Genomic DNA, 53149 nt, shown 5'->3' on the forward strand with positions numbered 1-53149 from the left:
CCCGCTTTCTTTGCCTACTTTCTTTTCGGGGAAAAGAAAGTAGGTCGCTCCGGGGGAGCGAAAGCCTTTGACTTTGATTTTGACGTTCAGCCGTTGACGTTCAGCAGTTGACTTTGACGTTCAGCCGTTGACGTTCAACCCTTGAATTCGATATTAAGTAATTGATTTAAAATAAAAAAATTTCCTCATCGAAGTTAAGCAGACCCGCAGCTAAACCTCCCTCTCCATCAACACCGCATCGTCCCCATAGGCCGCCAGTTTGGCGGACAACGCCGCGCCCGCCGGTGCAATCTGCTGATAGCCCAGCCGGCCCCACCAGCCGGCCGCCGACTGCACCGCGACCAGCCGCGACGAGCGCAATCCGGCGTCGAGCGCCGCCGCCCGCGCTGCCTGCCAGAGCCGCAAGGCCAGGCCTTGCCCCTGCCCGGCGGGCGCCACCGCCATGTCGTGCACGAACCAGGTGAGTTCGCCGCCGTCCCAGTGCCTGGCCAGCAGGCCGTCGAACGGCGGCAGGCTGTCCTGCGGCCACATGTGGGTGAACAGGTAGGCGGCCAGCGCCTCGGGCCGGCCCGCCAGCGCGGCGACCCAGCAGGTGGCGGGCGAGAGCGCCAGCCGGCTGGCCAGCGCCGCGCCGGATTCGTGCAGCGTGCCGCGGTAGCACTGCGCCTGGATGCCGAGCACGGCGGGCAGGTCGGCGGGCGTCATCGGACGGAGGATGGATTCGCGCATGGATTGGCTCATGGCCGGCGATTATAGACGGCGCCCCGGCGCGGGTTTGCGGGGTGCCGCGCATCGGCCCGGCGGCCCGCACAGGGTTGTCCCGGCTATGGTTAACGTGGTCTGTGCGGCTCTGGCCATTGTTCGTAGAATGAACCGCACAATCAGAACAAAGACTGCCTCGCTCATCCCCTTTTCAGCCGACCCATATGTCACCGGCAACGCCCGTGGCTCGGAGGAGTTGATGTCCGAAGTGCGCATGTTTTCGCGGCTTTGGCGAGGTAAGGCGAAGTTGCTTCACCCCGCGGCAGAGCCGTCCCGTTGGTTGCCACCGCCGCGCGCCGGTCGTCGGCCCGGCTCGTTGCCTGCCCCGCGCCGTCTTGCGGCGCGCGCCCTGGCGCTTTGCCTCGGCGGCGTGCTGTCCGCCGCGGGCGGGGCCTGCCTGGCCCGGCCCGCGGCGCCATCGTCTGCCTCGGCCACGACCTCGGCCGCCACTCCGGCCAGCTACGCCCGTCCGATCTCGTTTCCCGCGCGCCCGGTGCGCCTGATCGTGCCGTTCCCGGCCGGCGGCGTGCCGGACGCGGTGGCGCGCATGCTGGCCGAGCGGCTGGCGGCGCGCCTGGGGGTATCGGTGGACGTGGACAACCGTCCCGGCGCGGGCGGCACCACGGCCGGCGACGTGGTGGCCAAGGCCAGCTCGGACGGCCATACGCTGCTGTTCCACCAGGCCACCATGCTGATCCAGCCCGGCCTGGAGCCGGTGCCCTACGACGTGGTGCGGGACTTCACGCCGGTGGCGCGGGTCGCCACCATGCCGCTGTTCCTGGTGATCGACGCGCGCCTGCCGATGCGCACGCCGCAGCAGTGGCTGACCGCGGTCAAGGCCAGCCCGGCTTCGTACAGCTATGGCTCCGGGCAGGCCGGCAGCCCTTCGCACCTGTATGCGGAATACGCGGTGCACGGCGTGCCCAACGGCGTGCCGCTGGTGACGGCCAAGGGGGAGGGCGCGGTGGTGCAGGAGATGCTCGCGGGCCGCATCAGTGCCTGTTTCTGCTCTTATGCTGCGGTGCAGGGCCACGTCCGCAACGGCAACCTGCGGCTGCTGGGCGTAACCGGCACGGCGCGCTCGCCGCTTGCGCCGGCGGTGCCCACGCTGCAGGAGTCGGGGCTGGACGGCTACGGCGCGGGCGCCTGGTTCGGCGTGATCGCGCCGGCCAAGACGCCGCACGCGATCGTCGCGCGGCTGGCCGGCGAGCTCGATGCCGTCATGGGCGAGCGCGAGGTGCGCGACCGCCTGCTGGCGGCGGGGCTGACGCCGCTGCGCGACTCGCCGGAAGCGTTCGCCACCGCGATCCGCTCCGAGTCGATCCAGTGGCAGGTGATCCTGCGGCAGGCGGGCGGGCCGACGGAGCCATAGCCGGATCTGAAATATGTGTTTCGAACGGCACGTCAGCCGCAAAAAGTGATGAAACAATTATTTGCAGCCGATGGATGTGGATTGCGCCACACTGCTCCGGGCATGGCTAGGTACTAGCCCTTATAATGGCGGACTGCCAAAACGGTGCAAACGTGACGGAATCCGCCTCAAACCTCGTCGAGCTCAACGCTGTCGACTTCGCCTACACGGCGGGCGGCAAGCCTATCCTGTCGGGCCTCAGCATGCGCTTCCCGCGCGGCAAGGTGGTCGCCGTCATGGGCGGCTCGGGCTGCGGCAAGACTACCGTGATGCGCCTGATCGGCGGCCAGGTCCGGCCGCAACAGGGCGAAATCCTGTTCAACGGCGCCAACATCCCCGCGCTGGACCGCGACGGCCTGTACGCCGTGCGGCGCCAGATGGGCATGCTGTTCCAGTTCGGCGCGCTGTTCACCGATCTCTCGGTGTTCGACAACGTTGCCTTCCCCTTGCGTGAACATACCGACCTGCCCGAGTCGATGATCCGCGACCTGGTGCTGATGAAGCTCAACGCGGTCGGCCTGCGCGGCGCGCGCGACCTGATGCCCTCGGAGATCTCCGGCGGCATGGCGCGCCGGGTGGCGCTGGCGCGCGCGATCGCGCTGGACCCGGCGCTGCTGATGTACGACGAGCCGTTCGCCGGGCTGGACCCGATCTCGCTGGGCCTGACCGCGCGCCTGATCCGCAGCCTCAACGAGGCGCTCGGCGCCACCACCATCATCGTCTCGCACGACGTCAACGAGACCTTCCAGATCGCCGACTACGTCTATTTCATCGCTGACGGCCGCATCGTCGCCGAGGGCGAGCCCGAGGCGCTGCGCGCCTCGGCCGACCCCTTTGTGCACCAGTTCGTCCATGCCGAGGCCGACGGCCCGGTGCCGTTCCACTATCCTGGGCCGTCGCTGGCCGACGACTTCACCGGCGAGGCCGCCCGATGATGGGATTCTTCACCAATATCGGTGCCGCGGTGCGGCGCTCCGTGAACGGCCTGGGCCACGCCACGCGCATGTTCTTCACGGTGCTGGCGATGTCGCCGGCGCTGCTGCGGCGCTTCCGGCTGGTGAGCGACCAGATCTTCTTCGTCGGCAACCTGTCGCTGGTGATCATCGCCGTATCGGGGCTGTTCGTCGGCTTCGTGCTCGGTTTGCAGGGCTATTACACGCTCAACCGCTACGGCTCGGAGCAGGCGCTCGGCCTGCTGGTGGCGCTGTCGCTGGTGCGCGAGCTGGGGCCGGTCGTGACCGCGCTGCTGTTCGCCGGGCGCGCCGGCACCTCGCTGACCGCCGAAATCGGCTTGATGAAGGCCGGCGAACAACTCACCGCAATGGAGATGATGGCGGTGAACCCGCTGCAGCGCGTGATCGCGCCGCGCTTCTGGGCGGGCGTGGTGGCCATGCCGGTGCTGGCCGCGATCTTCAGCGCGGTCGGCGTCCTCGGCGGCTACGTGGTCGGCGTGCAGATGATCGGCGTGGACGCGGGCGCGTTCTGGTCGCAGATGCAGGGCGGCGTGGACGTGCGCGCCGACGTGCTCAACGGTGTCATCAAGAGCTTTATCTTCGGCGTCGCGGTGACGTTCATCGCCCTGTACCAGGGTTATGAGGCCAAGCCCACGCCCGAAGGCGTATCGCGCGCCACCACGCGGACCGTGGTGATCGCCTCGCTGGCGGTGCTGGCGCTGGATTTCCTGCTGACGGCGCTGATGTTCAGCTGAGCCGGCAGGGCCGTTGTCCCCATCCGGCCCGTTGCCGCGGTGCAGTATTTGAAAAAGAGACGAGAGATGAAAAGAAATACCCTCGATTTCTGGGTTGGCCTGTTCGTGGTGGCGGGCTTCGTCGCGCTGCTGTTCCTGGCCCTGAAGGCCGGCAACATGAGTTCGCTGTCGTTCCAGCAGACCTATGCCGTGCAGGCGCGCTTCGACAACATCGGCGGCCTCAAGCCGCGCGCGCCGGTCAAGAGCGCCGGGGTGGTGGTGGGCCGCGTGGCGGACATCCGCTTCGACGACAAGACCTACCAGGCCACCGTGTCGCTGAACCTGGAGACGCGCTACCAGTTTCCCAAGGACACCTCGGCCAAGATCCTCACCTCGGGCCTGCTCGGCGAGCAGTACATCGGCCTCGAGGCGGGCGGCGACACCGCCATGCTGGCCGACGGCGGGCGCATCACCATGACGCAGTCGGCCGTGGTGCTGGAAAACCTGATCGGGCAGTTCCTCTATAACAAAGCCGCGGACGCGGGTGCCGGCGGCAACAACGCGGGCGGGAGCGCGGCCAGCGCCCCCGCAGGGGGAGTGAAATGATGCGCAAACGGGTCGCCGCGTCATGGCGCGGGGGGCAGAAGTGGCTGGCGGCGGCCGCGGCCGCCTTGTTGATGGCGGGTTGCGCGACGGGGCCCACGGCGAATCCGCAGGACCCGATCGAGCCGTTCAACCGGCAGGTCCAGCGCGTCAACGACGGCGTCGACAAGGTCGTGCTCAAGCCGGTCGCGCAGCTCTATACCGACTACGTGCCCTCGCCGATCCGCACCGCGATCGACAACGCGTTCTCCAACGTCAGCGATGTCTACTCGGCCATCAACAACCTGCTGCAGGGCAAGCCCACGCGCGCGGCGGAAGACACCATGCGCGTGGCGATCAACAGCGTGCTGGGCATCGGCGGCCTGATCGACATCGCCACCCCGGCCGGGCTGCCCAAGTACAAGGAAGACTTCGGCCAGACCCTCGGCGTGTGGGGCGTGCCGGCCGGCCCGTACCTGGTGCTGCCGCTGTTCGGGCCGAGCACGGTGCGCGATACCGCCGGCATGCTGGTGGACCGCCAGATGGACCCGCTGGCGTACGTGGACCCGATCTGGGTCCGCAATACGCTGACCGGGGTGCGCGTCGTCAGCACGCGCGCCTCGCTGCTGAGCGCGTCCAACCTGATCGAGGAAGCCGCGCTGGACAAATACAGCTTCCTGCGCGATGCCTACCTGCAGCGCCGCCAGTACCAGATCTATGATGGCAATCCGCCGCAGAGCGAGGACAACGGCGAGCCGTCCGCGCCGCCGGCCGATGCCCAGCAGGAAAACCAGGCGCTGCCCACGCCGCCGGTGCAGATGCCGCCCGGCATCCGTTTTCCGCGCTGAGCGCGCCCGCCGCGCCGCGCCATGCGTGACGCGGTTGTGAGCGTTGCAACAAAACGTATGGATGTGGCGCCGGAAGCCTCGGCGCCGCGAACTCCCCGGGTGCGCCCGACTCCAACCGGGCGTGACCACCAACCGGCCGGAGGCCGGGATACGCGAGGACGCCGCACCGCGGCATACCCTGCGTCAGATTGACAAGGAAGAAGATGATGATGAAGCGACTGTTGCTGCCTTTTCTTGCCGTGGCTGCCTTTGCCGGCGCCGCCCATGCCCAGGCGCAGGATGCCAGCACGCCCGATGGCCTGGTCAAGGCCGTGGTCGGCGACGTGATGGCCACCGTGCGGGCCGACAAGGACATGCAGGCCGGCAATATCGGCAAGATCTCGGCGCTGGTCGAGCAGAAGATCCTGCCCAACGCGGACTTCCAGCGCACCACCCAGATCGCGATGGGCCGCAACTGGTCCAAGGCCTCGCCGGAACAGCAGAAGCAGATCACCGACGAATTCAAGACCCTGCTGATCCGCACCTATTCGGGCGCGATCGCGCAGATCCGCGACCAGCAGGTGCAGTTCCGCCCGTACCGCGGCGCGCCGGACGACACCGACGCCACCATCCGCACCCAGGTCATCAACAAGGGCGACCCGATCCAGCTGGACTACCGCCTCGAGAAGACCCCGCAGGGCTGGAAGGTCTATGACATCAACGTGCTGGGCGCCTGGCTGACCGAGGCTTACAAGGGCAGCTTCAACACCATCGTCGGCCAGCAGGGCGTGGAAGGCGTGGTCAAGACGCTGCAGGACCGCAACCGCCAGCTCGCCAACGCCAAGAACTGAGGCATGCCGCGCCGGTTGCGGCGCAGCATGCGCGGCCGAAGTGTTCTACAATGGGCGCACCCGGCCCGACTGGCGGGTGCGCCGTTCAGTTCCTGAAGTCCCTTATCCGCAAAGCCCTGGCTCCCTTCGATGCTCTCGCTCGACACTTCGCTGACCAACCGCAACGCCGCCGCCGTGCTGCGTGACGGGCTGGCTCGCCTGGCCCAGGGCGAAGACCGGGTGGACTGCAGCGCGCTGGCCCAGGTGGATTCCGCCGCGGTCGCCGTGCTGCTGGCCTGGCAGCGCGATGCCGCCGGCCGCGGGCAGGTCCTGTCCTTCGTCGGTGTGCCGGCGCAACTGGCCCAGCTGGCCACGCTGTACGGCGTCGACTCCCTGCTCCAACTGGTACCTGCCCTGGCGCCCGCCGCGGACGCCGGCGCGCCGTCCGACGCTTCTCACCGGGCCTCCCACCGACATTGAACCGGCATCCGTGGCAGGCCGCCGTGCTGGCGCCTGCTACCGCGATGCCCGGGCGATGGCACGCGCCACGCCTCGCGCACACAGCGGGACTGCTCCCGCATCCCCTATAATTCCGGGTTGTTCGACCGTTCCGGCACAAAAAGGCACGGACCAGACGCAAGACCCGGTTGAAGCACCCAAGGCGGTCCCCGCCATTTCAAGGAGGCCGGCGCGCGAGCCCGCAGCCCGCAGCGCCTGCCAAACAGTATCCGGCCATGAAAGCCATCGAACTCACCGATGTTCGCAAGCGCTACCGCAACCTGCAGGCGCTCAAGGGCGTCAGCTTCACCGTCGAGCGCGGCGAATTCTTCGGCCTGCTCGGCCCCAACGGTGCCGGCAAGACCACGCTGATCTCCATTCTCGCGGGCCTGAACCGCGCCGATTCCGGCAGCGTGCGCGTGCTCGGCCACGATGTCGTGTCCGATTACCGGCTGGCGCGCCGCATGCTGGGCGTGGTGCCGCAGGAGCTGGTCTTCGATCCGTTCTTCACCGTGCGCGAGACGCTGCGCCTGCAGTCGGGCTACTTCGGCCTGACCCGCAACGACGACTGGATCGACGAGATCATGGCCAACCTCGATCTCACCAACAAGGCCGACAGCAACATGCGCCAGCTCTCCGGCGGCATGAAGCGCCGCGTGCTGGTGGCGCAGGCGCTGGTGCACCGCCCGCCCGTGATCGTGCTCGACGAGCCGACCGCCGGCGTGGACGTGGAGCTGCGCCAGACGCTGTGGAAGTTCATCTCGCGCCTGAACCGCGAAGGCCACACCATCATCCTCACCACGCACTACCTGGAAGAGGCCGAGGCGCTGTGCGACCGCATCGCCATGCTCAAGTTCGGCGAGGTGGTGGCGCTGGACCGCACCAGCAACCTGCTGAGCCAGTTCGCCGGCCTGCAGCTTGCGCTGACATTTTCGCGTGGTACCTTGCCGCCCGCGCTGGAGCCGCTGCGCATGCCCGCCAACCCGGGCGAGCGCGCGGTGCGCCTGCGCCTGTCCGGCTACCCGGCGGTCGAGCCGATCCTGGCCGCCTGCCGCGAAGCCGGCTGCGAGATCGAGGACATGGAAATCAACAAGGCGGACCTGGAGGACGTGTTCGTGCAGATCATGCGCCGCGAAGGCCATATGCCCGGCGCGCTGCCGGATACGGCGGTGGAGGCCGCAGCATGAAGATGCCGACCGAATTCGACCGCGCGACGGACGTCCCGGACGCTCTCAACGCGCACCTGGCGCCGATGGCGGTGGGCGGCCTGGTGGGCTTCCGCACGCTGCTCTACAAGGAAGTGCTGCGTTTCTGGAAGGTCAGCTTCCAGACCGTGGCCGCGCCCGTGCTCACGGCGATCCTCTACCTGCTGATCTTCGGCCACGTGCTCGAAGACCGCGTGAAGGTGTACGACCAGATCAGCTACACCGCCTTCCTGGTGCCCGGCCTGGTGATGATGAGCGTGCTGCAGAATGCGTTCGCCAACAGCTCGTCGTCGCTGATCCAGTCCAAGATCACCGGCAACCTGGTGTTCATCATGCTGCCGCCGTTGTCGCACTGGGAGATGTTCGGCGCCTACGTGGTGGCCTCCGTGGTGCGCGGGCTGGCCGTGGGCCTGGGCGTGCTGCTGGTGACCGCGTGGTTCGCGCACCTGCATTTCGCCTACATCGGCTGGATCCTGGCGTTCGCGCTGCTGGGCGCGACCATCCTCGGCACGCTGGGGCTGATCGCCGGCATCTGGGCGGAGAAGTTCGACCAGCTCGCCGCGTTCCAGAATTTCCTGATCATGCCGGCCACGTTCCTGTCCGGCGTGTTCTACTCGATCCACTCGCTGCCCCCGTTCTGGCAGGCGGTGTCGCACGCCAACCCGTTCTTCTACATGATCGACGGCTTCCGCTACGGCTTCTTCGGCGTCTCCGACGTGGCGCCGGCCTACAGCCTGGCGGTGGTGGGCACGGCCTTCGTGGTGCTCGCGGCCGTCGCGCTGCGCATGCTCAAGAGCGGCTACAAGCTGCGCCACTGAACGCCGCCCGCCGACGCCAACCCGACGCCAATCCGCCGCCAATCCGCCGCCACCGGCCCGCACGCGAACCAACGCCAATACTCATCATGCTGCCTACACCGCAACAAGTCAGGGACTACATCGCCCAGGGCCTGCCCTGCGAACACCTCGAAGTGGAGGGCGACGGCCAGCACTTCTTCGCCACCATCGTGAGCGCCCAGTTCGACGGCAAGCGCCTGATCCAGCGCCACCAGCAGGTCTACGCCGCGCTGGGCGAGCGCATGCGCGCCGAGATCCACGCGCTGTCGATGAAGACGCTGACGCCGGCCGAATGGCAGGCGCAGGCCAAGTAAGCCACAGCAAGCCACGCCGCTCGGAACATCAAGCTGGCCGCCCGACAGGCCGGACGTGACAAACAGGGCCGCCCGGCGCGGCCCGCGGGTACCAGACACCGCGGACGGGCGCGCCGATGCGCCGGCCGCGGAATGTGACGAACGATGCCGGGCGCGCACCATGCGCACCGGCCGGAAAAGACAGAAGATGGACAAACTCGAGATCCAGGGCAATGGCCCGCTGCGCGGCGAGATCCGCGTCTCGGGCGCCAAGAATGCCGCGCTGCCGATCCTGTGCGCGGGGCTGCTGGCGGCCGATACCGTATCGCTCGACAACGTGCCCAACCTGCAGGACGTCAGCACCACGCTCAAGCTGCTGCGCCAGATGGGCATGCAGGCCGTGCAGGACGGCGCGCGCGTCACGCTCGACGGCACCGGCGTCAACCTGCCCGAGGCGCCCTACGAACTGGTGAAGACCATGCGCGCCTCGATCCTGGTGCTCGGCCCGCTGGTGGCGCGCTTCGGCGAGGCGCGCGTGTCGCTGCCCGGCGGCTGCGCCATCGGCGCGCGCCCGGTCGACCAGCACATCAAGGGCCTGCAGGCGATGGGCGCCGAGATCGCCATCGAGCACGGCTTCATCCACGCCCGCGCCAGGCGCCTGAAGGGCACGCGCGTGGTGACGGACATGATCACCGTGACCGGCACCGAGAACCTGCTGATGGCCGCCACGCTGGCCGAGGGCGAGACCGTGCTGGAGAACGCCGCGCGCGAGCCGGAAGTGACCGACCTGGCCAACCTGCTGGTCAAGATGGGCGCGCGCATCGACGGCATCGGCACCGACCGCCTGGTGGTGCAGGGCGTGGCGCGCCTGCACGGCGCCAGCCACACCGTGATCGGCGACCGCATCGAGGCCGGCACCTTCCTGTGCGCGGCCGCGGCCACGCTGGGCGACGTGGTGCTGCGCGGCATCCCGCCGGGCATCCTGGACGCGGTGCTCGACAAGCTGCGCGAGACCGGCGCGGCGATCGAGACCGGCGAGGACTGGATCCGCCTGAGCATGGCCCGCCGCCCGCAGCCGGTCGGCTTCCGTACCTCGGAATACCCCGCTTTCCCCACCGACATGCAGGCGCAGTTCATGGCGCTCGACAGCATCGCCGGCGGCGTGGCGCGCATCACCGAGACCATTTTCGAGAACCGCTTCATGCACGTGCAGGAGCTCAACCGGCTCGGCGCGGACATCGCGGTCGAAGGCAACACCGCGGTCGTGACCGGCGTGCCCCGGCTGTCGGGCGCCAGGGTGATGGCCACCGACCTGCGCGCCTCGGCCAGCCTGGTGATCGCCGGCCTGGTGGCCGAGGGCGAGACTGTGATCGACCGCATCTATCACCTCGACCGCGGCTACGACCGCATGGAAGACAAGCTGTCGGCCGTCGGCGCGAAGATCCGCCGCATCGCCTGAGCGAGACGACAGCAGACAGAACAAGGACGCAGATGAGCCCCTCCCCGAACCAGTTGACGCTGGCCCTTTCCAAGGGCCGGATCTTCACCGAAACCATGCCGCTGCTCGAGGCGGCCGGCATCCACGTGACCGAGGATCCCGAAACCTCGCGCAAGCTGATCCTGCCCACCTCCGACCCGGACGTGCGCGTCATCATCGTGCGCGCCTCGGACGTGCCGACCTACGTACAGTACGGCGCGGCCGACTTCGGCGTGGCGGGCAAGGACGTGCTGATGGAGCACGGCATGGCCGGGCTCTACGCGCCGATCGACCTGAACATCGCCCGCTGCCGCATGTCGGTGGCGACCTCGGCCGGCTTCGACTACGCCAGCGCCGTGCGCCAGGGCGCGCGCCTGGCGGTGGCCACCAAGTATGTGCAGACCGCGCGCGAGCACTTCGCCAAGAAGGGCGTGCACGTGGACCTGATCAAGCTGTATGGCTCGATGGAACTCGGGCCGCTGGTGGGGCTGGCCGACGCCATCGTCGACCTGGTCAGCACCGGCGGGACCTTGCGCGCCAACAACCTGGTCGAAGTGGAGGAGATCGCGCAGATCTCGTCGCGCCTGGTGGTCAACCAGGCTGCCCTCAAGCTCAAGCGAGAGCGGCTGGCCCCGATTCTCGAGGCGTTCGAACGCGCTTCGGCCGCGCTGGCCTGAAGCCGTGCGCGATGAAGAGGGTGCGATGGAGACGGACAAGGGCATGGACCCGGAGACTGGAGTCATGAACGAATACGCTATGGAAAATCTCGCAATCCGCCGGCTGGATTCGACCGAACCGGATTTCGCGGCCGCGCTGCGCCACGTGCTGGCCTTCGAGGCCGGCGAGGATGAGGCCATCGACCGCGCCGCGGCGCAGATCCTGGCCGACGTGAAGGCCCGCGGCGACGCCGCGGTGCTGGAATACACCGAGCGCTTCGACCGCGTGAAGGCCGGCTCGATGGCCGCGCTGGAACTGTCGCAGGCCGAGCTCGAAGCCGCGCTCGAGGAGCTCGAGCCCAAGCGCCGCGCGGCGCTGGAGGCGGCCGCGGCGCGCGTGCGCGCCTACCACGAGAAGCAGAAGATCGAGTGCGGCAGCCACAGTTGGGAGTACACCGAGTCCGACGGCACCGTGCTGGGCCAGAAGGTGACGCCGCTGGACCGCGTCGGCATCTACGTGCCGGGCGGCAAGGCCGCCTATCCGTCCTCGGTGCTGATGAACGCGATTCCGGCGCGCGTGGCCGGCGTCAAGGAAGTCATCATGGTCGTGCCCACGCCGGGCGGCGTGCGCAACGAGCTGGTGCTGGCCGCGGCGCAGATCGCCGGCGTGGACCGGGTGTTTACCATCGGCGGCGCGCAGGCGGTGGGGGCGCTGGCCTACGGCACCGCCACGCTGCCGCAGGTCGACAAGATCGTCGGCCCCGGCAACGCCTACGTGGCCGCGGCCAAGCGCCGCGTGTTCGGCACGGTGGGCATCGACATGATCGCCGGGCCGTCCGAGATTCTCGTCATCTGCGACGGCACCACCGACCCCGACTGGGTGGCGATGGACCTGTTCTCGCAGGCCGAGCATGACGAGCTGGCGCAGTCGATCCTGCTGTGCCCGGACTCCAACTACCTCGCGGAAGTGGAGCAGAGCATACATCGCCAAATCAAGGCCATGCCGCGCCGCGACGTGATCCGCGCCTCGCTGTCCGGCCGCGGCGCGCTGGTGCGCGTGCGCGACATGGACGAGGCCTGCGAGATCGCCAACGCGATCGCGCCCGAGCACCTGGAGATTTCCGCCGAGAACCCGCGCCACTGGGCCGAGAAGATCCGCCACGCCGGCGCGATCTTCCTGGGCCGCTACACCAGCGAGTCGCTGGGCGACTACTGCGCCGGCCCCAACCACGTGCTGCCCACCTCGCGCACCGCGCGCTTCTCGTCGCCGCTGGGCGTGTACGACTTCCAGAAGCGCTCGAGCCTGATCGAGGTGAGCGAGCAGGGCGCGCAGATGCTCGGCCAGATCGCCGCCGAGCTGGCCTACGGCGAGGGCCTGCAGGCCCACGCGCGCAGCGCGGAGTACCGCCTGCGGCGCAATTGAGGCAACCACCGGTTTCACCACCACCCAGACCATCCAAGAGGTAACGTCAATGTCAGCAGTCCAGCCTTCCCTGATCGAACGCATCATCCGTGACGACGTGCGCGCCATGGGCGCCTATCATGTGGCGGAGTCGCACGGTCTGGTGAAGCTGGACGCGATGGAGAACCCCTACCGCCTGCCCGACGCGCTGCGCGACCAGCTCGCCGCGCGCCTGGCCGAGGTGGCGCTCAACCGCTACCCGGTGCCCAGCAGCGAAGCGCTGCGCGCGCGCCTGAAGACGGTGATGCAGGTGCCGGCGGGCATGGACGTGCTGCTCGGCAACGGCTCCGACGAGCTCATCAGCATCCTGGCGCTGGCCGTGGCCAGGCCCGGCGCCAAGGTGCTGGCCCCGGTGCCGGGCTTCGTCATGTACGCCATCTCGGCGCAGTTCGCCGGCGTGGGGTTCGTCGGCGTGCCGCTCAAGGCGGATTTCACGCTCGACCGCGCCGCCATGCTCGCGGCGATGGCCGAGCACCAGCCCGCCGTGGTCTATCTGGCCTACCCGAACAATCCGACCGGCAACGCGTTCGACGCGGCCGACATGGAAGCCATCGTGCGCGCGGCGCAGGGCGAGGTCAGCCACAGCCTGGTGGTGGTGGACGAGGCCTACCAGCCGTTCGCGCACGACACCTGGATGCCGCGCCTGGCCGAGTTCGGCAACCTGCTGGTGATGCGCACGGTGTCCAAGCTGGGGCTGGCCGGCATCCGCCTGGGCTACCTCGCCGGCGCGCCCGAGTGGCTGTCGCAGCTCGACAAGGTGCGCCCGCCGTACAACGTCAACGTGCTGACCGAGGCCACCGCGCTGTTCGTGCTCGAACACGTCGACGTGCTCGACCAGCAGGCCGCGCTGCTGCGCGCCGAGCGCACCGCCGTGGCGGCGGCGCTGGTGGCCATGCCGGGGGTGACGGTATTCCCCAGCGACGCCAATTTCCTGCTGGCGCGCGTGCCCGACGCCGCGCGCGTGTTCGACGGCGTGCTCGCGCGCAAGGTCTTGATCAAGAACGTGAGTAAAATGCACCCGTTGCTGGCCAATTGTCTGCGCGTTACGGTCAGCACTCCCGAAGAGAACGCGCAATTTCTCGCCGCCTTCGCCGCGGCGTTGCAGGATTAACACCATGCGTGTTGCAGAGGTCACCCGCAATACATCGGAGACGCAGATCCGCGTTTCCCTGAATCTCGACGGCACCGGCCGCCAGAAGCTGGCGTCGGGCGTGCCGTTCCTCGACCATATGCTGGACCAGATCGCCCGCCACGGCATGTTCGACCTCGAGGTCGAAGCCACCGGCGACACGCACATCGACGACCACCACACGGTGGAGGACATCGGCATCGCCTTCGGCCAGGCCGTTGCCAAGGCCATCGGCGACAAGAAGGGCATCACCCGCTACGGCCACAGCTACGTGCCGCTGGACGAATGCCTGTCGCGCGTCGTCATCGATTTCTCCGGCCGGCCCGGCCTGGAATTCCACGTGCCGTTCACGCGCGCGCGCGTCGGCAGCTTCGACGTGGACCTCACCATCGAGTTCTTCCGCGGCTTCGTCAACCATGCCGCGGTCACGCTGCATGTCGACAACCTGCGCGGCATCAATGCCCACCACCAGTGCGAGACCGTGTTCAAGGCCTTCGGCCGCGCGCTGCGCATGGCGGTGGAGATGGACCCGCGCGCGGGCAACACGATTCCCTCGACCAAGGGCACCCTGGTAGGCTGAGTCGCGCCGGCGCGCGGCGACCCGCGCGGCCGGCCAGGCGCCTGCGGCAACCTCCGATCAACGCGGTACCGATGCAGACCCGACGCGGGACCCGCGCGCAGCCGTGCCACGGCGCGCGCGGGCGCCGCGCCAGACCAACCGACCAGGCCCGACCCGATGGATACGCTCAAGTCGTTCATCTCGCTGCTGGCGCTGATCAATCCGATCGGGGCGATCCCGTTCTTCATCAGCCTGACCACCCAGCAGACCGAGGAGGAAAAGCTGCGCACCATCCGGATCGCGTCGGTCTCGGTGGCGATCGTGGTCGGCATCTCGGCCTTGCTCGGCCAGCAGATCATCGAGTTCTTCAATATCTCGGTGGCCTCGCTGCAGGTGGGCGGGGGCCTCATCATGATCATGATGGCCATGAACATGCTGAACGCCCAGACCAGCCGCACCCGGGCCACGCCGGAGGAGGAGGACGAGGCCGAAGCCAAGGCCAGCGTCGCGGTGGTGCCGCTGGCGCTGCCGCTGCTGACCGGGCCCGGCTCGATCAGCACGGTGATCGTCTATGCCGGCAAGACGCAGCACTGGTACCAGTTGCTGATCCTGGTCGGGATCGGGGTGGTGCTTGGCGCAGTGGTATATATGACGTTCCGCGCCGCTGACCCGATCGCCCGCGTGATCGGGCGCACCGGCATCAATATCGGCACGCGGCTGATGGGGCTGATCCTGTCGGCGCTGGCCGTAGAATTCATTGTGGACGGGCTGAAGACATTGTTGCCTGTTTTGAAATCATGACTACCATAGCAATTGTGGATTACGGCATGGGCAACCTGCGCTCCGTGGCGCAGGCACTGCGTGCCGCGGCGCCGGAGGCGGATGTTCAGGTGGTGGACCGCCCCGAGGCGATCCGCGCGGCGGACCGCGTGGTGCTGCCGGGCCAGGGCGCGATGCCGGACTGCATGGCGGCGCTCGGCGCGTCGGGCCTGCAGGAGGCCGTGATCGAGGCCGCCGCCAGCAAGCCGCTGCTCGGCGTGTGCGTTGGCGAACAGATGCTGTTCGACCTGAGCAAGGAAAGCAGGATCGCGGGCGGCAGCACGCCGTGCCTGGGCCTGCTGCCGGGCGAGGTCATCCGCTTCGAGCTCGACGGGCTGACCCAGCCGGACGGCTCGCGCTACAAGGTGCCGCAGATGGGCTGGAACCGCGTGAGGCAGGTCCGCAGCCATCCGCTGTGGGCAGGCATTCCCGACAATAGCTGGTTCTATTTCGTGCACAGCTACTTCGTGCATGCGCAGGATCCGGCGCATATTGCCGGCGAGACCGACTATGGCGTCGTATTTACGAGCGCGGTGGCGCGCGATAATATTTTTGCCACGCAGTTCCACCCGGAGAAGAGCGCCGCCATGGGCTTGCAGATCTACCGGAACTTCGTGCACTGGCATCCCTGACCCTGAGGTAACGGCTTTACCGGGACCGGGCCGGACGGCCATGCTGGCCTAGGCTCATCTTTCTTCTCTTTCAATCAAACACGCTCTTCACGCTTATGTTGCTCATTCCGGCCATCGACCTGAAGGACGGTCAATGTGTACGCCTCAAACAAGGCGACATGGACCAGGCCACCGTCTTTTCCGAAGATCCCGCCGCCATGGCACGTCACTGGGTGGAACAGGGCGCGCGGCGCCTGCACCTGGTCGACCTCAATGGGGCGTTCGTGGGCAAGCCCCGCAATGAGGCCGCCATCAAGGCCATCATCGCCGAGGTCGGCGACGAGATCCCCGTGCAGCTCGGCGGCGGCATCCGCGACCTCAACACCATCGAGCGCTGGCTCGACGGCGGCCTGTCCTACGTGATCATCGGCACGGCCGCGGTCAAGAACCCGGGTTTCCTCAAGGACGCGTGCTCGGCGTTCGGCGGCCACATCATCGTCGGCCTCGACGCCCGCGAGGGCAAGGTCGCCACCGACGGCTGGAGCAAGCTGACCGGCCACGAGGTCGCCGACCTCGCGCGCAAGTACGAAGACTACGGCGTCGAAGCCATCATCTACACCGACATCGGCCGCGACGGCATGCTGCAAGGCATCAACATCGATGCCACCGTCAAGCTGGCGCAGTCCGCGGCCATTCCCGTGATCGCCAGCGGCGGGCTGTCGAACCTGGCCGACATCGAACGCCTGTGCGGCGTGCAGAAGGATGGCGTCGAAGGCGTCATCTGCGGCCGCGCCATCTACTCCGGCGACCTGAACTTCGCCGAAGCCCAGACGCTGGCCGACAAGCTCGGCGCCGAGCAGTAAGACCCCGCGCGTTGCCGCGCGACAGTTGCAGCCGCCGGCGCCCGCGAGAGCCAGGCGCCGGCGGCGGGCAAGGAACCTCATGCTAGCCAAACGTATCATCCCCTGCCTCGACGTGACCAACGGGCGGGTGGTCAAGGGTGTCAACTTCGTCGAATTGCGCGACGCGGGGGACCCGGTCGAGATCGCCCGCCGCTACGACGAGCAGGGCGCCGATGAAATCACTTTCCTGGACATCACCGCGACCAGCGATGGCCGCGACCTGATCCTGCACATCATCGAGGCGGTTGCCTCGCAGGTCTTCATCCCGCTCACGGTGGGCGGCGGCGTGCGCGCCGTGGAAGACGTGCGGCGCCTGCTCAATGCCGGCGCGGACAAGATCAGCGTCAACTCCTCGGCCATCGCCAACCCGCAGCTGGTGTCCGATGCCACCGCGCGCTACGGTTCGCAGTGCATCGTGGTGGCGATCGACGCCAAGCGCAGCTCCGCGCCGGGCGAGCCGGCGCGCTGGGAAGTCTTCACCCACGGCGGGCGCAAGGCGACCGGGCTCGACGCGGTCGAATGGGCGCGCGAGATGACCGCGCGCGGCGCCGGCGAACTGCTTCTCACCAGCATGGACCGCGACGGCACCCGCAGCGGCTTCGACCTCGAGCTCACGCGCGCGGTCAGCGACGCGGTATCGGTGCCGGTGATCGCCTCGGGCGGCGTGGGCGGGCTGCAGGACCTGGCCGACGGCATCAAGCTCGGCCGCGCCGACGCGGTGCTGGCCGCCAGCATCTTCCACTACGGCGAGCACACCGTGGGCGAGGCGAAGGCATTCATGGCCCGCGAGGGCATCCCGGTGCGGATCTGAACTCTGGAACACGGCGAACCGACATGGCAAAGAAGTGGCTCAACAAGGTGAAGTGGGACGACAACGGCCTGGTGCCGGTGATCGTCCAGGAAGTCGGCTCGAACGACGTACTCATGTTTGCGTTCATGAACCGCGAAGCGCTCCAGCGCACCGCGGAGATCGGCGAGGCCGTGTTCTGGTCGCGCTCGCGCAAGCGCCTGTGGCACAAGGGCGAGGAATCCGGCCACGTGCAGAAGGTGCATGAGATGCGCCTGGACTGCGACGAGGACGTGGTGCTGCTCAAGGTCACGCAGGACGGCGGCATCGCCTGCCACACCGGGCGGCACTCCTGCTTCTTCCAGAAATTCGAGGGCGACGCCGAGAACGGCGACTGGCAGACCGTGGAGCCGGTGCTCAAGGACCCGTCCACCATCTACGCGGCCAAGCCATGAGCCAGGGCGACATGCAAGACGAAACCCGGACAAGCAGCGCCGACGTGCTGGCCCGCCTGGCCGCGGTGCTGGAATCGCGCAAGCCCGAGAACGGCGGCGATCCCGACAAATCCTACGTGGCGCGCCTGTTCCACAAGGGCGACGACGCCATCCTGAAGAAGATCGGCGAGGAAGCCACCGAGACCGTGATGGCCGCCAAGGATGCGCGCGCCGCCGGGCTCGGCGCGGAAGCCGTCGGCAAGGTGGTCTACGAGGTGGCCGATCTCTGGTTCCACAGCATGGTGCTGCTGGCCCGCTTCGGCCTGGAACCGGCCGACGTGGTCAACGAGCTGGCCCGCCGCGAGGGCCTGTCCGGCCTCGAGGAAAAGGCGCGGCGCGGGCCCGGCGCCTGACGGTTTGCCGCGGGCGCCGGTGATCCGGCATCCGCGGCGGGCCACAACCAGGAGGAGCATGACGAGATGGGAGAGGTGATCACCGCCGACGGCGACCGGCTCGCCGGCCTGCGCAAGCTCACGCATATCCTGTATGCGCTGTACGCCATTTTCTGGCTGACCGGTGGCGTTACCGCACTGATCGCCATCATCGTCGGCTACGTCAAGCGCGACGACACGCAAGGCACGCTCTACGCCTCGCATTTCGCCTGGCAGATCCGCTCCTTCTGGTGGTCGGTGGGCTGGGCGGTCCTCGGCGGCGTGCTGTTCGCCACCGTGATCCTGATTCCGCTGGCCTTTGCCCTGTGGAGCGTCTTGTCCTTGTGGATGCTGTATCGTATCGTCAAGGGCTGGCTCTACCTGAACGACGGCAAGCCGATGTATCCGGGCCAGGCGTTCTGAAAAGCCGCTCCGGTGCCGGCCGGGAGGGGCGGCCGGGAAGGGCGCCTCGCGGCGGCGGTCCGGCTCAATTTGCGGCGCAATGAAATTTTCATGAATCCACAGCAAAATTGCATCTTCTGCCGGATCGTGGCGGGCGAGCTTGCGTCGAACAAGGTCTACGAAGACGACGACATGCTGGCTTTCCATGATATTCACCCGAAAGCCCCGGTACACTTCCTGCTCATTCCCAAGGCGCACGTCGATTCGCTGGCCGATTGCGGACCCGGCGACGGCGCCGTGCTTGCTAAAATGATGTTGAAGGTGCCTGAGCTGGCGCGTGCGGCAGGCTGTGGGAACGGTTTCCGGACGGTGATCAATACCGGCCCGGATGGCGGACAGGAGGTTTACCACCTCCATCTGCATGTGCTCGGCGGTCCGCGCAACCAGTGGAAGGTGGCGCTGCCCTGAACGCGGTGCCCGGCGCTGGCCGGCCGGCCCCGGCCAGGCCGGCAGCCAACCCATGCAGGACCGCGGGCCGGCTGGCCCACGGTCAGACGCCGTGCCGGCAACCGTCGCCCGGCATGGCATTCAATGACGGAACAACGAGCCGGGGTGGCAAGGTGCCGCCCCCGGCTTCATCAGGAGCAGAAAATGGGTTCGTTTAGCATTTGGCACTGGCTCATCGTGCTGGTGATCGTCATGCTGGTCTTTGGCACCAAGAAGCTGCGCAACATCGGCCAGGACCTGGGCGGCGCGGTCAAGGGCTTCAAGGACGGCATGAAGGACGCCAACGGCGAGGACGCCGCGGCGACCGCGCCGGCCAAGGAGCTGCGCGACAGCACCACGATCGACGTCGAAGCCAAGGAAAAGTCGCGCCAGCAGTAAGCGCGACACGATCCTTGCCGGCTTTCCCGATGTTCCTTCTCCCGCCAGCCATGCCCTGCGTGCCGGCCCCGCCGCGGCAGGCTTGCCCGCGTGGGGCCCCGCGTGCCGCGGTGGCTGGCGGCGGCCCCTTCTTCCCGACGCTCGCATGATCGATCTCGGCATTTCCAAGCTTGCACTGATCGGCGCCGTGGCGCTGGTGGTGATCGGTCCCGAGCGGCTGCCGAAGGTGGCGCGCACGGTCGGCGCGCTGGTTGGCCGCGCGCAACGCTATATCAATGACGTCAAGGCGGAAGTCAGCCGCGAGGTCGAGCTCGACGAACTGCGCAAGATGCGCACGGAGTTCGAGGATGCCGCGCGCGACGTGGAGCGCACCGTCCACAAGGAGGTGCACGAGCACGCGCAGTCCTTCAGCGACGCGCTGTCCGGCAACGATGCCGGCGCCGCGGCGCCGGGGCCGGCCGCCGACAGCGGCCACGTGCCCTCGTGGGACACGGCGCACAAGCTCCACAACGGCCGCAAGAGCTGGCGCGTCAAGCAGGGCGCGCAGCCGCTGTGGTACAAGCGCCAGCACAATGTCCGCGTGTGGGCGCAGTCGGGCGCCGCGCGCGTCAAGCGCCACCGTCCCGCCACCGGTCCCGCACGCTCTTTCTTCGATTGAGCATGACGGGGTTTGCCATCACGCCGGTACCCGGCCGGCTGTCGCTGTCGTGCGCTCCGACCAGCGCACCGTGCCGCCGTCCCGTGTCCGGTTCCGCCACCGATTTCTCCATGCCAGCCCGCCCGGCTGAGCGGTCCACGCCATGAGCGACTCCCGTTCCCAAGATCCCCACGACCCGCAGGACGAAGGCCAGCAGGAAACCTTCATCTCTCACCTGGTGGAGCTGCGCTCGCGTATCGTCAAGGCTGCCTCGGGCGTGATCCTGGTGTTCGTCAGCCTGATCTACTGGGCGCCCAACATCTTCAACCTGTTCGCCCGGCCGCTGATGGAGAACCTGCCCAAGGGCGGCAAGATGATCGTCACCGACGTGACCGGCTCGTTCTTCGTGCCGATGAAGGTCACGCTGCTGGTGGCCTTCCTGATCGCGCTGCCCTGGGTGCTGTACCAGGTCTGGCAGTTCGTCGCGCCCGGTCTCTACCAGCATGAGAAACGGCTGATTGTGCCGCTGGTCAGCAGCAGCTACGTGCTGTTCATCTGCGGCGTGGCCTTCGCCTACTTCCTGGTGTTCCCCACGGTGTTCCATTTCATGGCGCACTACAACGCGCCGCTCGGGGCCGAGATGTCGACCGACATCGACAAATACCTGAGCTTCGCCATGACCATGTTCCTGGCGTTCGGCATCACGTTCGAAGTCCCCGTGGTGGTGATCGTGCTGGTGCGCTTCGGCGTGGTCGAGCTGGACAAGCTCAAGCAGATCCGGCCCTACGTGATCGTCGGCGCCTTCGTGATCGCGGCCGTGGTGACGCCGCCGGACGTGCTGTCGCAACTGCTGCTGGCGGTGCCGCTGGTGGCGCTGTACGAGCTCGGCCTGATCATGGCGCGCTTCACCGCCAAGCCCGTCGCGGCGAACCCCGCGGGCAGCGAAGCGCAGCCGGACTGACCGTTGCGCCGCCGCAGCGCAGCAAAGCTGCGGCGGGATACTTTTGCACCAAGTTGGGGAATATGCCTCTGCGTGCTGTTGCGACATCACAACAAAATCCCCCGCCATCCACGGTTTACGACGAAAAAGCCTTCTGGCGGCTGGGGGGGCTGACCCATAATACGCAGCAGACGTGAGGTAAATGCGTCGCCCAAGCACTTGGGCAAGCCAAGATTTCCCAATCAGTTGACAAGGAAAGTGTCGATATGAAGATGAAACTGTTTGCAGCCGCTGTCGCTGCCCTGGCCGCCGGCGGTGCGTATGCCCAGTCGAGCGTGACCCTGTACGGCGTGGCCGACGCTGGTATTGAATACACCAACCACGCTACCGTGGGTAAGACCGGCAACAACAACGCCTTCCGCCTGACCTCGGGCAACCAGTCCGGTTCGCGTTGGGGCCTGCGTGGCATCGAAGATCTGGGTGGCGGTCTGAAGGGCATCTTCGTCCTGGAAAGCGGCTTCAGCATCGATACCGGCACGTCGGGCCAAGGCAGCCGCCTGTTCGGCCGTCAAGCCTTCGTCGGTCTGCAAAGCCAGTACGGTCAGCTGACCTTGGGTCGTCATCAGACCCCGTTCTACGACTTCGGCCTGATCTATGATCCGATGGCCATTTCGACCCGTTACAGCATCGGTGCACAAGACAACTACATCGGCGCTTCGCGTGCCGACAACAGCGTCAAGTACATCGGCACGTTCTCGGGCCTGACGGTGCAAGCTCTGTACTCGTTCCAACGTGACGGCCAGGAAGTTCCGGGCGTGTTCACGGCTGGCCGCGAGTACGCGTTCATGGCTAGCTACGCTGCTGGTCCGTTCTCGGTTGGTGCTGCATACGACGAATCGAACGGCACCAACGGTACGACCACTCCGACGACCAACGCCCAGATGATCCGTCGTGCTACCGTTGCCGGTACGTACGCGATCGGACCGGCAAAGGTCTACGCCGGCTACCGTTACGCTCACTCGTTCAACGGCGCAACGCTGCCGGGCGCAATCGTTGCCAACACGGCTACGGCTCTGAGCAACAGCGTTTCGAACCTGTACTGGCTCGGCGTTGGTTACCAGCTGACCCCGGCGTTCTCGCTGACGGGCGCGGCTTACTACCAAGACTTCAAGAGCACCAGCGCAGATCCGTGGAACTTCGTTGCTACGGCTGACTACGCTCTGTCGAAGCGCACCGACCTGTACACCTCGCTGTCGTACGTCAAGAACAAGAGCAACTCGGCTCTGGGCGTGAACGGCTTCAACGGTGTTGGCACCGACAGCGCTGTTGTGACCCCGGGTCAGAACCAGTTCGGCGCTACCGTTGGTATCCGCCACAAGTTCTAATTTAACGCGGGCGTAAGCTCGCTTTAGATTGGCTTGATGCAAAACGCCGGCATCCGCAAGGATGCCGGCGTTTTGTCGTTCTGGCAGTCCATGTGCTGCATTTGCCCACATTCGCCGTGGCGTGTACCCACGCCCGCTGTGGCATGCTGGTGGCTTGTGTCGGCTGTCCGGTGTGATGCCAGTCTCCGGCAGACCGGCTGACAATGTCGGCCGCCTGCCATCTGCATTGCACGGTGCGGCTAGCGCCTATCTATCGTGCATCCGGCCCGCTTGCCCACCGCGCCACGAATGGACGCCGTCAGTTGCGGGCGTGGCAGGTCGTCGCGTGACCACATCGGCATGGGCATGCCGGACCATGCGCATGGCGATTCCGCGAGCGCAGCACTGGGTACGCGCCGGCGGCCCTGACGAACCTCGTTCGCGGTGCCGCGACGCACTGCGCGCGGCATCAGGAAGCCGCCATCGGAAACAAAAAACCCCGCCACAAGGGCGGGGTTCATCGGGCAAGGCCCGCATCCGGCGGGGCGGCGCCGGCGCACAAGGTCGTAAGCGTTGGTGTCGCGCGCGGACCTGTTATTCCTCTTCGTCCAGCGGCAGCGCACGGCGTGGCGGCGGCGGGCGCTTGCCGATCATCACCGTCAGCTCCGCCGGCTTGCCACGGCGCACCACCTTCATCTTCGCTTCCGCGCCGGGTTTGAGCTGCGCAATCGCGTTGAGCAGCGCCGTGGTGTCGGAAATGGCCTGCCCGTCGACCGAGACCAGCACGTCGCCCGGCTTCACGCCGGCCTTGTCCGCAGGGCCGCCCTGGACCACGGCGGCGATCAGCGCGCCTTCCTTGGCCTCCAGGCCGAACGACTCGGCGATCTCCGGCGTCATGTCCTGCGGCTCCACGCCGATCCAGCCGCGCGTCACGCTGCCGGTGGAGATGATCGACTCCATCACCTGCTTGGCGGTCGACACCGGAATGGCGAAGCCGATGCCCAGCGAGCCGCCCGAGCGCGAATAGATGGCCGTGTTGATGCCCAGCAGGTTGCCCTGCGCATCGACCAGCGCGCCGCCCGAATTGCCCGGGTTGATGGCCGCGTCGGTCTGGATGAAGTTCTCGAAGGTGTTGATGCCCAGGTGGCTGCGGCCGAGCGCCGACACGATGCCCATCGTCACGGTCTGGCCGACGCCGAACGGGTTGCCGATCGCCAGCACCACGTCGCCCACCTTGACGTTCTCGATGCGGCCCAGCGTGATCGCGGGCAGGTCCTTCAGCGTGATCTTGAGGACGGCGAGGTCGGTCTCCGGGTCCGAGCCCACCACCTTGGCGTTCGCCTTGCGCCCGTCGGTCAGCGCGACCTCGATCTCGTCGGCGCCGTCCACCACGTGGTGGTTGGTTAGAATGTAACCTTCCGCGCTGACAATCACGCCCGAGCCCAGGCTGGACACCGGTTCCTGGCGCTCCGGCAGGCGGTCGCCGAAGAAGAAGCGGAACCACGGATCTTCCGCCTGCGGGTTGTTGGGCGTGCGCTTGGGGCCGTTCTTGCTGGTGAAGATGTTCACCACTGCCGGCATCGCCTGCTGGGCCGCGTCACTGTAGGAGCCCTGCGCCGAAGAGCCCGCCACGCTGGGGACGACTTCCTTCAGCGCGACGATGGGCGATCCGGACTGCACGGCCACCCGGCCGCGCTGCAGCCATTCCGGTTTGAGCGTGGCCACGACGAACCACACTGCCAGCACGACGGTGACAGCCTGGGCAAAGAACAGCCAGAAACGGCGCAACATATTTGAGTTTGGGCAAAAAATGAAAACAAAAGATCTTGAATTGTACTTGAACGACCTGCTCCAGGTGCCTCGATACAAAGACTATTGCCCGAACGGATGGCAAGTGCAAGGCCGTCCGGAGGTCGAAAATATCGTCACCGGGGTGACGGCGAGCCTCGCCCTGGTCGATGCCGCCATCGAGGCGGGCGCCGATGCCATTTTGGTTCACCACGGATATTTCTGGAAAAACGAAGACGCGCGGGTAATCGGACAAAAACACGCCCGCCTGAAACGCCTGCTTGGCGCGGATGTGAACCTGCTGGCTTATCACCTGCCGCTCGATAATCACCCGGAATTCGGCAATAACGCCCAGCTGGGGCAGCAATTGGGATTTACACCCACCGGCCGATTTGGCGACGACCAGCTCGGCTGGACCGGCACCCTGCCGCAGCCCATGCCGCTCGCGGCGCTGGCCGCGCACGTCGGCGGCGTGCTCGCGCGCGAGCCGCTGGCCATCGGCGACCCGGCACAGATGATCCGCACCGTGGGCTGGTGCACCGGCGGTGCCCAGGGCTACTTCGACGGCGCCGTGGCCGCCGGCGTGGACTGCTACCTGAGCGGCGAGATTTCCGAGCAGACCACGCACCTCGCGCGCGAGAGCGGCGTCGCCTACCTCGCCGCCGGACACCACGCCACCGAGCGCTATGGCATCCGCTCGCTCGGCGAGCATCTCGCGCAGCAGTTCGGCCTGCGCCACACCTTCATCGACATTCCGAATCCGGTCTGACCGCGCCGGGAGCCGCCCTGGGAGCCGCCACGGGCGCGGCTTATTGTCGCAGCGGGCCCTCGCGGCAGGCCTTGCGCGCGTGGTTAATCAGGCCTGGCGCGCCTTCAGGCTGTCGCGGATTTCGCGCAGCAGCACCACGTCTTCGGGTGTCGGCGCAGGCACTTCCGCGGCCGCCGGCTCCTCGGCGCGCAGCTTGTTGATGGCCCGCACCATCATGAAAATGATGAAGGCGAGGATCAGGAAGTTGACCAGGATGGTCAGGAAATTGCCGTAGGCAAACACCGGCACGCCGGCCTTCTTCAAGGCATCCAGCGTGCGCGGCACGCCTTCGGGCGGCTCCGCCAGCAGCACGAACATGTTGGAGAAATCGAGCTTGCCGATGATGCGGCCCACCACCGGCATGATCAGGTCGTTGACCACCGAATCGACAATCTTGCCGAACGCCGCGCCGATAATGACACCCACGGCGAGGTCGACCACATTGCCTCGCATTGCAAAGGTCTTGAACTCTGACATCATCCCCATGCTATTTCTCCCACTGTTGCTTGTGTTGAACGGTTGTTAGGATAAAAGCCTGCCGCATCACTGCCTGTAACGCAAGCCTGCAGGCCACATCGGTGTTTTCTGTCCGATTATCGCGCGAACGTGAGCAAATCTGCGCCTTTCAATGCCACATGTGCGTAAGGTACAATTTTAGGTTGACGCAAAATCTAATTTGACATCCCCTGGGGTTTGGAATGAGTGACCAGCAAAACGTGAAGAACGTGGATAAGGGTCGCCGCAATTGGTTGATTGCGACGTCAGTCGCTGGCGGCATCGGAGGCGTGGCGGTCGCAGTGCCGTTCGTCAGCACGTTCGCGCCGTCAGAGAAAGCCAAGGCAGCCGGAGCACCAGTCGAGGCCGACATCAGCGCCCTGAAACCGGGCGAGATGATGACGGTCGAGTGGCGTGGCAAGCCCGTCTGGATCCTGAAGCGCACCGAGGAAATGCTCGCGTCGCTCAAGAAGACCGATTCCGAAGTCGCCGACCCCAACTCGGACGTGCCCTTCACCATGAAGACGCCCGAGTACTGCAAGAACGAAACGCGCTCGCGCGCCGATCACAAGGATCTCCTGGTCGTGGTCGGCATCTGCTCCCACCTGGGCTGCTCGCCCTCCGGCCCGTTCGGCGCCGGCGCCAATCCCCAGCTCGGTTCCGACCCCGGATTCCTCTGCCCCTGCCACGGTTCGACCTTCGACCTGGCAGGCCGCGTATTCAAGAACAAGCCCGCCCCGCAAAACCTCGACGTACCCCCCTACCAGTTCCTGTCCGACACGAGGATCGTGATCGGCAAGGATGAAAAAGGAGACGCTTGATCATGGCGGCAGAAAAACAAGTCAAGACGACCGGCCTGCTCGGCTGGATCGACGCCCGTTTCCCCGCGACCCAGCTCTGGGAAGACCACCTCTCCAAGTACTACGCGCCGAAGAACTTCAACTTCTGGTACTTCTTCGGTTCGCTGGCGCTGCTGGTGCTGGTCATCCAGATCGTCACCGGCATCTTCCTGGTGATGAACTACAAGCCCGACGGCACGCTCAACCCCGCCGGCGTGCCCGTGGCCTACGCCAGCGTCGAGTACATCATGCGCGAAGTGCCCTGGGGCTGGCTGGTGCGCTACATGCATTCCACCGGCGCCTCGGCCTTCTTCGTGGTGGTGTACCTGCACATGTTCCGCGGCCTGCTGTACGGCTCGTACCGCAAGCCGCGCGAGCTGGTCTGGATCTTCGGCTGCCTGATCTTCCTGTGCCTGATGGCCGAAGCCTTCATGGGCTACCTGCTGCCGTGGGGCCAGATGTCGTACTGGGGCGCCCAGGTGATCGTGAACCTGTTCTCGGCGATTCCCGTGATTGGCCAGGACCTGTCGCTGTTCATCCGCGGTGACTACGTCGTCAGCGACGCCACCCTGAACCGCTTCTTCTCGTTCCACGTCATCGCCGTGCCGCTGGTGCTGCTGGGCCTGGTCGTCGCGCACATCATCGCGCTGCACGAAGTGGGCTCCAACAACCCGGACGGCGTCGAGATCAAGGCCAAGAAGGACGAGAACGGCATCCCGCTGGACGGCATCCCGTTCCACCCGTACTACTCGGTGCACGACCTGCTGGGCGTGGGCGGCTTCCTGATGATCTTCTCCGCGGTGATCTTCTTCTTCCCGGAGATGGGCGGCTACTTCCTGGAGTCCAACAACTTCATCCCGGCCGATCCGCTCAAGACCCCGCCGCACATCGCGCCGGTGTGGTACTTCACGCCGTTCTACTCGATGCTGCGCGCCACCACCTCGAACTTCCTGCCGATCCTGTGGGTGTTCTTCGCAGTGCTGCTCGGCCTGGTGTTCCTGCGCAGCAAGGACGCCCGCATCAAGATCGGCGCGCTCGCCATCGCTCTGATCCTGGCGGTGGGCTTCTACTTCATCGACGCCAAGTTCTGGGGCGTGCTGGTGATGGGCGGCTCGGTGGTGATCCTGTTCTTCATGCCGTGGCTGGACCAGTCGCCGGTGAAGTCCATCCGCTACCGCCCGGCCTTCCACAAGAGCATCCTGGTGGTCTTCGTGGTCGTGTTCGTCGTGCTCGGCTACCTGGGCGTGCAGCCCCCGTCGCCGGTGGGTGAAAAGGTGTCGCAGCTTGGCACCCTGCTGTACTTCGCCTTCTTCCTGACCATGCCGCTGTGGAGCCGTGTCGGCCAGTTCAAGCCGGTGCCGGAACGCGTGACGTTCCACCCGCACTGAGCCCGGACGAACCCCGACAAGAGCACAAGGACACACGATGAAAAAGCTGCTTTCGATTCTCGCGCTGGCCGGCGCCTTCTTTGCCGCCGCGCCCGCCACGGCCAGCGAAGGGGGCTACCCCCTCGAGCCGGCTCCCGTGCAGACCAGCGACCTCTCCTCGCTGCAGCGCGGCGCCAAGCTGTTCGTGAACTACTGCCTGAACTGCCACGGCGCGTCGATGATGCGCTACAACCGGCTCAAGGACATCGGCCTGACCGACGACCAGATCCGCCAGAACCTGCTGTTCAGCGGCGACAAGGTCGGCGACATGATGACCATCGCCATGCAGCCCAAGGACGCCAAGGCCTTCTTCGGCGTCACCCCGCCGGACCTGTCGGTGATCGCGCGCGCGCGCGGCGACGACTGGCTCTACACCTACCTGCGCACCTTCTACCGCGACGACGAGCGCGCCACGGGCTGGAACAACCTCGTGTTCCCCAGCGTCGGCATGCCGCACGTGCTGTGGGAACTGCAAGGCCAGCGCGCCGCCAAGTTCGTCGAGTCCGAGGAGCATGGCGAGAAGGTCCACAAGTTCGCCGGCTTCGAGCAGCTCACCCCCGGCAAGTTGAGCCCGCTCGAATACGACCAGGCCGTCAGCGACCTCGTCGGCTACCTCGACTGGATGGCCGAACCCGCCCAGAACCAGCGCAAGCGCCTCGGCGTCTGGGTGCTGCTGTTCCTCGGCATGTTCACCATCTTCGCGTGGCGCCTGAACGCCGCGTTCTGGAAGGACATCAAGTAACGCGCGGCAAGGCTTGCGAGGCGAAAGCCTCGCGGGGCAGGGGGCCGGAGCGGACGTTGCGAAAGCGGCGCCGCCCCGGCCCTTTTCGTTTGGCGGCCTCGCCAGCCCGCCGGTAGCTCAAGTGCCTGGCACACCGCTCCATACTGCCAAGATCAGGCATAAATGTGCTTTAAGCGCATCTAATTTGCTTTCTGCATCGCGCTTCTGCCAAAATACCGATCCAGTCAATCGACCCCGCATCAAAGGAATCCAACCATGATGGTGTTGTATTCGGGCACCACCTGCCCGTTCTCCCAGCGTTGCCGCCTCGTCCTGTTCGAAAAGGGCATGGATTTCGAGATCCGAGACGTCGACCTGTTCAACAAGCCGGAAGACATTTCGGTGATGAACCCCTACGGCCAGGTGCCCATCCTGGTCGAGCGCGACCTGATCCTGTACGAGTCGAACATCATCAACGAGTACATCGACGAGCGCTTCCCGCACCCGCAACTGATGCCGGCCGACCCGGTGCAGCGCGCCCGCGCCCGCCTGTTCCTGTTCAACTTCGAAAAGGAACTCTTCACGCACGTCTACGCCCTCGAAAACGAAAAGGGCAAGGCCGCCGAGAAGAGCCACGAGCGCGCCCGCGCCGCCATCCGCGACCGCCTGACCCAGCTCGCGCCGATCTTCGTCAAGAACAAGTACATGCTCGGCGAAGAGTTCTCCATGCTCGACGTCGCCATCGCCCCGCTGCTCTGGCGCCTGGACCACTACGGCATCGAACTCTCCAAGAACGCCGCGCCGCTGCTCAAGTACGCCGAACGCATCTTCAGCCGCCCGGCCTACATCGAAGCGCTCACCCCGTCGGAAAAGGTGATGCGCCGCTAAACCGGCCCCCCGGCCCGAAGCCCCCCGCTTCGGGCCACCCGGAACGCGCCCCGCGCCACTGGAAGCACAATGCCTGAAACCTCCACCAAGCCCTACCTGATCCGCGCCATCTACGAATGGTGCACGGACAACGGCTTCACGCCATACATCGCCGTCTTCGTCGACGCCAACACCAGCGTGCCGCGCGAGTTCGTCAAGAACAACGAAATCGTGCTCAACGTCAGCTTCGACGCCACCAGCGGGCTGGACATGGGCAACGAGTGGATCGGCTTCAGCGCCCGCTTCGGCGGCGTCTCGCGCAAGATCGACGTGCCCGTGGAAAACGTGCTCGCCATCTACGCCCGCGAAAACGGCCAGGGCATGGCCTTCCCGGTGGAGCGCAGCGTGCCCGAAACCCAGGCCGCCACCGAACGCGAGAACAACCCCCCGCCCAAGCTCTCCTCCGTGGAAAGCGAAGCCCCCCAGGCCACGGCCGACGCCACCACCGACAACGGCGACGACGAACCCACGCCACCGCCGCCGGTCTCGCGCATCGGCGCCAAGAAGCCCTCCCTGAAGGTGGTGAAGTAAGTACCGCCCACGCCGCGCCCGGCCATCGTCATTTCACGCCGCATGCAGTAGAATCGCGGTCTGCACCAAACATGCCGGCTTAGCTCATCAGGTAGAGCAGTTGATTTGTAATCATCAGGTGGCGGGTTCGAGTCCTGCAGCCGGCACCAGAATTTGAGAACGGCCCCCAGAAGAAAATGGGGGCCGTTTTCGTTTTGAGGTCCGCGCTTACTGTGGGTGCATGCGGTCGTCGGGCATGGTGTGCATATTGACGAATTGCCTCAGAACATTTCCTGGACGCTGTTCACCGCACGATCCAACTTGTCCTTGAGCGCGGCAAGCAGGCAGTGCAATCCATCGTCCTCGACGGAGGCGTCGCCGCGCTGTTGAAGCACGGCCAGCATCGTGCCAAGGCCAGCGCTCACCCCAAGCAGCTCCGCACATCCGTCTACGGTTGTTTCACGAATGCGCTCGCCAACACCGTGAAGTTCGCCTGCCAGGCGCCTTACATGCTTGCGGTTCATCCTCGTTCCATCGGCCGCCAAGTGAGCTAACTCCGCAACCAGATCCTGATGTTTGCGTGCCGCGAGGAGACGCCCATGAGTCGTGGCCTTATCCATGCGCCACCTCCAGATGGGAAAGCCCTGGCGCTACGACCCCAATGCGATGTAGTTGATGCGCGACCTGACCAGCATCGCGTCGAAGACCAATGGCAATAGCAAAAGCCATGACAACCTCCTTGGGTAGGTTGAAGGCTCGCCGCTCATTCTCACGTGAGGGGTGGCGGGCCCGACAGCGGGGGTGAGAACCGGTACCCAAGGATCCCGGCCAGCCCGGAGGCTGCCCCGCCCGGCCCGCCGTTGAACTAGTGGCGTGCGCGTGCGCGCGAACAAAAGCCGCGTGGCGCGGCTGTTCGCCCTTGGGATCTCTCGGGTTCTCACGCCCGATCACCGTTGTTTCGGTGATGGCCCATTCTTGGTGACCGTCCGCTCCATGTCAACCCAACCGACGACCACGGATACCATATTTAACACCTTGTGTAATATCTATCAAATCCAGCCGTAAAGTCCTATCCGGCCAGCAACACAAACGAAAGAAAGGCGGGTGAAAAATGGGCCGTCGCAAGAGGCAGCCGAAGCTTTCCGACATCCTGCTGGAGTCGCCATGGTGGGTTTCCGTCGCCCTGGGCTTTTGCGCCTACATTGCATTCCACGCGATCGTTCCTGCATTGCTGGGAGCCAATCGCTATCTCGCCGGCCTCACCATGGCCAGCCGCGAGTTCGCCTGGGTGCCAGCCATCGCGTTCTGCTTTCTGGGTCTGCTGTCTTTCATCAAGGCTCGCTTTGGTGGGCAACCGGTAGCCGAAACTGCGCGTGCGCCACGCCACCGCCCGGTTGCTTCCGCTAAGGCCGGGCCAGCAGCGTCACCCACTATCAAGGAGGCGCCCGATGGTGCTGCGCCCTGGGGGGCCGCATCCGCTCCCCAGCCGCGCCCACAAAGCTGGTCCCTCGAAGCCCTCGCCCTGCTCGAATGGAAACGCTTCGAGCTGCTCTGTGTTGCCTACTACGAGCAACTTGGCTTTACGGTTGAGACCGTGCCGCATGGCGCGGATGGCGGGATCGATGCCACGCTGTACAGGCAGGGCATGGCGCAGCCGATGGCGCTCGTGCAATGCAAGGCGTGGCGGTCGCCGGTGAAGGTGGAGCCGGTGCGCGCGCTCGGTGGCGTCATGCATCAGCACAAGATCCGGCGTGGGGTGTTCTGGTCGTTGAGCGGATATTCGGGCGAGGCGAAGAAGTACGCTGCGGCAGCGGATATCCAATTGCTCGACGGCGCGGGCATCGTCGAGCGCATCCGGAAACTGGAGCCGTCGCAGCAAACCGCGTTACTGGCCAAGGCGTTCGAAGGTGACTACAGAACGCCCACTTGCGCGGCATGCGGGGTGAAGCTCGTCAAGCGTACTGGCCGACGCGGCTCGTTCTGGGGATGCAGTAACTATCCTGCGGGGTGCACAGTGACAATGGAGCTTTCCGCGTAAGACCTCGGTCTTTGCTCTGGAATTCTTCCCCTCTTTTCAGTGGCATAGGGCAAACGACACTGCATGCCAGAGGCATCGCCGGGCAGCGTCTGTCGGTCGGGCGCTATCGCATCGAAGTGACGCTGCCGCCCCGCCGACGCAAGCCCATTCCGCAATCCCGCGAATCTTCATGCTGCAGTGCAGCCAAAACGCGCAACCTGACGGTAAGCTCTTGTCTTTAGTCGGGAGAAATTCCACGGGGAGGGCAAATGCGGCGCGTCGTATTCAACCAGAAGGGTGGTGTCGGGAAGTCGACCATTGTGTGCAACCTGGCGGCGATCAGCGCCAGCGAGGGCTTGCGTACCCTGGTCATCGACCTGGATGTGCAGGGAAATTCCACGCAGTATCTGCTGGGTGAGCGGGCCGGCGAGGCTACCCCGACGGTGGCGGATTTCTTCGAGACCGCGCTGACCTACAGCTTCAAGCCGGTCGAGTTCTCCTCGTTCGTGCACGCGACGCCGTTCGAGAATCTGGACGTGATGCCGGCACACCCCGATCTCGATGCGCTGCACGGCAAGCTCGAGTCGCGCTACAAGATCTACAAGTTGCGCGACGCGTTGAACGAGCTGGATACCTACGATGCCATCTATATCGATACGCCGCCGGCGCTGAACTTCTATACGCGCTCGGCCTTGATCGCCGTCGAGCGCTGCCTGATTCCATTCGACTGCGACGACTTTTCCCGTCGCGCCCTGTATGCGCTGCTGGACAATGTGAAGGAGATCCAGCAGGACCACAATGCGGAGCTGGAGGTCGAGGGCATCGTGATCAATCAGTTTCAGCCTCGCGCCAGCCTGCCTCAGCAACTGGTCGATGAACTGGTGAGCGAAGGGTTGCCGGTGCTTGGCTCGCGGCTGTCCTCGTCCGTGAAGATCCGCGAATCCCATCAGCACGCCAGGCCGATGATCTATCTGGACCCGCGGCACAAGCTTGCCCAGGAATACGTGGCATTGCACCGCGAACTGGTCGGGTCTGTTGAGGATTGATGGCCGTCAGATGGCAGGGATCGAGTCCTGCAATTGCGCTGCAATGTGACAACGGCCCCAAGCGATTGGGGCCGTTTTTTGCATTTGCGGGGGGCGGTCTTGTACCGAACGCCTCTCAGACATCTTCTGCAAACTATCCGCGATGCCGCGTGAAAATGACACTCGCCGCGTAACGCTTCAGTCTTGTCTCTGGACGCTGCACGAGAGCGTTCTGGACTGCGCGGCGCTGTCGGCGGTTTTCCTGCCATCATAGTCGGCGCGAGACGCATAGCCCCTGGCGAGCCAGTAGTCCGGATAGGCGGGATCAAACGCGAGTTGAACAATCTCGTACCGGCACGACCGGCTCTTGTGCTGGAGCACGAAAGCGATGCTGGGCGCGGATGCGTCCATGTCTTTGTCGATCACGGTGTAGGGCGTCTTCGCGCAGACGCTGTAGGGCGTGTTCCATTCAAGGGTTTTGGTTTTGACATATAGCTTGCCCCAGCATCCGCGGCCCTGACCGTGGAATACGCCGGTAAAGGGCGCCGCCGGCGTTGCTGTTGCGGCAATTGCCATTCCCTGCGCGAGGGCTATTGCCAGGAGATGGCTGGCCAGCATCGGTTTACATGTCGGGTGCATCTCGCGGTGGGAAGGCGGGTGAGACAGGGAGTATTTCAGGCCCTTTGCCTGCGGTAAATGGGACGCGTCTTGATTCGGCCGACGTCCTGCGCTCAAATCGCGCTGTCTTATCCCCGTCACCTACCCCACCTAACTTATTGCTCGCCAATTCATTCAAGCTCTGCACGAAAACAGCCGACAATCTTCCAGAGCTCAGGCATAAACCATCCCTCCCACCGCCATCCCAAAAAGGAACCCCTCCGTGACGAAAAAACTCGCAAGCCTGGCATGGTTGCTCCCGCTCGCTTTCCTCGCGGCCTGTGGCGGGGATGGCGGCACGGGGGATTCGGGTGCCGCGGTCCAGTCCGTGTCGTCGGCCAACGCGATTGCCGATACCGCTTCGCTGTCGACGCAGGCGCTGGCTACCACCCACTGGATGCCGGCCGCCGCCGATACCTGGCAGTTGCAGTTGACCGGCACGATCAATACGAGCTACCCGGCACAGGTCTACGACATCGACCTCTTCGACACGCCGCAGGCCACCATCAACGCATTGAAGGCGCAGGGCAAGCGCGTGGTCTGCTATTTCTCGGCGGGCAGCTCAGAGAACTGGCGGCCGGACTTCAAGCAGTTCGTGGCGGCGGACATGGGCAAGGCGTTGTCGGGCTGGGCCGGCGAGAAGTGGCTCGATACGCGGTCGGCCAATGTGCGCAGGATCATGCAGGCGCGCATGGACCTGGCGCGCTCGAAGGGTTGCGATGGCGTGGACCCGGACAACGTGGATGGATATACCAACAAGCCGGGCTTTCCGCTGACGGCGGCGACGCAGCTGGACTACAACCGTTTCCTGGCCACGGAGGCGCACGCGCGCGGGCTGGCCGTGGGCCTGAAGAACGATGTGGATCAGGTGGCGTCGCTGGCCACCGATTTCGATTTCGCCGTGAACGAGCAGTGCTTCCAGTACAAGGAGTGCGCGAGCTATACGCCGTTGACCGCGCAGGGCAAGGCGGTGTTCAACGTGGAGTACGCGACGAAGTACAGGGATGCGGCGACGCGCGCCACGCTGTGCGCCTCGGCCAAGGCGGCGCATCTGCGCACGCTGGTGCTGCCGCTGGACCTGAACGACGCGTTCCGCTACGCCTGCGATTGAGCGGCTGCCGGGCGGCAGCGCCGCCAATCCTCAGGCCGGCGTGAGATAGCCGCCCGCCGCGGCGGCGCCGATGACTTCGCCCAGCGCTGCGATGAACGCCGTGGCGGCGGCGCTGTCGGGCCGGCCGCGGCGCCGGTGCAGCGCGGCCGTGCGGGTGAAGCCGGGGTGCGCCACCGGCGCGTGCGCGAGCCCGGCCAGCCCGGCGTTGCGGCGCGTGCCGGCGATATGCAGCGCCAGCGGGCTGGCGATGGTGAACAGGCGCCCGCCCGGCACGGCGCGCAGCAGCGCTTCCACGCTCGGGCCTTCCAGCCGTGGCCGCAGGCTGTAGCCGCCGGCCTGCGCGGCCGCGTCGATCTGGCGGCGCATGGCGAAGCGCTCGGGCAGCAGCGCCAGCGGCAGCGTGGCGAGCTGCGCCAGCGTGATGCCGCCGGGCGCCTCGGGCAGCTTGCCGGCCGCGGCGATCAGGGCCAGCGTCTCGGAGAACAGCTGCACCAGCGCGATGCGCTTGGGCGCCTCGCGCGCGAAGGCCAGGCCCAGGTCGATCTGGCCGTCGAGCAGGGCGCGGTCGACCTCGCTGGCGGCGAACTCGAAGACCTGCACGTCGAGCGCGGGATGCGCGTCGAGCAGCGCCTGCGCGGCCGGCATCACCAGCGCCGAGAGATAGGTGTGGATGGCACCCACGCGCAGCGTGCCCTCGACCGCGCCGCGCGGCGAGGCGGCCGCGGCAATCACCTGTTCCAGCTGGTCCAGCACTGGCTCCAGCGACAGCACCAGTTGCCGGCCCGCGTCGGTGAGTTCGAGCCGGCGGCCCACGCGCCCGAACAGCGGCACGCCCAGGCTGTGCGCGAACGCGCGCAGATGCTGCGACAGCGCCGGCTGCGTCAGCCCCAGCGAGTCGGCCGCCGCGGTAACGCTGCCGTGGCGGGCCACCGCCATGAAGCTGCGTACCAGGCGCAGGTCCAGCGCGGTGGGCGTGGCGGTCGGTCGCATAAGTTGTCGTGATGAATGGAAAATCGATTCATCATTTTACAGAGCATGCCGCGGCTGGTGGAATGACGGCAAACATGGAAAACAGAGAGGAGACCGCCATGCTTGCCCGCTTTCCCGTTCGCTTCCGCCTGCCCGCGCTGGCCGCCATCGCGCTGGCCGCGCTGTCGTTCACGTCCGCCGCGCGCGCCGACTGGCCCGAGCGCCCGATCAAGCTGGTGGTGCCCTACGCGCCCGGCGCCACCACGGATTCGCTGGCCCGCCTGGTCGGCAAGGAGCTGCAACTGCGCCTGAAGCAATCGGTGGTGGTGGAGAACCGCCCGGGCGCCGGCGGCACCATCGGCAGTGACTACGTGAGCAAGGCGCCGGCTGACGGCTACACGCTGCTGCTCGGCGCGGTCGGGCCGATCTCGGTGGGCAAGGCGCTGTATCCGACGCTGCCCTATGACCCGGCCAGGGACCTCGCCGGCGTGGGCCTGATCGGCACGGTGCCGTTCATCCTTGTGGCCGGCACGCGCGCGCAGCGCTTCGACTCGGTGCCGGCGCTGGTGCGCGCGGCCAATGCCGCGCCCGACACCATCGCCTACGGCTCGGCCGGCAACGGCACGCCGCAGCACATCATCGGCGCGATGTTCTCGCAGGCCACCGGCGCGAAGCTGCTGCACTCGCCGTACAAGGGTTCGGGCCCGGCCATCAACGACCTGCTCGGCGGCCAGATCGCGCTGATGTTCGACAGCCCGGTTCTGCTGCTGCCGCACATCAAGGCCGGCACCGTGGTGCCGCTGGCGCAGACCGGCGCGCAGCGCTCGGCGCTGCTGCCCGGCGTGCCGACCATGCGCGAGCAGGGCGTGCGCGGTTTCGACGCGGCGCCGTGGTACGGCATCATGGCGCCGGCCAGGGTGCCCGCCGACATCCTCGCGCGGCTGAACCGCGAGCTGAACGCCGTGCTGGCCGACAAGCCGGTGCAGGAGCACCTGCTCGCGCTCGGCGTGGAGGCCCGCCCGCTCGACGCGGCCGGTTTCCGCCAGTTCCTGGCGCAGGCCCAGGCGAGCTGGACGCGCACCGTCACCGCCGCCGCGGTCAAGGCGGACTGACCATGCCGCACCTGATCGTGGAGACCACGCGGCAACTGGCCGGCCGCATCGATTTCCCCGGCGTCTTTGCCGGCCTGCACCGCGAGATGGCGGCGCTGGGCTACGCGCGCCTGGAGGACTTCAAGAGTCGCGTGCTGGTGGCGGAGGCCGCGCTGGTCGGCGGCGATGCCGCCACCGGCTTCCTGGTGGCGCATCTCGTGATGACCAACGCGCGCCCCGAGGCGATGCAGGCCGCGATGGCCGACCTGATACTGGCGCGTCTGGCGGCTTGCGTGGAGAAGGCCGCGCCCGCGGGCGAGGTGCAGGTGTGCGTGCTGCACCGGCAGGCGGCGCCGGGCAGCTACCGCAAGACCGTGGTCGCGGGCAGCCGCTAGCCCCGCGCGGCGTCGAGCTCGCGCCACGCCAGGTACAGCCGCGTGTCGAACTCGAGCTGGTGGTAGGCCGGCTCCATGTGTTCGCAGAGCCGGTAGAACGCCTTGTTGTGATCGCTTTCCTTCAGGTGCGCGAGCTCGTGCACGACGATCATGCGCAGGAACTCCGGCGGCGCTTCCTTGAACACCGAGGCCACGCGGATTTCCTTCTTGGCCTTGAGCTTGCCGCCCTGCACGCGCGAGATCGCGGTGTGCAGGCCGAGCGCGCGGTGCACGGTGTCGATCTTGGCGTCGAAGGCCACCTTGTGCAGCGGCGGCGCGCTGCGCAGGAATGCCTGTTTCAGTTCGCCGGCGTATTCATACAGGGCACGATCGGTCTGCACGGCGTGCCGCGCGGGGTACTTCCTGGCCAGATGCTCGCCGAGCCGGTTGGCGGCGACCAGTTGGCGCACCTGCTCGAGCACGTCGGGCGGATAGCCGCCGAGAAAGCGCAGCGGGTCCTTGGCGCCGGGGCGCCAGGTGTTGCCGGCGAAAGTGCCGGCGAAAGCGGGGCTGCTGGCCTGGCTCACCGCGGCTCAGTGATGGTGATGATGATGATGGTGAGCGATCTCGCCGGTGCTGACGAAGGTCTGCACGGCATCCTGCTCGCCGGTGGCGTGGCGCATCAATTCGCCGCACTTGCACCAGCCCTGGTAAGGCTGGATGTGCGCGCACGCCGAAGCCTTCTGCAGAAACAGCGTGACGGGCTTGGTGCACTTGTGGCACTTGAAAGTGAGGGTGCGGGCGGGTTTGCTCATGCTGCGGCTGGATTCCTGGCTTGTGGCGGATGGCGGCGCGGGGGCAAAAACGGCCCGCGCCGGCAAAGGCAAGATGATACATGGCGTGCCGGCCGCCGTTTGCAAGGGCGCGGCCGCCAGCCGCATGCAGGCATGCATCCTAGGGGCGCGGGCGGGCAGGGCGTTTTGCTACACTGCCGCCATTCCCATACACACTTCCCGGACTCGCATGGCACAGTACGTTTTCACGATGAACCGCGTGGGCAAGATCGTTCCGCCCAAGCGCCACATCCTCAAGGACATCTCGCTGTCCTTCTTCCCGGGCGCCAAGATCGGCGTGCTGGGCCTGAACGGCTCCGGCAAGTCGACGCTGCTCAAGATCATGGCCGGCATCGACAAAGAAATCGAGGGCGAAGCCACGCCCATGCCGAACCTGAACATCGGCTACCTGCCGCAGGAGCCGCAGCTCGATCCCGAGCAGACCGTGCGCGAATCGGTGGAGGCGGCGCTGGGCGGCGTGTTCGAGGCGCGCAAGAAGCTCGACGAGATCTACGCCGCGTATGCCGAGCCCGATGCCGACTTCGACGCGCTGGCCGCCGAGCAGGCCAAGTACGAAGCGATCCTCGCCGCCAGCGACGGCAACAACGCCGAGCTGCAACTGGAGATCGCCGCCGACGCGCTGCGCCTGCCGGCGTGGGACGCCAAGGTCGGCAACCTGTCCGGCGGCGAGAAGCGCCGCGTGGCGCTGTGCCGCCTGCTGCTGTCGCGCCCCGACATGCTGCTGCTCGACGAACCGACCAACCACCTCGACGCCGAATCGGTGGACTGGCTCGAACAGTTCCTCACGCGTTTCCCGGGCACCGTGGTGGCCGTGACCCACGACCGCTACTTCCTCGACAACGCCGCCGAATGGATCCTGGAGCTGGACCGCGGCCACGGCATTCCGTGGAAGGGCAACTACAGCTCCTGGCTGGACCAGAAGGAAGCGCGCCTGAAGCAGGAAGAGTCGACCGAGTCGGCGCGCCAGAAGGCGCTGAACAAGGAACTGGAGTGGGTGCGCCAGAACCCCAAGGGCCGCCAGGCCAAGTCCAAGGCGCGCCTGGCCCGCTTCGACGAGCTGAACAGCCAGGAATACCAGAAGCGCAACGAAACCCAGGAAATCTTCATCCCGGTGGGTGAGCGCCTGGGCAACGAGGTCATCGAGTTTGACGGCGTGAGCAAGGGCTACGGCGACCGCCTGCTGATCGACAACCTCAGCTTCAAGGTGCCGCCCGGCGCCATCGTCGGCATCATCGGTCCGAACGGCGCCGGCAAGTCGACCTTCTTCCGCATGCTGACCGGCAAGGAAACGCCGGACAGCGGCGAGATCAAGGTCGGCCCGACCGTCAAGCTGGCCTACGTGGACCAGAGCCGCGACGCGCTCGACGCCGGCAAGACCGTGTTCGAGGAAATCTCCGGCGGCGCCGACATGCTGACCGTGGGCCGCTACGAAACGCCGTCGCGCGCCTACATCGGCCGCTTCAACTTCAAGGGCTCGGACCAGCAGAAGCACGTGGGCACGCTCTCGGGCGGCGAACGCGGCCGCCTGCACCTGGCCAAGACGCTGATCGCCGGCGGCAACGTGCTGCTGCTGGATGAGCCGTCCAACGACCTCGACGTGGAAACGCTGCGCGCGCTCGAAGACGCGCTGCTGGAATTCGCCGGCTGCGTGATGGTGATCTCCCACGACCGCTGGTTCCTGGACCGCATCGCCACCCACATCCTGGCCTTCGAAGGCGAGTCGCACGTGGAGTTCTTCCCGGGCAACTACCAGGAATACGAGGCGGACAAGAAGCGCCGCCTGGGCGAGGAAGGCGCCAAGCCCAAGCGCATCCGCTACAAGCCGATCGCGCGCTGAAGCCGGCGTTGCCGGCAGCAAAAGGCCTCGCATTGCGCGAGGCCTTTATTTTGTCCGGGCCGCCTACTTCCTCACCAGCCGCAGCCGCGTGATCTCCGACGGCGCGCCGAAGCGCTTCGGCGGTCCCCAGTAGCCGGTGCCGCGGCTCACGTAGACCCACATCGCCTCATGGCGCTTGAGCCCGGCGACATACGGCTGCTGCATCGGCACGAACAGGGTCCACGGCCAGAACTGGCCGCCGTGCGTGTGCCCGGACAGTTGCAGGTCGAAGCCGGCGGCGGAGGCAGCCGGCGCGGTGCGCGGCTGGTGCGCCAGCAGCACGCGCGCCGCGGCCACCGGCGGGGCGCCTTCGAGCGCGCGCGCGGGGTCGCTGCGGTGGCTTTCGTCGAAGCGGTGCGCGGTGTAGTCGGTCACGCCGGCCAGCACCAGCGCGTCCTCGTCCTGCCCGATCACCACGTGCTCGTTCATCAGCACGCGCAGGCCCAGCCTGCGCAGCTCGGCGATCCACGGATCGGCGCCGGCGTAATACTCGTGGTTGCCGGTGACGAAGTAGGTGCCGTGGCGCGCCCGCAGGCTGCCCAGCGGCGCGGTGTGGTGCGCCAGCTCGCGCACGGTGCCGTCCACCAGGTCGCCGGTGATGGCGATGGCGTCCGGCTTGAGCCCGTTGACGCGCGCCACGATGCGCTCCAGGTAGGGGCGCTTGATGGTGGGGCCGACGTGGATGTCGCTGATCTGCACGATGGTGAAGTCGTGCAGCGCGTCGGGCAGGCCGGCGATGGGCACTTCCACCTCCACCACGCGCGCCAGCCCCCGCGCGTTGAAGAAGCCCAGCGCCGTGACCACCAGCGCCAGCAGCGGCACCGCGGCGGCCGTGCGCGGCAGCAGCCAGCCTGGGTGCCAGCCCGCGATGGCGCTGCCGAGCAGCGCCACGTCGCGCGCCAGCGTCAGCACCAGCAGCGACGAGAAGAAGCCCATCGCCAGCATGCCGACCCAGGTGAGCGCGTCGGACCAGGGCTGGTCCAGGCGCCGCGCCAGCAGGCCGGCCGGGATCAGCGGCCACGACAGCGCCAGCCACGCCACGGCGAGCGCCTTGACGGCGAAGGCGACCGGCAGGTCGGGCAGCAGGCGCACGCCGATATAGATGTGGAGCAGGCCGACCACGAGGGCGGCCACGAAAACGGTGGTGCGAGGGGGCATGCCACCTCCAGGGAGTTTGAGGCGGATCCGGCGCATGCCGGGTCCGGCGGGCGCGCGGCGGCGCCGTCTTGCCGCGCCGCGCGCGAATCCCGTAGCTGAGGCTGGCTGCGCGCGGATTCAAGAGCGCGCAGCGAATTGTTCACATGGTCTTTGTGTGGCCTTCGCTTGGCGCGGCGCGCGGCGTCACGCGGCGGGCCCGCCGCCCTGGCCGGCGAACACGTCCAGCGCCGGGATGCGTTCGCGCAGGAAATCGATCAGCGCGCGCGTGGCCATCGACGGATGCAGGTTGGGCGTGGTGATGATGTACAGCCGGTCGCCCAGGCCTTCGGCGTGCCATTCGGGCAGCACGCGCACCATGCGGCCGGCGCGCACGTCGTCCCAGCCGGCATAGGCCGGCAGCAGGCCCACGCCGTGGCCTTCGCGCACCGCGCGCATCAGGAACGGGAAATGCTCGGACTGCAGGTAGGGCGCCAGCGCCACCTGCTCGCGCTGCTCGCCGCGGTCCAGCGTGAGCACGAAGCGCCGCGCCGGGTAGGGCGGGCACAGGAACTGGCAGCGCGCCAGGTCGGCCGGCGCGTGCAGCGGCCCGGTGCGCGCCAGGTAGGCGGGCGAGGCGAACAGTTGCCACTCGATCGCGCAGATGTCGCGCGCGACGTAATCCTGCTGCGCCCGCGACGTGACCCTGAGCGCCACGTCGATCTCGGCGGCGATCAGGTCCACCACGCGGTTGGCGAAGAACACGCGCAGCGTGATGCCGGGATGCTCGCCGGCGAACTCCAGCAGCAGCGGCGCGATGAAGGTGTCGCCGAGCCCGGAAGGCACGCTCAGGCGCACGTGCCCGCGTAGCGTCTTGCCCAGGCTGTCGATCTCGGCCTGGGCCAGCGCCACCTCCTGCAGGATGCGCAGGCCGTGCTGGTAGAGCGAGCGGCCCGGCTCGGTCAGCTCCAGCCGGCGCGTGGTCCGGCGCAGCAGCTGGGCGCCGGCCTGCTGCTCCAGCTCGCGCAGCTGGCGGCTGACCTGCGAGCGCGTGACGTCGCGCCGGCGGCCCGCCTCGGACAAGTTGCCGGCCTCGACGATGTCGACGAAGGCCTGGATCAGGTTGAGGTCCATCCGGGATTCCCTGGGGGATTGTCACTTGTGGCGCAACATTGTGAGTCAGCCGTCGGGAATTGTCGATGCCGCGTGCCAGGACTACAGTGAGTGCTCCCCCGCCGGACTGGCATGCGCGGGGCCAGACAGGAGACAACGATGTTCAAGGACGATCTTTTCGCCGGCCGGCGCGTGCTGGTCACGGGCGGCGGCACCGGGCTGGGCCTGGCGATGGCCGACCGCCTGGCCGGGCTGGGCGCCGATCTGCACCTGTGCGGGCGCCGCCTGCCGGTGCTCGACGAGGCCGCGGCAATGCTGCGCGGCCGCCACGGCGCCAAGGTGGCGACGCACGCGGTGGACATCCGCGACGCCGCTGCCGTGGACGCCATGATCGAGACCATCTGGCGCGCCCACGGCCCGCTCGACTGCCTCGTCAACAACGCCGCCGGCAACTTCATCAGCCGCACCGAGGACCTCTCGCCCAACGGCTTCCACGCGATCTCCGACATCGTCTTCCGCGGCACCTTCTACACCACCCAGGCGGTCGGCAAGCGCTGGATCCGCGACGGCCACCCGGGCGCGGTGCTGTCGATCGTGGTGACGTGGGTCTGGACCGGCTCGCCGTTCGTGGTGCCGTCGGCCATGTCCAAGGCCGGCGTGGACGCCATGACCAAGTCGCTGGCGGTGGAGTGGGGCCGCCACGGCATCCGCTGCAACGCCATCGCGCCGGGCGTGATCCCGACCGAAGGCGCCGGCTCGCGGCTGCGCCCGCGGGATTCGCAGCAGGACCAGCTTGCCGCGCAGAATCCCACCGGCCGCCTCGGCCAGCCGCAGGACATCGGCAACCTGGCCGCCTTCCTGCTGGCGCCGGACAACACCTGGATCAACGGGCAGACCATCGCGCTGGACGGCGGCGACCATTTCGCCAACGGCGCGTATTTCACGCAGTACCTGGACTGGGGCGACGCCGAGTGGCAGGCCGCGCGCGAACGCATCGCCGCGAAGAACGCCGCCGACCGCGCCGCCCGCACGGTCGGCGCGCCCGCCGCCGCCGGAGCCGACTGATGGCCGCCGATCTCTGGTTCGAGGACCTCCACCGCGGTGGCGACGCGCTGCTCGCGCGCGGCGCGCGCCTGGCCGGCGGCCTGCGCGCGCTGGGCGTGGGCGAGGGCGACGTGGTTGGCGTGCTGCTGCGCAACGACCCCGCCTTTGCCGACATCGTGCACGCCTGCCGCATCGCCGGCGCCTACTACTGCCCGATCAACTGGCACTTCACCGCCGAGGAAGTCCGCTTCCTGCTGGCCGACAGCGGCGCGCGCGCGCTGATCGTCCATGCCGGCCTGCTCGACGGCGTGCGCGCCGTGGTGCCCGCCGGCGTGCCGGTGCTGGCGCTGGCCGAGGCCGGCGCGCCGGTGCCGGCGGATGCCATCGACTACGACCACTGGCTTGCCGCGCAGCCGCCCTACGACGGCCCGCGCGTGGCGCCGCGCGGCCACATGGCCTACACCTCCGGCACCACCGGCCGGCCCAAGGGCGTGCTGCGCGCGCCGATCCCGCTGGAACGACTCGACGCGCAGCTCGAGCGCATGCGTTCGGTGGTGGCGCAGACGATGGGCATCGTGCCGGGCTGCCGCGCGCTGATGGCCGCGCCGCTGTACCACAGCGCGCCCGGCGTGTTCATCCAGAACGCGCTGCAGATGGGCGAGCGCCTGGTGCTGTGCGCGCGCTTCGATCCGGAGCAGGTGCTGGCGCTGGTGGAGCGGCACCGCATCGACGTGCTGTACCTGGTGCCCATCATGTACGTGCGCATGCTCAAGGTGCCGCCCGAGGTGCGTGCGCGCTACGACCTGTCCTCGCTGCGCTTCGTCGCCTCCACCGGCGCGCCGTGCGCGCCCGAGGTCAAGCGCGCCATGCTCGACTGGTTCGGCCCGGTCATCCACGAAACCTACGCCTCCAGCGAAGCCGGCATGATCACCGTGGCCACGCCCGCCGACGCCGCCGCGAAGCCCGGCACCGCCGGCCGCGCGGTCGACGACGGCGAGGTGCGCATCCTCGACGAGCGCGGCTCGCCCTGCGCGCCCGGCGAGATCGGCCTGGTCTACGTGCGCCAGCCGGCCTACCCCGACTTCACCTACCGCAACAACGAAGCGGCGCGCCAGGCCATCGACCGCGGCGGCCTGGTCAGCCTCGGCGACATGGGCTACCTGGACGCGGACGGCTACCTGTTCATCTGCGACCGCGCCTCCGACATGGTGATCTCCGGCGGCGTGAACATCTACCCGGCGGAGATCGAGCACGAACTGGTGCGCTATCCCGGCGTGGCCGACTGCGTGGTGTTCGGCGTGCCCGACGACGAATACGGCGAGCGCCTGCTGGCGATGGTGCAGCCGGTGCCCGGCGCCGGGCTGGAAGAGGGCGCCATCATCGAATGGCTGCGCCAGCGCCTGTCCGGCTTCAAGGTGCCGCGCACCATCGTGGTGGAGGCGCAACTGCCGCGCGACGACACCGGCAAGCTGGCCAAGCGCCGCCTGCGCGACAAATATTGGGAGGGCCGCGCGCGCCGCGTGTGAGCGGCGGCGGCACGCCTGCCGGCGGCGCAAGCCGGCAAACCGCAAGGCAGATCATAAAAAAGAAGGAGACAACCAAATGCAACGCTGGATTTCCACATGGCGCGCCGTGCTCGGCGCGGGCGCGCTGGCCTGCGCGCAACTCGCCGCGGCGGGCGCCTTTCCCGACCGGCCGGTCAAGCTGGTGGTGCCGTACACGCCCGGCGGCTCGGCCGACCAGCTGGCGCGCGCGCTGGCCGACGGCATGGGCCGCGAGCTCAGGCAGCCGGTGGTGGTGGAGAACCGCCCCGGCGCCAACACCATGATCGCCGCCACCAGCGTGGCGCGCGCGCCCGCCGACGGCTACACCGTGCTGCTGGCCAGCAACGCCAGCATGGTGCTCAACCCGATGCTCTACAAGAAGGTCGGCTACGACGCCCGGCGCGACTTCAAGGTGATCTCGGTCGCCGCCGAGATCCCGCTGGTGGTGGTGACCAACACTCAGGTGCCGGCCGCCAACGTGCGCGAGTTCGCCGGCTACGCCAAGGCCAACGCGGGCAAGCTGAACTACGCCTCGGTCGGCCTCGGCAACCCGCTGCAACTGGCCACCGAGATGCTCAAGACCGAGCTCGGCATCGACCTCACCCACGTGCCCTACAACGGCAGCGCGCCCGCGCTGGCGGCGCTGCTGGCCAACGACGTGCAACTGATGATCGACGTGGTCAGCACCTCGCTGCCGCACATCAAGGCCGGCAAGCTCAAGGCGCTGGCGGTCACAAGCAAGGAGCGCCTGGAAGTGCTGCCCGACGTGCCTACCGTGGCCGAGAGCGGCCATCCCAGTTTCCAGGCCGCCACGTGGTTCGGCCTGGCGGTGCCGGCGCAGACCCCGCCCGAGGCCGTCGCGCGCCTGCAGGCCGCCGCCGCCAGGGCCACCGGCGACGCGCCGTTCCGCCAGACCTTCGCCGCGCTCGGGCTGGTGATCCAGCGCCCGCGCGACAGCGCCGAGGTGCAGCGCTACGTGGACGCGGACCGCGCGCGCTGGGGTTCGGTGATCCAGGCCAACCACATCGCGCTGGACTGAGCGCGCCGGCGGCAGGGGCGCCGGCGGCGGACCCGGCGCGGCGATCGGCGTATAGTGCCGTGACGCCGTGGCGTGTCCGGCCCACCGGGCCGCCCGCCGCATTTCTCCGCCCCTGCCGCTCCATGAAAGACGCCGAGACCGACTCCCGTCCCGAACCAGAACCGCCATCGCCCTCGGGTCCCGAGCCGGAGGCCGGCGCCGGCCCGGACGCGCCGCGGGACATCGGGCGCGAGGCCGGCGCCGAAGCCCGCGCGCAGGCGCGCGCCGCCGCCGAGCATGCCCACCTGCGCGCGCTGCGCCGCCGCGCGCGCCTGGCCGCCGGGCGCAAGTCGCGCCAGATGTGGCGCATCTCCCGCACCACGCTGCGCTACGCCGTGTTCATGTGCGGCGCCGGCGGCGTGGCGCTGTTTTCGCTGCTGTTCGCGTGGATCGCCGAACTGGCGCTGAACTGGAACCAGCGGGCCACCGCCGCCACGCCGTGGCTGGCCTTCGTGCTGTTGCCGCCGGGCCTGGCCGCGCTGCGCTGGCTGACGCTGCGGCTGGCGCCGCAGGCGCGCGGCAGCGGCATTCCGCAGGTGATCGCCTCGTTCGGGCTGCCGCCGGCCGGCCCGGCGCAAACATTGCTGGTGTCGTTCCGCCAATCGATGTGGAAGGTGCTGCTGACCACGGGCGGCCTGCTCGCGGGCGCGTCCATCGGCCGCGAAGGGCCGTCGGTGCAGGTCGGCGCGGCGGCCATGCTCAGTTGGGGGCGCTGGTGCCAGGAGCGGCTGCATTTCCGCATCGGCTTCCATCCCAACGCGCTGATCGCCGCGGGTGCCGCCGGCGGCCTCGCGGCGGCGTTCAATACGCCGCTGGCCGGCGTGGTCTTCGCCATCGAAGAGCTGGGCCGCGGCACCACCGTGCGCTGGGACCGGCTGGTGCTGTCGGGCGTGCTGACGGCGGGTTTCCTGTCGCTGGCGATTTTCGGCAACAACCCGTATTTCGCCGTCAAGACGCCGATCCTCGCGCTGCACGATGCGTGGGGCCCGGTGCTGCTGGCCGCGCTGTTCAACGGCGTGCTCGGCGGCCTGTTCGCCAAGGCGCTGATCGGCGGCCTGCCGGCGCTGCTGCCGGCCCGCCTGCGGGCGTGGCCGCTCGACCACCCGGTGCTGGCCGCCCTGCTGTGCGGGCTGGTGGCGGCGGCGATCGGCTGGGCCAGCGGCGGCGCCACCTTCGGCACCGGCTACGACCAGGCCAGCCGCCTCATCAACGGCGAGTCGGCGCCGACGCTGTGGTTCGGCGTGGCCAAGCTGGCGGCGACGGTGGTGTCGTATTTCGCCGGCATTCCCGGCGGCATCTTCACGCCCTGCCTGGCCATCGGCGCGGGCATCGGCGCGGCGCTCGAGCACGTGGTGGCCTACCTGTCCATTCCGCTTACCGAGCCGCGCGTGCTGGCGCTGGTGTCGATGGCCGCCTTCCTGGCCGGCGCCACCCAGGCGCCGATCACCGCCAGCGTGATCGTGATGGAGATGACGCGCTCGCAGGACCTGACCGTGTTCCTGCTGGCCGCGGCGCTGCTGTCTTCCTTCGTGGCGCGCCAGTTCTGCCCGAGCCCGTTCTACCACCACGTCGCCCATGCCTTCCGCCGCGAAGCGCTGGCCGCCACGCGGAAAGTGGCGCCGGCCACATAAGCGGCGTTCAGGACGTGGTGCCCGCCGCTGCTTTGCCTTACCATTGGCGGCGCCCGGGCCACCGCACCGGCGCTGTGTACCGGCGGCACATGACGATCCGCGCCGGCATCATGAACCGGGGAGCACAGATGGCCACGCAACGACCGTCCGGCAACGGCGGCGCCCAGCGCGCATCGGGTACGTCACGCGCATCGCGCACGCAGCAGCCCAGGCCGCCGGCCAAGGAGAGCACCGCCGTGCGCGATCTCGGGCCGGACACGGTCTGGCACACGCGCGGCCTGCACGGCCACACCCGGCTGCGCGCGCCGCTGCCGCGCGGCGCGCGCTCCCCGCAGCGGCAACTGCCGCCCAGCCGCGTGCCGCGCCTGCTGCTGTGGGGCCTGCTGCTGGTGCTGCTGGCGGTGCTGGCCAACGCGGTGTCGCGTATGACGCAATAGCCCCCGGCGGAACCACGCGCGCGGGGGGCGCTCCAATCCGCAGCTTTTCTCAGGAGTCTGGATGAAATACCCCCTCGCCGGGCTGGCCGCCGCCAGCCTGCTGCTGCTCTCGCCGCTGGCCGGCGCCGCGGCCAAGGACGGCGCCGACAAGTTCGCGCCGATGCTGGACAGCCTGGAAATCGGCGGCCCGCTGCCGGACCTGCCCGATTGCGCCGACAAGCGCACCCCCGATGGCCGCGACGTGACCGCCCTGTGCGTGGAACTGCGCGGCGACGGCGTGATGCGCCAGGTCGGCGTGCCGCGCGACAAGCGCCCCGCGTTCATGGACGGCCCGCACGTGGTGGCCTTCGTCGACCGCAGCGCGCTGGTCGGGCTGATCGTGCCCACCGACGGCATCCGCTCCGAGCAGGCCGCCGTCGACAGCCTCACCGCGCGCTACGGCAAGCCGTTCCGCGCCGAGCAGGTGGACATGAAGGACAAGGCCGGCAAGCCGGTCAAGAGCGTGCACGCCGGCTGGAACAAGCGGCCGCTGACGGTGGAGCTGTACGCCATCCCCGAAGACCCGAACACCGGCACGGTGGAACTGCTGCTGCCGCAGGCGCGCCTGCTGATGGCGAACCAGGACGCGGCGATGGCGCAGCAGCTCAAGCCGCAGGAAGCCGCCTCCGCGGCGAAGGCCGCGCCGGCCGGGAAGGCGGGGGACAAGAAGGGCTGGTAGGCCGTCGGGCGGCCCTGCGGCCCCGGGGTTTGTGCCTCAAAGCCTCAAAGCCCCTCCATCACCTTGTCCAGCCCGCGCACCACGCCCCGCAGCCCGCTGACCTTGCGGATCGCCAGCAGCGCGCCCGAGACGTAGGGCTTGGAGCCGTCGCCGGCTTCGTGCCTGAGGTGCAGGCGCTGGCCGTCCGAGCCGAAGATCACTTCCACGCCGAGCTGGTAGCCGGGCAGGCGCACTGCGTGCACCTGGCTGCCGGACAGCGTGGCGCCGCGCGCTTCCTTCGGGCCTTTCACCTGATCGACCGGCACCACCTGCCTGGCCTCGCGGATCTGGCCGAGGCGGTAGGCCAGTTCGCGCACGGTGCCGGAGGGCACGTCGATCTTGCCGGCCTTGGCGTAGTCGATGATCTCCCAGTGCTCGAGGTGGCGCGCGGCCATCTCGGCGAACTTCTGCAGCAGCACCACGGTGATGGCGAAGTTGCCGCAGGCCAGCACGCCGCGGCCGGCCTGGCGCGCGGCGGCGTCGATCTCTTCGTAGTCCTGGTCGGACAGCCCCGAGGTGCCCACCACCACGTGCGCGCCGCGGGCCAGCGCCTGCAGGATGTTGCGCTTGGCCACGTCGGGCTTGGTATATTCGACGTAGACGTCGAAGCTGCCCGCGGCCAGTTCGTCGATGCTGGCCACCGCCACGCCGGGCGTGCCCTTGTGCGCGGTCAGTTCGGCCAGGGTCTGGCCGGCCGCGCCGCGCGACAGGCCGGCCACCAGCGTCATGTCGTCGGCGTGCGCCACGCCGCGCGCCAGTTCGCCGCCGGCCCAGCCGGTCACGCCGCCCACGGCGACTCGGATGCGATTGCTCATCGTGCTGTTCTCCTGAAGTGAGTCTGCGGATGCGTTCAGCCCGCCGCGCGGCGGCGGTCGATCTTGCGCGCCAGCACGATCGACGTGGTGGTGTGGTTGACGCCGTCGAGCGCGCCGATCTCGTCGAGCAGCTTGTCGAGCCGCGCGTGCGTGTCGCAGCGGATCACCGCCATGTAGTCCACCGGCCCGCTCACGGAATTCAACTCCTCGATTTCCGGGAAGCGCCGCAGCGCCTTGACCACCGCGGGCGCGGCCTTGGGCATGACCGACAGGCCGCAGAACGCCAGGATGGCATTGTCTTCCATCTGCTGCCCGAGCCGCACGCCGTAGCCGGCGATCACGCCGTCGCGCTCGAGCCGCGCGATGCGCGCCACCACGGTGGTGCGGGCGATGCCCAGCCTGCGCGCGAGGTTGGCGGCGTTCTCGCGCGCGTTGGCCTGCAGCAGCGCGAGCAGGTGGCGGTCGGTCTGGTCGAGTTCGGTCATGGCGCGGCGTCGCAGGGAGGGGGATTACGATTCGACGATTCATCTTGTCGAATCGTTCGATTATGAGGTGTTTTCGTCAATCTTGCCTGTTCATTCCGACTGTGCCCGACACCATACTTCAGTCAGCAAGTGAATGAACACAGGCCATACCGACAGGAGAACCTCATGAGCAAGCTCGATCCGCCCAGCCTGCTGGCCCCGGCCGCCAATGCGCCGGCGGCATCCCCCGCGGGCATTTCCCCGTTCCCGCTGCGAGTGGTGGTGCTCGGCGCCGGCAAGATCGGCCGCACCATCGCCGCCATGCTGCACGACAGCGGCGACTACCGCGTCACGCTGGTGGACCGCGACCCGGCGCAGCTCCAGGGCCTGCCCGAAGGCATCGCGGTCGGCGCCCGCGCGCTGGACCGGGCGCAGGACTGCGCGGCGCTGCTGCGCGGCGCCGATGCCGTGCTCAACGCGCTGCCGTTCCATGCCGCGGTGGGCGTGGCCACGGTGGCGGCCAGCCTCGGCGTGCATTACTTCGACCTGACCGAAGACGTGGCCGCCACCCACGCCATCCGCGCGCTGGCGGTGGGCGCGCGCTCGGTGCTGATGCCGCAGTGCGGGCTGGCGCCGGGTTTCATCGGCGTGGTCGGCAACGAGCTCGCGCAGCGCTTCCTGCGCGGCGGCGGCGAACTGCTGGCGCTGAAGATGCGCGTGGGCGCGCTGCCGCGCTTTCCGAGCAACGCGCTCAAGTACAACCTGACGTGGAGCACCGAGGGGCTCATCAACGAATACTGCAATCCGTGCGAGGCCATCGTCGACGGGCGCCGCGTCGAGGTGCCCGCGCTCGAAGGGCTGGAGAGCTTCGCGCTGGACGGCATCGCATACGAGGCCTTCAACACTTCCGGCGGGCTGGGCACGCTGCCCGAGACGCTGGCCGGGCGCGCGCGCGACGTGGACTACAAGTCAATCCGCTATCCGGGCCACTGCGCAGTGATGAAGCTGCTGCTCAACGACCTGCGCCTGCGCGAGCGGCGCGACTGGATGCGCGAGATCTTCGACAGCGCGATTCCCGCCACGCAGCAGGACGTGGTGATCGTGTTCGCCAGCGCCACCGGCCATGCCGCCGGCAGCGGCGGCGCGCGCGGGCGCCTGATGCAGGAGTCGTTCTCGGCGCGCATCGGCGGGGCCGACACCGCCGCCGGCCACCTCAACGCGATCCAGCTCACCACCGCCGCCGGCATCTGCGCCGCGCTCGACCTCGTGGCCACCGGCGTGCTGCCGCGGCAGGGCTTCGTGCCGCAGGAGGCGATGCCGCTGGACGCTTTCCTCGCCAACCGTTTCGGCCGACACTACACCTGTCACCCGCTCCAGGAGGCAACGGTATGAAAGCCAGGGAATTCGCGGCCTGCTGGCAGGCCATCGGTCTGCCCGCGCCGTGGCGCGAAGGCGAAGGGCCCGCCGGCGCGCTGCCGGTGCGCTCGCCCATCGACGGCGAGGCATTTGGCCACCTGCCCGCCTGCACGCCGGCCGAGGCCGACGCGCGCATCGAACGCGCGCGCGCGGCGCAGGCCAGCTGGGCGCTGGTGCCGGCGCCGGTGCGCGGCGAGGTGGTGCGCCGCTTCGGCGAGGTGCTGCGCGAGCACAAGAAGCATCTCGGTCAACTGGTCTCGCTGGAGTCCGGCAAGATCCTGCAGGAAGGGCTGGGCGAGGTGCAGGAGATGATCGACATCTGCGACTTCGCTGTCGGCCTGTCGCGCCAGTTGCATGGCCTGACCATTGCCTCGGAGCGGCCGCAGCACGCCATGCGCGAGACCTGGCATCCGTATGGCCTGTGCGGCGTGATCTCGGCGTTTAACTTCCCGGTCGCGGTGTGGGCCTGGAACGCGGCGCTGGCGCTGGTGTGCGGCAACGGCGTGGTGTGGAAGCCGTCCGAGAAGACGCCGCTGTGCGCGCTCGCCGTGCAGGGCCTGCTGGACGGCGTGCTCGACATCGCCGCGCCCCATCACGCCGGCATCGCCACGGTGCTGGCCGGCACGCAGGCGCTCGGGCAGCATCTGGTCGCGCACGCCGACGTGCGGCTGGTCAGCGCCACCGGCTCCACGCGCATGGGCCGCGAGGTCGGCATCGCCTGCGCCGGGCAGTTCAAGCGCGCGATCCTGGAGCTGGGCGGCAACAACGCGGCGATCGTCGCGCCGTCGGCCAATATCGAGCTGGCCATCCGCGCCATCACGTTCTCCGCCGCCGGCACCGCCGGGCAGCGCTGCACCACGCTGCGCCGCGCCTTCGTCCATGCCGACCTGTTCGACGCCGTGACCACGCGGCTGATGCATGTGTTCAGCACCCTGCCGGTGGGCGACCCGCTCGCGGAAGCGACGCTGGTCGGCCCGCTGATCGACGGCGCCGCCGGGGCCGCGATGGCCGGCGCGCTGCTGCGCTGCCGCGGCCACGGCAACGTGGTGCACGGTGGCGAGCGCGTGCTGGCGGAGCGCTATCCGAATGCCGAATACGTGCGCCCGGCGCTGGTGCTGACCGACCGCCAGCACGAGACCATGCTGACCGAGACCTTCGCGCCGATCCTGTACGTGATGCCCTACGACACGCTGGATGAAGCCATCGCGCTGAACAACGCCGCGGCGCACGGCCTGTCGTCGTGCATCTTCACCGAGTCGCTGCGCGAGGCCGAGCGCTTCCTGTCCGCCGCGGGCAGCGACTGCGGCATCGCCAACGTCAACATCGGCACCAGCGGCGCCGAGATCGGCGGCGCGTTCGGCGGCGAGAAGGCCACCGGCGGCGGGCGCGAGTCCGGCTCGGACGCGTGGAAGGGCTATATGCGGCGCGCCACCAACACCATCAACTACGGCGACGCGCTGCCGCTGGCGCAGGGCATACGGTTCGAGGTGTGAGGCGCGGGCGTGGCGCGGACATCGCGCGTGCATGGTGCGGATATGGCGCGGACATGGCGGAAGCACGGCGCTTCCGTCTTCCCCTTTTTCCCGTTCTTCCCGATTGGCCCATACAAACGCCATCCCGTTTCCATTCGTAACAACGGTTACAGCACATTGACCCTGTATTACCGACCCGCCCCGTATAACGTTCTTATGGGCAGGCAACAACCTGCCCGCAAAGGACAACGAAAATGAAAACGTGGATGATTGGGATTGCAGTGGCCGGCGCCGCCCTGCTCGGGGGCTGCGCGGTCTATCCGGCTTAT

Annotated in this window: 60 protein-coding genes and 1 tRNA gene (1 of these 61 cut by a window edge); 49 read left to right on the forward strand and 12 right to left on the reverse strand. The window is 67.8% G+C overall.

Annotated elements, in window-relative coordinates; all coding sequences use genetic code 11:
* Positions 1–210: 210 nt before the first annotated feature.
* On the reverse strand, positions 211–729 hold the full coding sequence (locus tag AC3WXD_RS27335; protein WP_492325045.1) for a GNAT family N-acetyltransferase: 519 nt from the start codon (positions 727–729) through the stop codon (positions 211–213).
* Between the two features lie 232 nt (positions 730–961).
* Here AC3WXD_RS27335 and AC3WXD_RS27340 point away from each other — a divergent pair, with 232 nt between their 5' ends.
* From AC3WXD_RS27340 to AC3WXD_RS27470, 27 genes are all read left to right on the forward strand, one after another.
* On the forward strand, positions 962–2134 hold the full coding sequence (locus AC3WXD_RS27340; RefSeq protein ID WP_492325046.1) for a Bug family tripartite tricarboxylate transporter substrate binding protein: 1173 nt from the start codon (positions 962–964) through the stop codon (positions 2132–2134).
* A gap of 152 nt (positions 2135–2286) precedes the next feature.
* Positions 2287–3108, forward strand: coding sequence for an ABC transporter ATP-binding protein (locus AC3WXD_RS27345; RefSeq protein ID WP_059415979.1), 822 nt, complete (start codon positions 2287–2289; stop codon positions 3106–3108).
* Positions 3105–3881: a lipid asymmetry maintenance ABC transporter permease subunit MlaE gene (mlaE, locus tag AC3WXD_RS27350; protein WP_492325047.1), complete on the forward strand. Its 777-nt coding sequence runs from the start codon at positions 3105–3107 to the stop codon at positions 3879–3881. The genes AC3WXD_RS27345 and mlaE overlap by 4 nt, the downstream gene beginning before the upstream one ends.
* A 66-nt stretch (positions 3882–3947) precedes the next feature.
* Complete coding sequence (gene mlaD / locus AC3WXD_RS27355) at positions 3948–4466, forward strand: outer membrane lipid asymmetry maintenance protein MlaD (protein WP_020202056.1); 519 nt, start codon at positions 3948–3950, stop codon at positions 4464–4466.
* On the forward strand, positions 4466–5290 hold the full coding sequence (locus AC3WXD_RS27360; RefSeq protein WP_492325099.1) for an MlaA family lipoprotein: 825 nt from the start codon (positions 4466–4468) through the stop codon (positions 5288–5290). The genes mlaD and AC3WXD_RS27360 overlap by 1 nt, the downstream gene beginning before the upstream one ends.
* Before the next feature lie 206 nt (positions 5291–5496).
* Positions 5497–6120, forward strand: coding sequence for an MlaC/ttg2D family ABC transporter substrate-binding protein (locus AC3WXD_RS27365; protein WP_029043394.1), 624 nt, complete (start codon positions 5497–5499; stop codon positions 6118–6120).
* Positions 6121–6249: 129 nt separating this feature from the next.
* Positions 6250–6579 carry an STAS domain-containing protein gene (locus AC3WXD_RS27370; protein WP_492325048.1) on the forward strand — a complete coding sequence of 110 codons (330 nt, stop codon included), beginning with the start codon at positions 6250–6252 and terminating at the stop codon, positions 6577–6579.
* Between the two features lie 254 nt (positions 6580–6833).
* The gene (locus tag AC3WXD_RS27375; RefSeq protein ID WP_020202052.1) at positions 6834–7784 is read left to right on the forward strand and encodes an ABC transporter ATP-binding protein; all 951 of its coding nucleotides are present in this window, start codon (positions 6834–6836) and stop codon (positions 7782–7784) included.
* Positions 7785–7849: 65 nt separating this feature from the next.
* Positions 7850–8620: an ABC transporter permease gene (locus AC3WXD_RS27380; RefSeq protein ID WP_492325100.1), complete on the forward strand. Its 771-nt coding sequence runs from the start codon at positions 7850–7852 to the stop codon at positions 8618–8620.
* An 86-nt stretch (positions 8621–8706) separates the two neighbouring features.
* Positions 8707–8952, forward strand: coding sequence for a BolA family protein (locus AC3WXD_RS27385; protein ID WP_020202050.1), 246 nt, complete (start codon positions 8707–8709; stop codon positions 8950–8952).
* A gap of 187 nt (positions 8953–9139) precedes the next feature.
* Positions 9140–10390, forward strand: a complete 1251-nt coding sequence (murA, locus tag AC3WXD_RS27390) for a UDP-N-acetylglucosamine 1-carboxyvinyltransferase (RefSeq protein ID WP_020202049.1) — start codon at positions 9140–9142, stop codon at positions 10388–10390.
* A 32-nt stretch (positions 10391–10422) separates the two neighbouring features.
* Positions 10423–11085: an ATP phosphoribosyltransferase gene (hisG, locus tag AC3WXD_RS27395; protein WP_029043393.1), complete on the forward strand. Its 663-nt coding sequence runs from the start codon at positions 10423–10425 to the stop codon at positions 11083–11085.
* 64 nt (positions 11086–11149) lie between these two features.
* Positions 11150–12487, forward strand: a complete 1338-nt coding sequence (gene hisD / locus AC3WXD_RS27400) for a histidinol dehydrogenase (RefSeq protein WP_020202047.1) — start codon at positions 11150–11152, stop codon at positions 12485–12487.
* Positions 12488–12536: 49 nt separating this feature from the next.
* Positions 12537–13637, forward strand: a complete 1101-nt coding sequence (hisC, locus tag AC3WXD_RS27405; RefSeq protein WP_492325049.1) for a histidinol-phosphate transaminase — start codon at positions 12537–12539, stop codon at positions 13635–13637.
* A gap of 4 nt (positions 13638–13641) precedes the next feature.
* Positions 13642–14235: an imidazoleglycerol-phosphate dehydratase HisB gene (gene hisB, locus AC3WXD_RS27410; RefSeq protein ID WP_020202045.1), complete on the forward strand. Its 594-nt coding sequence runs from the start codon at positions 13642–13644 to the stop codon at positions 14233–14235.
* A gap of 156 nt (positions 14236–14391) precedes the next feature.
* Entirely contained in the window at positions 14392–15015 is a 624-nt protein-coding gene (locus AC3WXD_RS27415; RefSeq protein WP_020202044.1) for a MarC family protein, read from the forward strand.
* A complete protein-coding gene (gene hisH / locus AC3WXD_RS27420) occupies positions 15012–15665 on the forward strand; it encodes an imidazole glycerol phosphate synthase subunit HisH (protein ID WP_043365917.1) in 654 nt (217 codons plus the stop codon). The genes AC3WXD_RS27415 and hisH overlap by 4 nt, the downstream gene beginning before the upstream one ends.
* A 95-nt stretch (positions 15666–15760) precedes the next feature.
* Positions 15761–16507 (forward strand): 1-(5-phosphoribosyl)-5-[(5-phosphoribosylamino)methylideneamino]imidazole-4-carboxamide isomerase, encoded by a 747-nt coding sequence (hisA, locus tag AC3WXD_RS27425; protein WP_029043391.1) that lies wholly within the window; start codon positions 15761–15763, stop codon positions 16505–16507.
* Positions 16508–16586: 79 nt separating this feature from the next.
* Positions 16587–17357 (forward strand): imidazole glycerol phosphate synthase subunit HisF, encoded by a 771-nt coding sequence (gene hisF, locus AC3WXD_RS27430; protein ID WP_020202041.1) that lies wholly within the window; start codon positions 16587–16589, stop codon positions 17355–17357.
* Between the two features lie 23 nt (positions 17358–17380).
* A complete protein-coding gene (gene hisI / locus AC3WXD_RS27435; RefSeq protein ID WP_020202040.1) occupies positions 17381–17788 on the forward strand; it encodes a phosphoribosyl-AMP cyclohydrolase in 408 nt (135 codons plus the stop codon).
* Positions 17789–17799: 11 nt separating this feature from the next.
* The gene (locus AC3WXD_RS27440; protein ID WP_020202039.1) at positions 17800–18180 is read left to right on the forward strand and encodes a phosphoribosyl-ATP diphosphatase; all 381 of its coding nucleotides are present in this window, start codon (positions 17800–17802) and stop codon (positions 18178–18180) included.
* Between the two features lie 66 nt (positions 18181–18246).
* Complete coding sequence (locus AC3WXD_RS27445) at positions 18247–18621, forward strand: DUF4870 family protein (RefSeq protein ID WP_059415973.1); 375 nt, start codon at positions 18247–18249, stop codon at positions 18619–18621.
* A 90-nt stretch (positions 18622–18711) separates the two neighbouring features.
* Complete coding sequence (locus AC3WXD_RS27450) at positions 18712–19068, forward strand: histidine triad nucleotide-binding protein (RefSeq protein ID WP_020202037.1); 357 nt, start codon at positions 18712–18714, stop codon at positions 19066–19068.
* A gap of 183 nt (positions 19069–19251) precedes the next feature.
* A complete protein-coding gene (tatA, locus tag AC3WXD_RS27455) occupies positions 19252–19485 on the forward strand; it encodes a Sec-independent protein translocase subunit TatA (protein ID WP_020202036.1) in 234 nt (77 codons plus the stop codon).
* A gap of 145 nt (positions 19486–19630) precedes the next feature.
* Positions 19631–20143: a Sec-independent protein translocase protein TatB gene (gene tatB, locus AC3WXD_RS27460; protein ID WP_059415972.1), complete on the forward strand. Its 513-nt coding sequence runs from the start codon at positions 19631–19633 to the stop codon at positions 20141–20143.
* Between the two features lie 142 nt (positions 20144–20285).
* Positions 20286–21083 carry a twin-arginine translocase subunit TatC gene (gene tatC / locus AC3WXD_RS27465; protein WP_020202034.1) on the forward strand — a complete coding sequence of 266 codons (798 nt, stop codon included), beginning with the start codon at positions 20286–20288 and terminating at the stop codon, positions 21081–21083.
* 245 nt (positions 21084–21328) lie between these two features.
* Entirely contained in the window at positions 21329–22447 is a 1119-nt protein-coding gene (locus tag AC3WXD_RS27470; RefSeq protein WP_059415970.1) for a porin, read from the forward strand.
* Between the two features lie 573 nt (positions 22448–23020).
* On the opposite strand, the gene AC3WXD_RS27475 is transcribed toward AC3WXD_RS27470, so the two are convergent.
* Entirely contained in the window at positions 23021–24217 is a 1197-nt protein-coding gene (locus AC3WXD_RS27475) for a Do family serine endopeptidase (protein ID WP_020202032.1), read from the reverse strand.
* A gap of 19 nt (positions 24218–24236) precedes the next feature.
* On the opposite strand from AC3WXD_RS27475, the gene AC3WXD_RS27480 reads away from it, so the two are divergent.
* Complete coding sequence (locus tag AC3WXD_RS27480) at positions 24237–24983, forward strand: Nif3-like dinuclear metal center hexameric protein (RefSeq protein WP_059415968.1); 747 nt, start codon at positions 24237–24239, stop codon at positions 24981–24983.
* Positions 24984–25070: 87 nt separating this feature from the next.
* Here the strand turns inward: AC3WXD_RS27480 and mscL are convergent, their stop codons facing one another.
* A complete protein-coding gene (gene mscL, locus AC3WXD_RS27485) occupies positions 25071–25508 on the reverse strand; it encodes a large conductance mechanosensitive channel protein MscL (protein ID WP_059415967.1) in 438 nt (145 codons plus the stop codon).
* 212 nt (positions 25509–25720) lie between these two features.
* Here mscL and petA point away from each other — a divergent pair, with 212 nt between their 5' ends.
* From petA to AC3WXD_RS27515, 6 genes are all read left to right on the forward strand, one after another.
* Entirely contained in the window at positions 25721–26338 is a 618-nt protein-coding gene (petA, locus tag AC3WXD_RS27490; RefSeq protein ID WP_029043388.1) for a ubiquinol-cytochrome c reductase iron-sulfur subunit, read from the forward strand.
* A 2-nt stretch (positions 26339–26340) separates the two neighbouring features.
* On the forward strand, positions 26341–27744 hold the full coding sequence (locus AC3WXD_RS27495; protein ID WP_059415964.1) for a cytochrome b: 1404 nt from the start codon (positions 26341–26343) through the stop codon (positions 27742–27744).
* Positions 27745–27781: 37 nt separating this feature from the next.
* Entirely contained in the window at positions 27782–28525 is a 744-nt protein-coding gene (locus tag AC3WXD_RS27500) for a cytochrome c1 (protein ID WP_020202027.1), read from the forward strand.
* A 255-nt stretch (positions 28526–28780) separates the two neighbouring features.
* Positions 28781–29392, forward strand: a complete 612-nt coding sequence (locus AC3WXD_RS27505; protein WP_020202026.1) for a glutathione S-transferase N-terminal domain-containing protein — start codon at positions 28781–28783, stop codon at positions 29390–29392.
* A gap of 69 nt (positions 29393–29461) precedes the next feature.
* Positions 29462–29962 carry a ClpXP protease specificity-enhancing factor gene (locus tag AC3WXD_RS27510; protein WP_020202025.1) on the forward strand — a complete coding sequence of 167 codons (501 nt, stop codon included), beginning with the start codon at positions 29462–29464 and terminating at the stop codon, positions 29960–29962.
* Between the two features lie 73 nt (positions 29963–30035).
* Positions 30036–30111, forward strand: a tRNA-Thr gene (locus tag AC3WXD_RS27515).
* A gap of 111 nt (positions 30112–30222) precedes the next feature.
* Here the strand turns inward: AC3WXD_RS27515 and AC3WXD_RS27520 are convergent.
* A complete protein-coding gene (locus tag AC3WXD_RS27520) occupies positions 30223–30561 on the reverse strand; it encodes a DUF1484 family protein (protein WP_063923104.1) in 339 nt (112 codons plus the stop codon).
* Between the two features lie 491 nt (positions 30562–31052).
* On the opposite strand from AC3WXD_RS27520, the gene AC3WXD_RS27525 reads away from it, so the two are divergent.
* Positions 31053–31979 (forward strand): restriction endonuclease, encoded by a 927-nt coding sequence (locus AC3WXD_RS27525; protein ID WP_492325050.1) that lies wholly within the window; start codon positions 31053–31055, stop codon positions 31977–31979.
* 248 nt (positions 31980–32227) lie between these two features.
* Positions 32228–33004, forward strand: coding sequence for a ParA family protein (locus tag AC3WXD_RS27530; RefSeq protein ID WP_492325051.1), 777 nt, complete (start codon positions 32228–32230; stop codon positions 33002–33004).
* A 177-nt stretch (positions 33005–33181) separates the two neighbouring features.
* Here AC3WXD_RS27530 and AC3WXD_RS27535 read toward each other — a convergent pair whose 3' ends face one another.
* Positions 33182–33601: a hypothetical protein gene (locus AC3WXD_RS27535; RefSeq protein WP_020202021.1), complete on the reverse strand. Its 420-nt coding sequence runs from the start codon at positions 33599–33601 to the stop codon at positions 33182–33184.
* Positions 33602–33863: 262 nt separating this feature from the next.
* Between AC3WXD_RS27535 and AC3WXD_RS27540 the strand changes: the two genes are divergently transcribed.
* Positions 33864–34751, forward strand: coding sequence for an endo alpha-1,4 polygalactosaminidase (locus AC3WXD_RS27540; protein WP_059415954.1), 888 nt, complete (start codon positions 33864–33866; stop codon positions 34749–34751).
* A 30-nt stretch (positions 34752–34781) separates the two neighbouring features.
* Here AC3WXD_RS27540 and AC3WXD_RS27545 read toward each other — a convergent pair whose 3' ends face one another.
* Positions 34782–35741, reverse strand: a complete 960-nt coding sequence (locus AC3WXD_RS27545; RefSeq protein WP_492325052.1) for a LysR family transcriptional regulator — start codon at positions 35739–35741, stop codon at positions 34782–34784.
* A gap of 74 nt (positions 35742–35815) precedes the next feature.
* Here AC3WXD_RS27545 and AC3WXD_RS27550 point away from each other — a divergent pair, with 74 nt between their 5' ends.
* Positions 35816–36832, forward strand: a complete 1017-nt coding sequence (locus AC3WXD_RS27550; protein ID WP_052165826.1) for a tripartite tricarboxylate transporter substrate binding protein — start codon at positions 35816–35818, stop codon at positions 36830–36832.
* Positions 36833–36834: 2 nt separating this feature from the next.
* The gene (locus tag AC3WXD_RS27555; protein WP_020202017.1) at positions 36835–37206 is read left to right on the forward strand and encodes a tautomerase family protein; all 372 of its coding nucleotides are present in this window, start codon (positions 36835–36837) and stop codon (positions 37204–37206) included.
* Here AC3WXD_RS27555 and AC3WXD_RS27560 read toward each other — a convergent pair.
* Positions 37203–37697 (reverse strand): M48 metallopeptidase family protein, encoded by a 495-nt coding sequence (locus AC3WXD_RS27560; RefSeq protein ID WP_029043386.1) that lies wholly within the window; start codon positions 37695–37697, stop codon positions 37203–37205. The two genes, AC3WXD_RS27555 and AC3WXD_RS27560, sit on opposite strands and share 4 nt — an antisense overlap.
* 81 nt (positions 37698–37778) lie before the next feature.
* The gene (locus AC3WXD_RS27565; RefSeq protein ID WP_020202015.1) at positions 37779–38000 is read right to left on the reverse strand and encodes a hypothetical protein; all 222 of its coding nucleotides are present in this window, start codon (positions 37998–38000) and stop codon (positions 37779–37781) included.
* A gap of 208 nt (positions 38001–38208) precedes the next feature.
* On the opposite strand from AC3WXD_RS27565, the gene ettA reads away from it, so the two are divergent.
* Positions 38209–39876, forward strand: coding sequence for an energy-dependent translational throttle protein EttA (ettA, locus tag AC3WXD_RS27570; protein WP_029043385.1), 1668 nt, complete (start codon positions 38209–38211; stop codon positions 39874–39876).
* A gap of 63 nt (positions 39877–39939) precedes the next feature.
* On the opposite strand, the gene AC3WXD_RS27575 is transcribed toward ettA, so the two are convergent.
* Together AC3WXD_RS27575 and AC3WXD_RS27580 are read right to left on the reverse strand one after the other, a co-directional pair.
* On the reverse strand, positions 39940–41073 hold the full coding sequence (locus tag AC3WXD_RS27575) for a metallophosphoesterase (RefSeq protein ID WP_492325053.1): 1134 nt from the start codon (positions 41071–41073) through the stop codon (positions 39940–39942).
* A gap of 183 nt (positions 41074–41256) precedes the next feature.
* Positions 41257–42183, reverse strand: a complete 927-nt coding sequence (locus tag AC3WXD_RS27580) for a LysR family transcriptional regulator (protein WP_020202012.1) — start codon at positions 42181–42183, stop codon at positions 41257–41259.
* Between the two features lie 138 nt (positions 42184–42321).
* Between AC3WXD_RS27580 and AC3WXD_RS27585 the strand changes: the two genes are divergently transcribed.
* The 6 genes from AC3WXD_RS27585 (at position 42322) to AC3WXD_RS27610 (ending at position 48614) form a co-directional block, all read left to right on the forward strand.
* Positions 42322–43227 (forward strand): SDR family oxidoreductase, encoded by a 906-nt coding sequence (locus AC3WXD_RS27585; protein ID WP_492325054.1) that lies wholly within the window; start codon positions 42322–42324, stop codon positions 43225–43227.
* Entirely contained in the window at positions 43227–44732 is a 1506-nt protein-coding gene (locus AC3WXD_RS27590; RefSeq protein ID WP_020202010.1) for an acyl-CoA synthetase, read from the forward strand. Before AC3WXD_RS27585 ends, AC3WXD_RS27590 begins: the two co-directional genes overlap by 1 nt.
* A gap of 76 nt (positions 44733–44808) precedes the next feature.
* Positions 44809–45789: a Bug family tripartite tricarboxylate transporter substrate binding protein gene (locus AC3WXD_RS27595; protein WP_020202009.1), complete on the forward strand. Its 981-nt coding sequence runs from the start codon at positions 44809–44811 to the stop codon at positions 45787–45789.
* Positions 45790–45911: 122 nt separating this feature from the next.
* Positions 45912–47459 carry a chloride channel protein gene (locus AC3WXD_RS27600; RefSeq protein WP_492325055.1) on the forward strand — a complete coding sequence of 516 codons (1548 nt, stop codon included), beginning with the start codon at positions 45912–45914 and terminating at the stop codon, positions 47457–47459.
* Positions 47460–47587: 128 nt separating this feature from the next.
* Entirely contained in the window at positions 47588–47896 is a 309-nt protein-coding gene (locus AC3WXD_RS27605) for a hypothetical protein (protein WP_020202007.1), read from the forward strand.
* A gap of 61 nt (positions 47897–47957) precedes the next feature.
* Complete coding sequence (locus AC3WXD_RS27610; RefSeq protein WP_020202006.1) at positions 47958–48614, forward strand: hypothetical protein; 657 nt, start codon at positions 47958–47960, stop codon at positions 48612–48614.
* Positions 48615–48658: 44 nt separating this feature from the next.
* Here AC3WXD_RS27610 and dapB read toward each other — a convergent pair whose 3' ends face one another.
* Positions 48659–49468: a 4-hydroxy-tetrahydrodipicolinate reductase gene (gene dapB, locus AC3WXD_RS27615; protein ID WP_020202005.1), complete on the reverse strand. Its 810-nt coding sequence runs from the start codon at positions 49466–49468 to the stop codon at positions 48659–48661.
* Between the two features lie 35 nt (positions 49469–49503).
* Positions 49504–49953, reverse strand: coding sequence for an Lrp/AsnC family transcriptional regulator (locus AC3WXD_RS27620; RefSeq protein WP_020202004.1), 450 nt, complete (start codon positions 49951–49953; stop codon positions 49504–49506).
* Positions 49954–50118: 165 nt separating this feature from the next.
* Here AC3WXD_RS27620 and AC3WXD_RS27625 point away from each other — a divergent pair, with 165 nt between their 5' ends.
* From AC3WXD_RS27625 to AC3WXD_RS27635, 3 genes are all read left to right on the forward strand, one after another.
* Entirely contained in the window at positions 50119–51324 is a 1206-nt protein-coding gene (locus AC3WXD_RS27625) for a saccharopine dehydrogenase family protein (protein WP_492325056.1), read from the forward strand.
* Entirely contained in the window at positions 51321–52841 is a 1521-nt protein-coding gene (gene amaB, locus AC3WXD_RS27630; protein ID WP_020202002.1) for an L-piperidine-6-carboxylate dehydrogenase, read from the forward strand. Before AC3WXD_RS27625 ends, amaB begins: the two co-directional genes overlap by 4 nt.
* A 245-nt stretch (positions 52842–53086) precedes the next feature.
* Positions 53087–53149: the 5' portion of a hypothetical protein gene (locus AC3WXD_RS27635; RefSeq protein WP_156174050.1), read on the forward strand. The gene runs 159 nt beyond the window's last position; 63 of the gene's 222 nt are visible here — the first part of the coding sequence; its start codon is at positions 53087–53089; the stop codon falls past the right edge of the window.

Source organism: Cupriavidus sp. FW216-B1 (assembly GCF_058789195.1).

Excerpts from the sequence above, each read along its gene's own strand:
- AC3WXD_RS27335 (WP_492325045.1), bottom strand. The coding sequence starts at position 729 with ATGCGCGAATCCATCCTCCGTCCGATGACGCCCGCCGACCTGCCCGCC.
- AC3WXD_RS27340 (WP_492325046.1), top strand. The coding sequence starts at position 962 with ATGTCCGAAGTGCGCATGTTTTCGCGGCTTTGGCGAGGTAAGGCGAAG.
- mlaE (WP_492325047.1), top strand. The coding sequence starts at position 3,105 with ATGATGGGATTCTTCACCAATATCGGTGCCGCGGTGCGGCGCTCCGTG.
- mlaD (WP_020202056.1), top strand. The coding sequence starts at position 3,948 with ATGAAAAGAAATACCCTCGATTTCTGGGTTGGCCTGTTCGTGGTGGCG.
- AC3WXD_RS27360 (WP_492325099.1), top strand. The coding sequence starts at position 4,466 with ATGCGCAAACGGGTCGCCGCGTCATGGCGCGGGGGGCAGAAGTGGCTG.
- AC3WXD_RS27365 (WP_029043394.1), top strand. The coding sequence starts at position 5,497 with ATGATGAAGCGACTGTTGCTGCCTTTTCTTGCCGTGGCTGCCTTTGCC.
- AC3WXD_RS27370 (WP_492325048.1), top strand. The coding sequence starts at position 6,250 with ATGCTCTCGCTCGACACTTCGCTGACCAACCGCAACGCCGCCGCCGTG.
- AC3WXD_RS27375 (WP_020202052.1), top strand. The coding sequence starts at position 6,834 with ATGAAAGCCATCGAACTCACCGATGTTCGCAAGCGCTACCGCAACCTG.
- AC3WXD_RS27380 (WP_492325100.1), top strand. The coding sequence starts at position 7,850 with ATGGCGGTGGGCGGCCTGGTGGGCTTCCGCACGCTGCTCTACAAGGAA.
- AC3WXD_RS27385 (WP_020202050.1), top strand. The coding sequence starts at position 8,707 with ATGCTGCCTACACCGCAACAAGTCAGGGACTACATCGCCCAGGGCCTG.
- murA (WP_020202049.1), top strand. The coding sequence starts at position 9,140 with ATGGACAAACTCGAGATCCAGGGCAATGGCCCGCTGCGCGGCGAGATC.
- hisG (WP_029043393.1), top strand. The coding sequence starts at position 10,423 with ATGAGCCCCTCCCCGAACCAGTTGACGCTGGCCCTTTCCAAGGGCCGG.
- hisD (WP_020202047.1), top strand. The coding sequence starts at position 11,150 with ATGAACGAATACGCTATGGAAAATCTCGCAATCCGCCGGCTGGATTCG.
- hisC (WP_492325049.1), top strand. The coding sequence starts at position 12,537 with ATGTCAGCAGTCCAGCCTTCCCTGATCGAACGCATCATCCGTGACGAC.
- hisB (WP_020202045.1), top strand. The coding sequence starts at position 13,642 with ATGCGTGTTGCAGAGGTCACCCGCAATACATCGGAGACGCAGATCCGC.
- AC3WXD_RS27415 (WP_020202044.1), top strand. The coding sequence starts at position 14,392 with ATGGATACGCTCAAGTCGTTCATCTCGCTGCTGGCGCTGATCAATCCG.
- hisH (WP_043365917.1), top strand. The coding sequence starts at position 15,012 with ATGACTACCATAGCAATTGTGGATTACGGCATGGGCAACCTGCGCTCC.
- hisA (WP_029043391.1), top strand. The coding sequence starts at position 15,761 with ATGTTGCTCATTCCGGCCATCGACCTGAAGGACGGTCAATGTGTACGC.
- hisF (WP_020202041.1), top strand. The coding sequence starts at position 16,587 with ATGCTAGCCAAACGTATCATCCCCTGCCTCGACGTGACCAACGGGCGG.
- hisI (WP_020202040.1), top strand. The coding sequence starts at position 17,381 with ATGGCAAAGAAGTGGCTCAACAAGGTGAAGTGGGACGACAACGGCCTG.
- AC3WXD_RS27440 (WP_020202039.1), top strand. The coding sequence starts at position 17,800 with ATGCAAGACGAAACCCGGACAAGCAGCGCCGACGTGCTGGCCCGCCTG.
- AC3WXD_RS27445 (WP_059415973.1), top strand. The coding sequence starts at position 18,247 with ATGGGAGAGGTGATCACCGCCGACGGCGACCGGCTCGCCGGCCTGCGC.
- AC3WXD_RS27450 (WP_020202037.1), top strand. The coding sequence starts at position 18,712 with ATGAATCCACAGCAAAATTGCATCTTCTGCCGGATCGTGGCGGGCGAG.
- tatA (WP_020202036.1), top strand. The coding sequence starts at position 19,252 with ATGGGTTCGTTTAGCATTTGGCACTGGCTCATCGTGCTGGTGATCGTC.
- tatB (WP_059415972.1), top strand. The coding sequence starts at position 19,631 with ATGATCGATCTCGGCATTTCCAAGCTTGCACTGATCGGCGCCGTGGCG.
- tatC (WP_020202034.1), top strand. The coding sequence starts at position 20,286 with ATGAGCGACTCCCGTTCCCAAGATCCCCACGACCCGCAGGACGAAGGC.
- AC3WXD_RS27470 (WP_059415970.1), top strand. The coding sequence starts at position 21,329 with ATGAAGATGAAACTGTTTGCAGCCGCTGTCGCTGCCCTGGCCGCCGGC.
- AC3WXD_RS27475 (WP_020202032.1), bottom strand. The coding sequence starts at position 24,217 with ATGTTGCGCCGTTTCTGGCTGTTCTTTGCCCAGGCTGTCACCGTCGTG.
- AC3WXD_RS27480 (WP_059415968.1), top strand. The coding sequence starts at position 24,237 with ATGAAAACAAAAGATCTTGAATTGTACTTGAACGACCTGCTCCAGGTG.
- mscL (WP_059415967.1), bottom strand. The coding sequence starts at position 25,508 with ATGGGGATGATGTCAGAGTTCAAGACCTTTGCAATGCGAGGCAATGTG.
- petA (WP_029043388.1), top strand. The coding sequence starts at position 25,721 with ATGAGTGACCAGCAAAACGTGAAGAACGTGGATAAGGGTCGCCGCAAT.
- AC3WXD_RS27495 (WP_059415964.1), top strand. The coding sequence starts at position 26,341 with ATGGCGGCAGAAAAACAAGTCAAGACGACCGGCCTGCTCGGCTGGATC.
- AC3WXD_RS27500 (WP_020202027.1), top strand. The coding sequence starts at position 27,782 with ATGAAAAAGCTGCTTTCGATTCTCGCGCTGGCCGGCGCCTTCTTTGCC.
- AC3WXD_RS27505 (WP_020202026.1), top strand. The coding sequence starts at position 28,781 with ATGATGGTGTTGTATTCGGGCACCACCTGCCCGTTCTCCCAGCGTTGC.
- AC3WXD_RS27510 (WP_020202025.1), top strand. The coding sequence starts at position 29,462 with ATGCCTGAAACCTCCACCAAGCCCTACCTGATCCGCGCCATCTACGAA.
- AC3WXD_RS27520 (WP_063923104.1), bottom strand. The coding sequence starts at position 30,561 with ATGGATAAGGCCACGACTCATGGGCGTCTCCTCGCGGCACGCAAACAT.
- AC3WXD_RS27525 (WP_492325050.1), top strand. The coding sequence starts at position 31,053 with ATGGGCCGTCGCAAGAGGCAGCCGAAGCTTTCCGACATCCTGCTGGAG.
- AC3WXD_RS27530 (WP_492325051.1), top strand. The coding sequence starts at position 32,228 with ATGCGGCGCGTCGTATTCAACCAGAAGGGTGGTGTCGGGAAGTCGACC.
- AC3WXD_RS27535 (WP_020202021.1), bottom strand. The coding sequence starts at position 33,601 with ATGCTGGCCAGCCATCTCCTGGCAATAGCCCTCGCGCAGGGAATGGCA.
- AC3WXD_RS27545 (WP_492325052.1), bottom strand. The coding sequence starts at position 35,741 with ATGCGACCGACCGCCACGCCCACCGCGCTGGACCTGCGCCTGGTACGC.
- AC3WXD_RS27550 (WP_052165826.1), top strand. The coding sequence starts at position 35,816 with ATGGAAAACAGAGAGGAGACCGCCATGCTTGCCCGCTTTCCCGTTCGC.
- AC3WXD_RS27555 (WP_020202017.1), top strand. The coding sequence starts at position 36,835 with ATGCCGCACCTGATCGTGGAGACCACGCGGCAACTGGCCGGCCGCATC.
- AC3WXD_RS27565 (WP_020202015.1), bottom strand. The coding sequence starts at position 38,000 with ATGAGCAAACCCGCCCGCACCCTCACTTTCAAGTGCCACAAGTGCACC.
- ettA (WP_029043385.1), top strand. The coding sequence starts at position 38,209 with ATGGCACAGTACGTTTTCACGATGAACCGCGTGGGCAAGATCGTTCCG.
- AC3WXD_RS27575 (WP_492325053.1), bottom strand. The coding sequence starts at position 41,073 with ATGCCCCCTCGCACCACCGTTTTCGTGGCCGCCCTCGTGGTCGGCCTG.
- AC3WXD_RS27580 (WP_020202012.1), bottom strand. The coding sequence starts at position 42,183 with ATGGACCTCAACCTGATCCAGGCCTTCGTCGACATCGTCGAGGCCGGC.
- AC3WXD_RS27585 (WP_492325054.1), top strand. The coding sequence starts at position 42,322 with ATGTTCAAGGACGATCTTTTCGCCGGCCGGCGCGTGCTGGTCACGGGC.
- AC3WXD_RS27590 (WP_020202010.1), top strand. The coding sequence starts at position 43,227 with ATGGCCGCCGATCTCTGGTTCGAGGACCTCCACCGCGGTGGCGACGCG.
- AC3WXD_RS27595 (WP_020202009.1), top strand. The coding sequence starts at position 44,809 with ATGCAACGCTGGATTTCCACATGGCGCGCCGTGCTCGGCGCGGGCGCG.
- AC3WXD_RS27600 (WP_492325055.1), top strand. The coding sequence starts at position 45,912 with ATGAAAGACGCCGAGACCGACTCCCGTCCCGAACCAGAACCGCCATCG.
- AC3WXD_RS27605 (WP_020202007.1), top strand. The coding sequence starts at position 47,588 with ATGGCCACGCAACGACCGTCCGGCAACGGCGGCGCCCAGCGCGCATCG.
- AC3WXD_RS27610 (WP_020202006.1), top strand. The coding sequence starts at position 47,958 with ATGAAATACCCCCTCGCCGGGCTGGCCGCCGCCAGCCTGCTGCTGCTC.
- dapB (WP_020202005.1), bottom strand. The coding sequence starts at position 49,468 with ATGAGCAATCGCATCCGAGTCGCCGTGGGCGGCGTGACCGGCTGGGCC.
- AC3WXD_RS27620 (WP_020202004.1), bottom strand. The coding sequence starts at position 49,953 with ATGACCGAACTCGACCAGACCGACCGCCACCTGCTCGCGCTGCTGCAG.
- AC3WXD_RS27625 (WP_492325056.1), top strand. The coding sequence starts at position 50,119 with ATGAGCAAGCTCGATCCGCCCAGCCTGCTGGCCCCGGCCGCCAATGCG.
- amaB (WP_020202002.1), top strand. The coding sequence starts at position 51,321 with ATGAAAGCCAGGGAATTCGCGGCCTGCTGGCAGGCCATCGGTCTGCCC.